Source organism: uncultured Helicobacter sp. (assembly GCF_949282165.1).
Classification (GTDB): Bacteria; Campylobacterota; Campylobacteria; order Campylobacterales; family Helicobacteraceae; genus Helicobacter_F.
In genome coordinates this window covers 1-45,075 of record NZ_CASDOV010000010.1, presented here as the reverse complement: position 1 = coordinate 45,075, position 45,075 = coordinate 1, and the positions used below count along the sequence as shown (strand labels likewise).

General features: G+C 47.7%; 43 protein-coding genes. 17 read left to right on the top strand and 26 right to left on the bottom strand.

Features of this window, described 5'->3' with window-relative positions; all coding sequences use genetic code 11:
• Positions 1-457 precede the first annotated feature (457 nt).
• Positions 458-712 (top strand): hypothetical protein, encoded by a 255-nt coding sequence (locus ACH2BK_RS06250; protein ID WP_395002663.1) that lies wholly within the window; start codon positions 458-460, stop codon positions 710-712.
• A gap of 112 nt (positions 713-824) precedes the next feature.
• On the opposite strand, the gene ACH2BK_RS06245 is transcribed toward ACH2BK_RS06250, so the two are convergent.
• The 4 genes from ACH2BK_RS06245 to ACH2BK_RS06230 all read right to left on the bottom strand — a co-directional run bounded on the left by ACH2BK_RS06245 (position 825) and on the right by ACH2BK_RS06230 (position 4,883).
• The gene (locus tag ACH2BK_RS06245) at positions 825-971 is read right to left on the bottom strand and encodes a hypothetical protein (protein WP_395002661.1); all 147 of its coding nucleotides are present in this window, start codon (positions 969-971) and stop codon (positions 825-827) included.
• 479 nt (positions 972-1,450) lie between these two features.
• A complete protein-coding gene (locus ACH2BK_RS06240; RefSeq protein ID WP_395002666.1) occupies positions 1,451-2,029 on the bottom strand; it encodes a methyl-accepting chemotaxis protein in 579 nt (192 codons plus the stop codon).
• A 1,249-nt stretch (positions 2,030-3,278) separates the two neighbouring features.
• Entirely contained in the window at positions 3,279-3,515 is a 237-nt protein-coding gene (locus ACH2BK_RS06235; RefSeq protein ID WP_395002659.1) for a hypothetical protein, read from the bottom strand.
• Between the two features lie 15 nt (positions 3,516-3,530).
• Entirely contained in the window at positions 3,531-4,883 is a 1,353-nt protein-coding gene (locus ACH2BK_RS06230) for a DUF3373 family protein (protein ID WP_395002657.1), read from the bottom strand.
• Between the two features lie 280 nt (positions 4,884-5,163).
• Here ACH2BK_RS06230 and selA point away from each other — a divergent pair, with 280 nt between their 5' ends.
• The 3 genes from selA (at position 5,164) to ACH2BK_RS06215 (ending at position 9,039) form a co-directional block, all read left to right on the top strand.
• Positions 5,164-6,801: an L-seryl-tRNA(Sec) selenium transferase gene (gene selA / locus ACH2BK_RS06225; RefSeq protein ID WP_395002655.1), complete on the top strand. Its 1,638-nt coding sequence runs from the start codon at positions 5,164-5,166 to the stop codon at positions 6,799-6,801.
• 2 nt (positions 6,802-6,803) lie between these two features.
• A complete protein-coding gene (selB, locus tag ACH2BK_RS06220) occupies positions 6,804-8,705 on the top strand; it encodes a selenocysteine-specific translation elongation factor (protein WP_395002653.1) in 1,902 nt (633 codons plus the stop codon).
• A 115-nt stretch (positions 8,706-8,820) separates the two neighbouring features.
• A complete protein-coding gene (locus ACH2BK_RS06215; protein WP_394997913.1) occupies positions 8,821-9,039 on the top strand; it encodes a hypothetical protein in 219 nt (72 codons plus the stop codon).
• Positions 9,040-9,131: 92 nt separating this feature from the next.
• Here the strand turns inward: ACH2BK_RS06215 and ACH2BK_RS06210 are convergent, their stop codons facing one another.
• Positions 9,132-10,178, bottom strand: coding sequence for a hypothetical protein (locus ACH2BK_RS06210; RefSeq protein WP_395002651.1), 1,047 nt, complete (start codon positions 10,176-10,178; stop codon positions 9,132-9,134).
• A 217-nt stretch (positions 10,179-10,395) separates the two neighbouring features.
• Here ACH2BK_RS06210 and ACH2BK_RS06205 point away from each other — a divergent pair, with 217 nt between their 5' ends.
• The 3 genes from ACH2BK_RS06205 to ACH2BK_RS06195 all read left to right on the top strand — a co-directional run bounded on the left by ACH2BK_RS06205 (position 10,396) and on the right by ACH2BK_RS06195 (position 13,508).
• Positions 10,396-10,569: a hypothetical protein gene (locus ACH2BK_RS06205; protein ID WP_395002649.1), complete on the top strand. Its 174-nt coding sequence runs from the start codon at positions 10,396-10,398 to the stop codon at positions 10,567-10,569.
• A 265-nt stretch (positions 10,570-10,834) separates the two neighbouring features.
• A complete protein-coding gene (locus ACH2BK_RS06200; protein WP_395002647.1) occupies positions 10,835-13,231 on the top strand; it encodes a TonB-dependent receptor domain-containing protein in 2,397 nt (798 codons plus the stop codon).
• A gap of 130 nt (positions 13,232-13,361) precedes the next feature.
• Complete coding sequence (locus ACH2BK_RS06195; RefSeq protein ID WP_395002645.1) at positions 13,362-13,508, top strand: hypothetical protein; 147 nt, start codon at positions 13,362-13,364, stop codon at positions 13,506-13,508.
• An 83-nt stretch (positions 13,509-13,591) separates the two neighbouring features.
• Here ACH2BK_RS06195 and ACH2BK_RS06190 read toward each other — a convergent pair whose 3' ends face one another.
• Genes ACH2BK_RS06190 through hemH form a run of 4 tightly spaced genes read right to left on the bottom strand, consistent with a single transcriptional unit; the run spans position 13,592 to position 20,016 of the window.
• Complete coding sequence (locus tag ACH2BK_RS06190; RefSeq protein ID WP_395002643.1) at positions 13,592-15,598, bottom strand: hypothetical protein; 2,007 nt, start codon at positions 15,596-15,598, stop codon at positions 13,592-13,594.
• Positions 15,595-18,396, bottom strand: a complete 2,802-nt coding sequence (gene ccsA / locus ACH2BK_RS06185) for a cytochrome c biogenesis protein CcsA (protein WP_395002641.1) — start codon at positions 18,394-18,396, stop codon at positions 15,595-15,597. The genes ACH2BK_RS06190 and ccsA overlap by 4 nt, the downstream gene beginning before the upstream one ends.
• Positions 18,397-18,405: 9 nt before the next feature.
• Positions 18,406-19,011 carry a SoxW family protein gene (locus tag ACH2BK_RS06180; protein ID WP_394997482.1) on the bottom strand — a complete coding sequence of 202 codons (606 nt, stop codon included), beginning with the start codon at positions 19,009-19,011 and terminating at the stop codon, positions 18,406-18,408.
• Between the two features lie 48 nt (positions 19,012-19,059).
• A complete protein-coding gene (gene hemH / locus ACH2BK_RS06175) occupies positions 19,060-20,016 on the bottom strand; it encodes a ferrochelatase (protein WP_394997480.1) in 957 nt (318 codons plus the stop codon).
• Between the two features lie 109 nt (positions 20,017-20,125).
• On the opposite strand from hemH, the gene ACH2BK_RS06170 reads away from it, so the two are divergent.
• Together ACH2BK_RS06170 and ACH2BK_RS06165 are read left to right on the top strand one after the other, a co-directional pair.
• The gene (locus ACH2BK_RS06170; protein ID WP_394997478.1) at positions 20,126-20,584 is read left to right on the top strand and encodes a hypothetical protein; all 459 of its coding nucleotides are present in this window, start codon (positions 20,126-20,128) and stop codon (positions 20,582-20,584) included.
• A gap of 3 nt (positions 20,585-20,587) precedes the next feature.
• On the top strand, positions 20,588-21,280 hold the full coding sequence (locus tag ACH2BK_RS06165; RefSeq protein WP_395002639.1) for a 16S rRNA (uracil(1498)-N(3))-methyltransferase: 693 nt from the start codon (positions 20,588-20,590) through the stop codon (positions 21,278-21,280).
• 62 nt (positions 21,281-21,342) lie between these two features.
• Here ACH2BK_RS06165 and ACH2BK_RS06160 read toward each other — a convergent pair whose 3' ends face one another.
• The 9 genes from ACH2BK_RS06160 to ACH2BK_RS06120 form a co-directional block, all read right to left on the bottom strand.
• Entirely contained in the window at positions 21,343-21,726 is a 384-nt protein-coding gene (locus ACH2BK_RS06160) for a type II toxin-antitoxin system death-on-curing family toxin (protein WP_395002637.1), read from the bottom strand.
• Positions 21,723-21,911 (bottom strand): hypothetical protein, encoded by a 189-nt coding sequence (locus ACH2BK_RS06155; protein ID WP_395002635.1) that lies wholly within the window; start codon positions 21,909-21,911, stop codon positions 21,723-21,725. The genes ACH2BK_RS06160 and ACH2BK_RS06155 overlap by 4 nt, the downstream gene beginning before the upstream one ends.
• A gap of 21 nt (positions 21,912-21,932) precedes the next feature.
• Positions 21,933-22,211 carry a type II toxin-antitoxin system YafQ family toxin gene (locus ACH2BK_RS06150; RefSeq protein WP_395002633.1) on the bottom strand — a complete coding sequence of 93 codons (279 nt, stop codon included), beginning with the start codon at positions 22,209-22,211 and terminating at the stop codon, positions 21,933-21,935.
• Positions 22,198-22,413 carry a hypothetical protein gene (locus ACH2BK_RS06145; protein ID WP_395002631.1) on the bottom strand — a complete coding sequence of 72 codons (216 nt, stop codon included), beginning with the start codon at positions 22,411-22,413 and terminating at the stop codon, positions 22,198-22,200. The genes ACH2BK_RS06150 and ACH2BK_RS06145 overlap by 14 nt, the downstream gene beginning before the upstream one ends.
• A 69-nt stretch (positions 22,414-22,482) precedes the next feature.
• Positions 22,483-23,514 (bottom strand): hypothetical protein, encoded by a 1,032-nt coding sequence (locus tag ACH2BK_RS06140; protein WP_395002629.1) that lies wholly within the window; start codon positions 23,512-23,514, stop codon positions 22,483-22,485.
• A complete protein-coding gene (locus tag ACH2BK_RS06135) occupies positions 23,483-24,208 on the bottom strand; it encodes a hypothetical protein (RefSeq protein ID WP_395002625.1) in 726 nt (241 codons plus the stop codon). The genes ACH2BK_RS06140 and ACH2BK_RS06135 overlap by 32 nt, the downstream gene beginning before the upstream one ends.
• A 351-nt stretch (positions 24,209-24,559) precedes the next feature.
• Entirely contained in the window at positions 24,560-25,075 is a 516-nt protein-coding gene (locus ACH2BK_RS06130) for a hypothetical protein (RefSeq protein WP_395002623.1), read from the bottom strand.
• A 56-nt stretch (positions 25,076-25,131) separates the two neighbouring features.
• Entirely contained in the window at positions 25,132-26,292 is a 1,161-nt protein-coding gene (gene metK / locus ACH2BK_RS06125) for a methionine adenosyltransferase (protein WP_395002621.1), read from the bottom strand.
• Between the two features lie 156 nt (positions 26,293-26,448).
• Positions 26,449-27,426 (bottom strand): SMP-30/gluconolactonase/LRE family protein, encoded by a 978-nt coding sequence (locus tag ACH2BK_RS06120; RefSeq protein ID WP_394997465.1) that lies wholly within the window; start codon positions 27,424-27,426, stop codon positions 26,449-26,451.
• 613 nt (positions 27,427-28,039) lie between these two features.
• Here ACH2BK_RS06120 and hslV point away from each other — a divergent pair.
• From hslV to ACH2BK_RS06100, 4 genes are read left to right on the top strand one after another with little or no spacing between them, the layout of a single operon-like run.
• Positions 28,040-28,585, top strand: a complete 546-nt coding sequence (gene hslV, locus ACH2BK_RS06115) for an ATP-dependent protease subunit HslV (protein WP_394997464.1) — start codon at positions 28,040-28,042, stop codon at positions 28,583-28,585.
• A complete protein-coding gene (gene hslU / locus ACH2BK_RS06110; protein WP_395002617.1) occupies positions 28,585-29,925 on the top strand; it encodes an HslU--HslV peptidase ATPase subunit in 1,341 nt (446 codons plus the stop codon). The genes hslV and hslU overlap by 1 nt, the downstream gene beginning before the upstream one ends.
• A 6-nt stretch (positions 29,926-29,931) precedes the next feature.
• Complete coding sequence (gene era, locus ACH2BK_RS06105; protein WP_394997461.1) at positions 29,932-30,867, top strand: GTPase Era; 936 nt, start codon at positions 29,932-29,934, stop codon at positions 30,865-30,867.
• Positions 30,868-30,893: 26 nt separating this feature from the next.
• A complete protein-coding gene (locus ACH2BK_RS06100; RefSeq protein WP_395002614.1) occupies positions 30,894-31,928 on the top strand; it encodes a murein L,D-transpeptidase family protein in 1,035 nt (344 codons plus the stop codon).
• 279 nt (positions 31,929-32,207) lie between these two features.
• On the opposite strand, the gene ACH2BK_RS06095 is transcribed toward ACH2BK_RS06100, so the two are convergent.
• The 5 genes from ACH2BK_RS06095 to ACH2BK_RS06075 form a co-directional block, all read right to left on the bottom strand.
• A complete protein-coding gene (locus ACH2BK_RS06095) occupies positions 32,208-32,342 on the bottom strand; it encodes a hypothetical protein (protein WP_395002612.1) in 135 nt (44 codons plus the stop codon).
• 29 nt (positions 32,343-32,371) lie between these two features.
• Entirely contained in the window at positions 32,372-33,778 is a 1,407-nt protein-coding gene (locus ACH2BK_RS06090; protein ID WP_395002610.1) for a 2-hydroxyglutaryl-CoA dehydratase, read from the bottom strand.
• Between the two features lie 12 nt (positions 33,779-33,790).
• Positions 33,791-36,877, bottom strand: a complete 3,087-nt coding sequence (locus ACH2BK_RS06085; RefSeq protein WP_395002608.1) for an acyl-CoA dehydratase activase — start codon at positions 36,875-36,877, stop codon at positions 33,791-33,793.
• A 150-nt stretch (positions 36,878-37,027) separates the two neighbouring features.
• Positions 37,028-38,533 (bottom strand): Na+/H+ antiporter NhaC family protein, encoded by a 1,506-nt coding sequence (locus ACH2BK_RS06080; RefSeq protein ID WP_395002606.1) that lies wholly within the window; start codon positions 38,531-38,533, stop codon positions 37,028-37,030.
• A 103-nt stretch (positions 38,534-38,636) separates the two neighbouring features.
• Entirely contained in the window at positions 38,637-39,449 is an 813-nt protein-coding gene (locus ACH2BK_RS06075; RefSeq protein ID WP_395002604.1) for a methyltransferase family protein, read from the bottom strand.
• A 76-nt stretch (positions 39,450-39,525) separates the two neighbouring features.
• Between ACH2BK_RS06075 and ACH2BK_RS06070 the strand changes: the two genes are divergently transcribed.
• Positions 39,526-39,708, top strand: coding sequence for a hypothetical protein (locus ACH2BK_RS06070; protein ID WP_395002602.1), 183 nt, complete (start codon positions 39,526-39,528; stop codon positions 39,706-39,708).
• Positions 39,709-39,736: 28 nt separating this feature from the next.
• Here ACH2BK_RS06070 and ACH2BK_RS06065 read toward each other — a convergent pair whose 3' ends face one another.
• The 3 genes from ACH2BK_RS06065 to ACH2BK_RS06055 are packed head-to-tail and all read right to left on the bottom strand — an operon-like array spanning position 39,737 to position 40,955.
• Positions 39,737-40,318: an FkbM family methyltransferase gene (locus tag ACH2BK_RS06065; RefSeq protein ID WP_395002600.1), complete on the bottom strand. Its 582-nt coding sequence runs from the start codon at positions 40,316-40,318 to the stop codon at positions 39,737-39,739.
• On the bottom strand, positions 40,267-40,542 hold the full coding sequence (locus tag ACH2BK_RS06060) for a hypothetical protein (protein ID WP_395002599.1): 276 nt from the start codon (positions 40,540-40,542) through the stop codon (positions 40,267-40,269). The genes ACH2BK_RS06065 and ACH2BK_RS06060 overlap by 52 nt, the downstream gene beginning before the upstream one ends.
• A complete protein-coding gene (locus ACH2BK_RS06055; protein ID WP_395002598.1) occupies positions 40,518-40,955 on the bottom strand; it encodes a hypothetical protein in 438 nt (145 codons plus the stop codon). The genes ACH2BK_RS06060 and ACH2BK_RS06055 overlap by 25 nt, the downstream gene beginning before the upstream one ends.
• A 131-nt stretch (positions 40,956-41,086) precedes the next feature.
• Between ACH2BK_RS06055 and ACH2BK_RS06050 the strand changes: the two genes are divergently transcribed.
• The 3 genes from ACH2BK_RS06050 to dnaK are packed head-to-tail and all read left to right on the top strand — an operon-like array spanning position 41,087 to position 44,367.
• Entirely contained in the window at positions 41,087-41,878 is a 792-nt protein-coding gene (locus ACH2BK_RS06050; RefSeq protein ID WP_394997448.1) for an HrcA family transcriptional regulator, read from the top strand.
• A gap of 19 nt (positions 41,879-41,897) precedes the next feature.
• A complete protein-coding gene (gene grpE / locus ACH2BK_RS06045) occupies positions 41,898-42,470 on the top strand; it encodes a nucleotide exchange factor GrpE (RefSeq protein ID WP_395002597.1) in 573 nt (190 codons plus the stop codon).
• Between the two features lie 22 nt (positions 42,471-42,492).
• The gene (dnaK, locus tag ACH2BK_RS06040) at positions 42,493-44,367 is read left to right on the top strand and encodes a molecular chaperone DnaK (RefSeq protein ID WP_395002595.1); all 1,875 of its coding nucleotides are present in this window, start codon (positions 42,493-42,495) and stop codon (positions 44,365-44,367) included.
• Positions 44,368-45,075 lie beyond the last annotated feature (708 nt).

Here is a 45,075-nt window from a genome sequence, read left to right as displayed (position 1 = left end):
ACACTGCATTTTTTAGCAAGTTTATAGAATCTCTTGGTGCAATCGCGTCAGGAACGCCCCTTGGGCTAGCGCATTTTCTATAAACCGAGCTAGATTCTAAGCAATCTACAGAATCTACAACTTCAAAAACTTTGTGCAAGGCTTTGCCAAATATCAATAATAGTGCGTGCGGTAGCACGATGCCTAAGCAGAATCTATGCCAATAGATTCTGCCATTTTTGCAATGCAAAAATCAAATGAGATATGTAGCGCGATAGCGCAACCTCTCGCCCTTGTCGTGGTGTTAAAAATGCGTTAAAAAAATGCAGGAGTGCATTTTTAGCATTTTTGACTAGACAAGGAAAAAGCGAGACTCTCCCGCCAAAAGATATACTTTTGGCTGCGCAAAAAGACCCAACGGGTTGCAAGCAAAGCGCAGCAAAAACAGCGACGCTTTATTCTTTTCGGGGCTTTGAGAGTGCGGGGAGAGGGGATAAACCCCTTTTCTTTTTGCGCAAACAAGCGATTTGAGAAATTAGACAATATCCGTGAGAACACGACTCTAAGAAACTTAGAATCTACAGAATCTAGCGTAGATTCAGAATCTAAAACATTTATAGAATCTAGTGCGGAGATTCTAAAAGACGCACAACTTTCAGAATCTAGCCACTTAGATTCTGTATTTTCTCATTTCTTGGAGTCGCATTCTCACGAATACTTCTTTGCTTCTTAGAATCTTGTGTTTTATGCGAGAAGGGGGAGGGGCTTGAATGTGCAGGTATGGGCGAGTGGCGTTGCCACGCGCGCGAAGTCGCTCCCGATTTGGGCGGGCGGGTAAGAACTCTTTAGCCTCCCCCCACCCCGACGACGCTTACTACGGGGTGCTCCACACGGGATTTTTGATTGGATTTTTGCTGCGCAAAAATGGCAGAATCTAAGGACTTAGATTCTGCTCGGCTTGCGCTATCGCGCCCATTATTTGAATCGGGCAAAGCCTTGATAAAGTTTTTTGAAGTGGGAGATTGTGTAAAAACTTGAGATTCTAAACTTTGCTTTTGTGAATCTTGATTGGATTGCGCAAAGTTAGATTCTGTATTTTTTGTGGATTGTGTAAGTTTTCTAGATTCTAAATGTGAGTTTAAAACCTTGAATCTAAATTTTTCTTAGATTCTAAATCCCATACTTGGCTTAGTGCGTGGTGGGGGTGTGAGTTTTTAGAGTCTAGGGATTTTGCTTTGCCCAATATGGGGAGATTGTGTGTTTGTAATAGGATTGTGTGCTTGGCTTAGATTGTAAATCTATCGGCTAGATTCTACACAAAGGATTTGCGCCAAGCCCTCACAAAGCCCTCAAACTCCGTGTCAAACCCCCAAAAACCCCGCGCTAACTCTCCAAACTCTCCAAACTCTCCAAACTCTCCAAACTCTCCAAACTCTCCAAACTCTCCAAACTCTCCAAACTCTCCAAAATCCTAAAATCCTTGTATCACCCTGCTTAGCATAGCATCGTTTTCTTTGAGCTTGAGCGATCGCTCTACAACTGTGGCGATGACTTCTTGGGATTTGTGTAGGAGGCTATTGATAGAGTTTAGCTCCTCGATGATACTCCTTGTGCGCTTGCCGATCGTGATCGAGCTATCGGACTGCTGATGGATATTGCCCACCACTTCAGACATAAACTCCTGCACCTTATGCAGCGATTCTTTTGAGAGCTCTGTCTGCTCTGAAAGCGTTTCAAAAGTCTTAGAATTGGTGCTGATGGTTTTGTTCATCTCATCGAGGCTTTGCATAGTCGTGCCGATTTTCACCTCGATTTCTTGTAGGCTCTTATTGGTGCGCTCAGCGAGCTTGCGCACTTCATCCGCCACCACGGCAAAGCCTCGCCCATGCTCCCCTGCGCGCGCAGCTTCGATCGCAGCATTGAGTGCGAGGAGGTTTGTCTGTGAGGCGATATCAGCGATGAGCGCGGAGATCTCGCTGATTTGCTGGATATTTTCCGAGAGGAATTCTAGCTTGTCATGCAGCTCGCTCTGGCTCTGTGCCGCGCCCATCATCGCATTGCCTAGCGCGTCAGAATGCGTGCGTGTCTCATCGAGATATTCTTTAGAATGCCCCATTTTCTCGCTAGAGGCGTTGGCGATCTCGATATTTTCATCGAGGCTGCCTAGGATATGGTTGCCGCTTTTTACATTGTATTCGGTTTTTTCCACGATGTCAGTGATATTTGCCTCGAGGTTGGCGATGTATTGGTTGAGCTGCACGATCTCTTTTGTCGTGTGCCCCGCCACTTCGATCGTCTCTTTCATCTTATCGACAAAGGAGTTGATAAACACGCTCACGATTTGCAGCTCGTCCTTCTCCCCGCGGTTTAGGCGTAGCGTGCCGCCCGCACGGAGCTTGTCCCCGCCGCGGCTCACATCATTGAGATAGCTCACCACCGCTTTAGAATCCCGCTTAAACACGCCTAAGATTCTAAATATCGCATACATAGTAACTGCGGTGATTAGCATAATCACAAAGAGCATGATAAAAATCACATTGGATTGTGTGTTGGCAGACTCCCTTTTCTTATCGAGCTCGCCCAAATCCCCGAGGATAGAATCTAGCTCCGTGGAGTTTTGGCTAAGCCCATCGCCGATTTCTTGCATATTGGTCATCGAGCTATTGAGCTTCTTGCTCACGCTCTTTGTCATCTCATAGGTGCGCTCGATAAGCGTGGCATAAATCTCTGTAAAATGCCCTTGGAGCTGCACGGAGAGCTCTTGGGCGCTTTTGGCTTGCAGCGCGCTAGCGATCTTGGGATAAAACTCCGCGAGATCCTTATCGGTTTTGATAAAGCTCTCATTCCAGCTTGCTGTCATTTGGAGTATGAGGGATTTGTTTTTGCTATCACTCGGGTTTAGGAGGAGGTTGATTAGCCGCATATTTATCTGCCCGATAAACTCAAACTGCTCGATAAGCTCCTCATAATCCTCCATAGTCTCCTTAGTCTCGTGTATGTGTGCTTGGAGCGTGCCGATTTGCTCGATGGCGTTTTGTGAGAGCGTGCTGATATTCCCAAAGCTCTTGTGTATGCCCTGCATACTTTTAGATTCTGTATCGATAAACCCGCTAAAGGCGTATTTGAAGCTAAAAAAAGAAATGGCTAAAAGCAATATCCAAATACTTAGCGTTGTAAGCCCGGCATTGAGCTTGGCGGCGAGACTTAGGGCTTTTAGGCTTTGTAAAATCGAGGTTTTTTGCATTCACTCATCTCCTTTTTTGTATCTGCTCATCCTCCCCCTCAAGGGAGGGAGGTGGTTATTTACCAGCAACTTGCTCTTTGTTGGGGTTATCCGCAGCGCGCGCTACCATGCAGGTCTCTAGTGTCTTAGCGTCGTTGCTATCATCGACTTTGCTAGAGATCCAGCGCGTGATTTGCGCCATGGTTTTTGAGCCCGGATCGGGTGCGTTGTATTTTTGCATGAGTGCCTCGCAGTTGCCTAGCATCACGCTAGGGATAAATGCAAGAGCTGCCAAAAGTAGTAATTTTTTCATACTTCACTCCTTTGTTTAGAATCGCAAGATATATGCCGCAGAGAGATTTTGCGTCGTGATATCAGCAGCAGCAGTCGCACCATAGGTGTTGGCTAAGCCATAATCACGATGCAAGTAGGTGTAGCTCAAGCGGAAAAACTGGAAGGTATCAAGCTGGAATATCGCATACACATCATGCACATCACCGCGGGTGTTGCGGATATTGAGCGGATCATTAGCACTCACGCGTGAGAAGGCATACCAGTTTTTGCTCCCGTGGAAGTATTCATAGCCGAGCTTGAAGTGACTGCCAAAGTCATAGCGCGCACCAATATGGAGGGCGTAGGAGCCTTGTCCGTTAAAGAGTGCTACTTGTGGTAGCGTATCTGGTGTATTGCTTGCGTTGTGGCTATCTGTGCCATTTGCCCAAGTAAATGAAGCAAACCAGTTAAAGCCTGAGCCCGCGAGATTGAAGTTTTCGAGATGGATATTAGCGTATTGCAAATCCCCGATATTTTTTCCATCAGCACTACCGAGCAAAGTATTGCCTGTTTGTGCCGCTCCCTCTGGATTTGGCACAAGCCCTGCCAATGTAGGTGGTATAGAGTAGTTTGAGATATACATATAGGAGAGCATTAGGAGGCTTTTACCCGCAGATTTGGGGAGGAATGGCGTCTCATAAGCCACAAACATCAGATTCATATCTGCTTGTCCATTGCCACCAGCTTCATTAAAGATATTGCCCGCACCAGAATATAGATTGAGATACAACGGCTGATAGACTTTCGCAAATCCCGCGCGGAGTGCTGCGTCAGTATAGGGCTTGAATGTCACCACGCCCCCATCGCCTAGGGCATTGACAAGTAGCGCGGGGTAGGTAGACATACGCGCTGCGCCATTGCGGAGGTTGTAGCCCGGTCCTTCAGTCCCGGGGAGTCGCCCTACAGTGAGCGCCCAGTAGTTGCCTAAGAATAAATCCACATACGCACGCTCCACATACACCGCCGAGCCGCCAGCCACGCCCTTACCAGCATCTAGCGAGGTAACATAGCTCGCACTTGGCATCCACGAGAGATCGCCAAATGCCTTAGTCATCGCTAATCGTCCGGTAAATTTGGCGTATTTGGTCACATCGGCGTTCATGTTGAGATAGAGTCCCATAAGCCATTTGTTGGCTTGCGTGCTAGAAACGCCGTTGTTGTCGATAAAGAAGTTGTTCATCGAGGCGTTAAAATCTAGCCCGAATTTGACTTTGTTGAGCGTGGCTTGCAGCTCGTTTTGATCCACTCTGTCGTTTAGCTCATCGATTTGCTGCTGCAGTGATTTCTCCGCGGCAGCAAGAGGAGAGAGCGCTAAGAGTGAGGCGAGAAGTATCCCTTTTGTTTTCATCTAAGCTCCTTTTGGGTTGTTTGTTGGAATATTTGTCTCGTGAGAGGCAAGTTACTAAGGTGCGTAGCACAAAATCCTAAACCAAACACAAAACAAAACGCCTTATTATTACGCGTGAATTCTTAGCCAGAGTTTAAAAAAAAAAAAAAAGATACTATCGTGTGAAAATGCGTAACACAGCCGAGTTTGCAAACTCTGCGCACGCTATGGCTAAGCTTTTTTTAAGCGGATTTTAGGGATTTCTCACTAAGATATAAAAAACTTAAAAAAGGTGTAAGGTATGCACACACAAACACTCCTCCAAGCCCTGCCCAAAGTCGATACCCTGCTCTCACACCCGCGCTTTGCCTCGTATAATGCACAAGTCCTAAAGCCAATCATTCAGAGGCAAGTGGAGCGCGCGCGGCAGGCTCTGCGCCAAGATCTGTATGGAAGTAGCCTCGCAGCCACGCATACAGAGCTCGCGGCGTGTGTGATGCGTGTCGTGCGCGAGGCAGGGGCGGAGTCTCACGGAGCGCAAATAAACGAGGGACAAACAAACGAGGTGCGCGAGGAGTTGGGAGATTCACACGCGCGAGGCGAGGCGGAGGATTCTAAGGATTTGGGAGATTTGCGCGAGGCGTTGGGGGAGCTAGAGGATTTGGACGCACTGCGTGAGGTGCTCGCCCAAGCCCTCATAGAATCTATCGCTAGGGAGTATGAAGATCTCACTACCTCTTCGCTTGTGCCTCTAGTCAATGCCACGGGCGTGGTGGTGCAGACAAATCTGGGCAGGAGCGTGTTTGCGCCCAAACTCTTAGAGCGTATCGCGCCCCTGCTCACACGCTATTGTAGCTTAGAATACGACACACTCGAGGGCAGACGCTCTAGCCGCTACGCCCACGCCAATACCCTGCTCAAAGCCCTCTTTTGCCAAGAATATGAGTTTTTGCTCGTCAATAACAACGCCGCGGCGGTGCTGCTCATCCTCAATACCTTTGCCAAAGATAGGGAAGTAATCATCTCGCGCGGGGAGCTCGTGGAGATCGGCGGGGAGTTTCGCATACCTGAAGTGATGATCTCTGCTGGCGCGCTGCTAGCAGAGGTGGGCGCGACAAATAAGACGCATTTGAGAGATTATGAGCGCGCACTGAGTGAGCACACCGCAATGCTGATGAAAGCGCACAAGAGCAACTTCGCACAGATTGGCTTTTGTAGCGAGGTGGATATGCGCGAGCTAAGCGCGCTAGCACGCAAATATGGGCTTATTGATTATTACGATTTGGGGAGTGGGTGCGTGCTGGATCTGCCCTGTGAGAGCGTTGATAGGCGCGCTAGTGTGCGCACAGAGCCCAGCCTGCGCGAGATTTTTGCCGCGCCGCCCTCACTGCTAAGCTTTAGCGGGGATAAGCTCTTTGGCGCCTCACAAGTGGGGATCATCGCGGGCGAGCCCCATCTCATCGCCACACTCAAGCAAAACCACCTCTTACGCGCCCTGCGCGTGGATAAGCTCTGTATCAGCGCACTGCAAGCCACACTGGAGGCATACCTGCGCGATGAGCTAGATTCTATCCCCACGCTCGCTATGCTCTCCCTCACGCCTGATGTGCTGCACAAGCGCGCTAAGAGGCTGTGCCAAATGATAGAATCTCGCGCGCCTAGGGGTATCAGCGCGCAGATTGTGGAGGTGGATTCTCTAGCGGGCGGGGGGAGCTTGCCCGATAGGGTGTTTAGGAGCGTGGCAGTGGGGCTTAGGAGCACGAGGCTTAAAGCAAGCGCGCTAGAATCTCGCCTGCGCGTGGAGCACGCTATCATCGCGCGCGTGAGTAGGGAGTGGGTGCTGCTTGATGTGCGCACCTTGCTAGAGGGCGATATGGAGCGCATTTGTGAGGCTCTAGGCGCGATTACAGAATCTAGCGCGAAAAAATCGGAGAAGTGAGAATGCAGCAAAACTTAGGCAATCTAATCACAGATGGCGACACGACGGATAATGATATCATCGTGGGCTTGTGCGGGCATATCGATCACGGCAAAACCTCGCTCATACGCGCGATAAATGGCTTTGATGGCGATGGATTGAGAGAGGAGAAGGAGCGGGGGATCACGCTGGATTTGAGCTTTTCGCACCTGCGCACGCCTGCGCGCAATATCGCCTTTATCGATGTGCCCGGACACGAAAAGCTCGTGAGGCAGATGATCGCGGGCGCGTATGGGATTGATGTGCTGCTGCTCGTGGTGGCTAGCGATGATGGCATTATGCCCCAAACGCGCGAGCACCTCGCTATCGCTGATATGCTGGGGATTAGTCAATGCGTGTGCGTGCTAAGCAAAATCGACAAAACCACGCCCGAGCTCATAGAAAAGCGCAAGGCAGAGATAGCCGAGCTCTTTAGCGCGCACACGATCGCGCTTGTGGAGATTGTGCCCTTTGCCCTGCTAGATTCACAAGGCACAGAGTTTCTCCACAATCCCTATGTGGAGCAACTCATCGCCCTGCTCCAAACCCTGCCCAAGCCCGCTAGGCGCGATTATGGTATGGTGGTGTATTATGTCGATAGGGCGTTTAGTATCGCAGGGGCGGGGTGCGTGGTGAGCGGCACGCTCACAGGCGGGACAATCGCCAAATCCCAAGAACTCCTTGTCTGTGAAACCCAAAAGCAAGTCCAAGTGCGCAATATACAAATCCACGATGAGCCCACGCCACGCGCCACGCCCTCACATCGCGTCGCACTCAATCTCGCCCACACAAGCCCCCACGAGCTCCAAAGGGGCTTTTTGCTCACGCAAAAGGGCTTTGTGCGCGGGGCAAACCTCATCGATGCGCAGGTGCGCTGCTTTGAGGGCGTGGAGATAGCGCATAATGCCAGCTATGAGCTGTGTATCGGCGCGCGGCATTTGCCTGTGAGGCTCAATGTCCTTGATGAGGAGCTAGGGCTGTGCTCGTTAAGTGCTAGGGAGCCAATTTTTGCGCTGTTTATGCAGCCTTTTATCCTGCGCGAGGGCAATGTCAGCGTGTGCGGGGGCGTGGTGCTAAACCCAATCAACGATCCGATCAAAAAAAAGAGCAAGATTCCATTGCTAAAAGCCCTTTTGCGCGGGGATTTTGCGCAGGCTTTCGCGACTTTGACGCGCATTCATAGGCACGGATTTGGCGTGGTGAGCTCCACGCAGCGATTTGGGCTAAGCCACCAAGAAAGCAGCGCGATACTGCACACTCTCCACGAGAGCGGCGCGGTGTTTTTTGACCCAAGGGATCTCGTAGCCTATCCGCTAAGCGAGCTAGAGTGGCTCAAAAACGCGATTTTGGATATTTTTTATAAAAACAAGCACGCCCTGCTCTCTGCCCAGAGCCTGCAGCTCAAATACAAATGGGCGTCTTTGGGGCTTTTGCAATGCGCGCTTGATGGGCTTGTGGCGCAGCGATTTATCTTGCAGCGCGATTCGCTCTTTTTAGCCAAAAACAACGATATGGGCGATATCGAGGAGTTTTTGGAGCAAAAAATCTATGGGCTTTTGTGCGAGCAGGGGTATGCGCCCATCGCGCCCTATAATCTCTATGATAGCCTTGAGATTGATAGGAAGCTTGGCGATAGGATTCTAAAACGCCTCACCAAAGCCCAAAAAGTGCTGCGCGTGGCGCACAATCTCTTTATTAGCGTAGATTCTATGAGCGCGCTCGTGGCGATGATGCGCGAGATTATCCACACGCACGGCTATATCGACATCGCGCTTTTTCGCGAGAAGCTCCCGCTAAGCCGCAAGTATCTCATCAATTATTTGGAGTATCTCGATAGGTTTGGGGATATTGTTAAGGAGGGCGATAGGCGGGTGATGAGATTTTAGGCATTGAGCTTGCGCTTTGGGAAAATGGCTCTTTTTCGTTTCGCTACGCTCACATCAGCAGAGCGGGTATGCAATGCGATAGCAACCAACCCACACTTGCATAATACTAATTTTTTTGCTTACAATAGCAACCCCACGCAATCCACACCGAGTCGGAGGCAAGCCAAGCACGGAATGTAAAGAAAATACAGAATCTAAGGAAAGATTAGAATCTAGTTTTGATACCTTAGATTCAAACTTAGAATCTAGCCTTTCAGAATCTAAAACAATCACACAATCCACAGAATCTGAGGCTTTGAAAAACACAGAATCTCAAGCAGGTTCTAAAAAATGAGCAAAACCAAAGCAGCACAAAGCCCGCACGATCCAAAGCAGAGAGTCCAAAACACACTTAGCCTCCACAACGCCGCTAGCAGCCGCAACATCTCATATCTCTAGAGCCTGTGTGATCGCACAGACTTTGGCGATTTTTTGGGCGATGAGCGCGAGCTCCTCTGGGCTTAGATTCATAAAGCTTATGCTAAGCAGCTCGCGGCAATGGGGCTCCTCAAAGCCAAGCTCGCCTAGCACAAATGAGGGCTTAAAATTCCCCAAAAGACAATCCGCGCCGTTTATCACAGCGACATCCTCTAGCAGCAGGCTTTGGGCGAGCACACGTGCCTTTGCCCCAAAGACACGGAGTGCTAGGCAATTCCCCAAGCACGCATCTAAGGGCGTAAAAAGCCCCACGCGCTCCCCCAAAAGCTCTGTGAGATATCTAAACAAAAGGGCGTTATACCCGCGCGTGCAGTATTCCCACAAATGCGCGCTAGCCCTAAGCCCCTCGCACGCGCAATGCAGCGCAGCCATAAACCCACTAGCTAGCGGCGCATCCAGATAGGACACAAGAGATCCTAGCGAGTGCGCCACAAACCCACTGCGCGGCGTGAGCCCTATGCGCTCGCCGCTCACGACAAAGGCGATTTGGGGGTGGCAGAGCGAGGCGAGGAGCTCCCACGCCCCCACCTGCACGAGCGCAGAAACCTCCACAAAGAGCACCCACTCGCGCCCCGTAGAATCCAGCGCGTGCGCAATATCCAAAATCGGATTGAGGCTTAGCGTGTCCTCATTGACATAGGGAATGAAGTAGTAGCGCGTATCGAGTGCGCACACAGATTCTGTGGTGGGGGTGATGAGCTTTTGGAGATTGTCAAAAAGCCCAAAGCTCTGATAGGCTGCTTGTGAAAAGCCCACGCTCATAGCGCATTGCTCCGCCCCGAGCCTAAGCAAAAGCGCGCTAAAGTCCTCCTGCGTGCAGCCAAAGAACTGCACCCACTCGCGCCCAAACATCTCGCCTATGCGCCTTTGCAGAGCCTTGGTGCGCTTAGAATCCTCCAAGCTAAAGGGGTTTGGGATCGCATAGGGCTCATTGGCTAGGATTTGCCACGCCTCCTTGTTGCGCGCGAAATTTGCGAGATAGTCGAGTTTATACATTGTGTCTCCTATTATTTTTATTGCAATTTTGCCACAGGCAAAATTGCTACCGCTCGTGGCAAGTGAATTGCCACTCGCTCCGCTGCGCGTGCATACACGGCGTTTTTTAGCAAGTTTATAGAATCTCTTGGTGCCGCCACCTCATCAACGCCGCTTGGGCTAGCGCATTTTCTATAAACCCACCTAGATTCTATTATTTAACGCAAGTTTCACGCTAGTGAAACTTGTTATCGGCAATGTGGGCAAAGCCCTCATTGCCTCCGCTGCGCGTGCATACACAGAATCTAAATGCGAGATTCTGTGGCTTTTTAGTGCAATCGCGTCAGGAACGCGGTGTGGCAATGGCACAGATTCTATAAACCGAGCCAGATTCTATCAGAACACACTATAGAATCTAAGCAATCTACAGAATCTACTACCTCAAAAAATTTGTGCGAGGCTTTGCCAAATAGAAACTAAATGGGGCGTGGTGGCGCAAAGATTAGCAAAGACTAAGCGCAATTGTGTGACAGCCACAAAATGAGAGTAATTGTTACTATTTGTCAATTACAAAAATTTATCCCTCTCGATTCAGCGTAATAAAAAAAAAAAAAACGCATAATGGCCATTGCGATTAAAAGATAATAATCGTTATCATAAAATAAAGGAGAAGTAGAATGAAAGGATTACAATATGGCTTGTTAGCTACGAGTTTGGCACTAAGTATCGCATTAGCCGAGCAAGGCAGCCCTGCACAATCTCAAGGTGTTTCCACACAATCCCAAAGTGCCTCCGCACAATCCCAAGGGCGCGTCAAGCTCCAATCCACTTCGGTGGTAACCGCGGGGGGCTTTGAGCAGGAGCACACGCTAGCCCCTGCAAGTATCAGCGTCGTCACACCCGAGGACATCGCCTCGCGTCCTGCGCGCGATCTGGCTGAGGCACTTAGCAATGTGCCCGGAGTGAGCATTGATACGGGCGTTACCAAGACAGGGGGCTATGGCATCTCTATCCGCGGTATGGGGACAGCCTATACGCTAATCCTTGTCGATGGCAAGCGGATCAATGCAGACAACAGCCTCTTCCCCAACGGCTTTGGGGATTCAGTTACTAGCTTTATGCCCCCACTCTCAGCCATTGAGCGCATAGAGGTTATCCGTGGTCCTGCCTCCACGCTCTATGGGAGCGATGCGATCGGCGGGGTGGTAAATATCATCACCAAAAAGAGCTTTGATAAATGGGGCACTAGCTTTGGCTACGACTACACCTTCCAAGAATCTAAGCCCTTTGGCAACACGCAAGGCTTTAACTTCTACACCGCAGGTCCGCTAAATGAAGCCAAAAACTGGGGCTTATCCCTGCGCGGGCGACAATACACGCGTGATGGCGTCTCCACTAGCGATCTCGCCGTCGCGCCAAACCACACAGGCACGGGGACAAGCCACCTCACCGCAGGCGGCGTAGTGGGCTCTGCTCCGGGCAGGATCTACAATCTAGGCGGGCGACTTATATGGAATAGCCTCGATACCCTAGAATCTAAGCCCAAAAATAGCGTGTATCTGGATGTGGATTATTCACAACAATCTTACGACAACTCCGATGGTTTGGTAATGAGCAATCGCCGCCAATGGGATCAAAACAGAGATAAGCCCGATCAGGAATTCCAATCAGTGTATGGCTATAGCAGGAAGTATAATATCTATCGGGGCAATGTGGTGCTAGCGCACAATGGGCATTATATCTCTAGCCCTACTGGTATCCTCTCAAATCTCTCCACTGACACTTCAATCACTTATAATATCACTAGCAACGCAGGGCGCAATGTCCCGGGCGACTCATTCCCTAGGGCTAATGGTAGTAACGGAGGCGGTGGAGGAGGAGGCGGCAGCAACAACAACGGCTTCCTCAATGGCGTGCGTGCGGGCGATAATAGAGAGCTCATAAGCCAAGATCTAATCCTCGATCACAAAACCAATCTTTTCTTTACTTTCTCAGACAATTTCGGGCTCAATACCACCATAGGCGCGCGCTATTGGTATAACAACTTCCATGATAAGCTTCTCCAAGTAACCAGAGGCAACGCCACGGCAGATCAGCACATCGGCGCGCTCTTTGGCGAGGGCGAATTTATATTCTTTGAGCGATTATTCTTGACACTTGGTGCGCGCGGGAATTTCAACTCTATCTTTGGCTCTAACCTCTCGCCTAGAGCCTATCTCGCCTACAACGCCATCGATAAGTGGCTTACCCTTAAAGGCGGGGTGAGCACAGGGTATAAGAGCCCAAGCCTCAACAACCTCGTGCCAGAGATTGTGAGCTTCTCAGGCAGCGGCGCAAACCCCACCTATGGCAATCCAAACCTACGCCCAGAATCTAGCATAAATTACGAGCTTTCAGCCATCAGTGATAATGAGTATTTCAACCTCTCGCTTACAGGATTTTATATTGATTTCAAGGACAAGATTAACCAAGTGGGGGGCTTAGCTGGACAGATTACCAATGGCATGATAATTCCCGTAGTCGGCGTGCAGTGCCAAGCCACGAGCGGTGCGTGTAGCTACTACGATAATGAAGATAAGGCAGTGAGCTATGGTGCGGAGGTGTTTTTGGGTATCAAGCCTATCAGCGTGGGCTATGGCGCGATAAGCCTAAGCACGGCCTATACGTATAACAAAACCAAAGTCATAGAGGGCAGTAATGTCGGTGCGCGCTTTACCAATGTCCCGCTCCATAGCCTCAATGCCTCGCTAAACTACGACACGCATACATTTGGTGCGTATGTGCGCCAAGAGTGGAAGGCTGGGATTTATCGCGGCGATCCGAGTGTGCCAAACTCCGCTGCCGCTGCCGCTGGAGAGTTTTATGATCCCTACTACCTCACACATCTTGGCGGGTATTACAAATTTACCGATAGCTTGCGCCTAAATCTCGCAGTCTATAATCTCTTTAATTTCAATTTTATCGATTATACGAGTTATGCGGCGAATGGTATGAACACCATCCAATACACAAACGCCTTCAACTATGTGCGCGAGGGCAGGCGGTATTATGTCTCATTGATGATGGATTTTTAGAATCCACAACACACCATCTCAAGCATTACAGAATCTAGCCCGCTAGATTCTGTAACAAGCGCAGAATCTAAAGCGGAGATTTTAAAAAAATACGCAAAGAGAGAATCCAAGCGGTATAGAATCTACGCCATTGCCAAATCGCGTTCCTGACGCGGTGGCACTAAAAAGCCACAGAATCTCGCCAAAAAATACAATGTATGATCGCGTAAGCGGAGGGGTGGGAGGCTCTGCCCTAAGCCCCGATAACAAGTTTTGCACCGCAAAACTTGTGCAATAATGATGTGTTCGCGTAAGCCGGAACGAGAGCGGATTCACTCCACTTGAGCGGTATCAAGTTTTTTCCACAAGCAAAAACTTGCATTAAAATTTTAAAACCTTTCCAAGCCCTTTTAGAATCTCCTCACTTTTTATGATGAGGCTTTTTATCTCAATGCGCACATTGGGATTTGTAAGGCTCTCAGTAAGCCACACATTCGCCTCACTCTCCCCGATACGCAGGGCTAGGGGCGCATTTATACGCCTAGCGCGCAAATCTATGCGCGCACCCTGCGAGCTTAGGTGCGTGCGGGGTGAATCTAGCCTAAACTCCGCATTGAGCTTCGCCTCATCGAGCTTCGCGCTAAGCGCGATATTGTGATACATTTCACTTGTCATATCCACGCCCAAAAGCCTCATCGCATCGCTACTGAGCTTACTTTGAGCGAGCTTGCCCTCTGTGCCAGAGAGCGTGAGCGTGCCAAACGCGCCGAGTGTGTTATAAGAGAGGCTGCCAGATAGCGGGGCTTGCAGGATTTGGGGGATACCAAAGAGTGCTAGGAGCTTTTGGCTCATTATAGAATCTAGCTGCGCCTTTATCTGTGAATCCCGATAGCTCCCACTAAGCGTGCCGCCTAGGCTTTGCGTGGCAAAGCTAAGGCTAGGGCTTTTGTCAAAGCTAAACTCGCCCCTAAGATCTAGCGCGCCATGTAGCGCAATCCCGCTAGCAAAGAGGAGCTTAGAAGCGTCTTTGAGTGAGAGTGCATAGTGGCTGTGCAGCGTGTGAGCGCGCGTAGTGATAGGCTGTGCCTCTAGCCGCAGTGGCTTTGAATCCACGCTGAGCTCGCCCCTGCCCTCATCGCGCTCAAATACCATAGAGAGCGCGAGCGTGAGAGGTGTGCGCGGGAGGGCTATGCCAAATTCTTTGAGGGCTATATCGGTGTTGAGCATTCCGGAGGCTTGTGCGCTGAGTGTGGTGGTGGGCACAGAATCTAGTCCTAAAGCCTGCAAATGTATATCAAGCGTGGCGTTGGCATAGGGCGGGAGATGGAGCATCCACAAAAGCCGCTCTAGTGCCGCGCCTTGTGCGTGGGCTGTGATCTCAAGCGGGCGCAAATCCCGCAAGCTAATAGCATAGCGCGTCTGTGAGCCAGAGAGATCGCTCTCCCCGCGTATCTCTAGGGCTCTAACCCCCTCGCCCTCGATGCTGCCAGAGCTCTGCAAGCCTCCGCGTATCGCCCTGCCCACTAGGGGGCTAAAGGGCGCGAGATTAGAGAGATTGAGGCTAAAGGTGCCCTGAGTGGGCAGGGAGCGCAGGGCGGGGAGCGTGAGGCTAGATGGGAGGAGGGATCTGCCCTGTGCGTGTATCGTGCCAATGGGCGAGCTAAAGGCAAAGGTGTGCGTGATGGCCTCATCGCTGCTCTGCGCGTCTAAATGCGCGCTAAAGGCGGTGTCCTCTAGCGCGATGCCAAAGTCCTTGTTAAGCGCGTGCGTGTCAAAAGCCCCGTGGCTCACCACCGCGTTTGTCGCCCCCTCTAGCTTAGAATCTCGCGCGAAAAATTTGCTATCGATACTTAGCAAGCCCTTGATATAGGGCTTATGCCCTAGCATAGCAAGGAGCTCGGGGAGGCTCGCCTCTTTTGTCTGTATATCAAGGCTCTGTAGCTCCCTATGGACAAAGCGCGTATAAAGCGTGCTAAAGGATTTGGCAATGTCGCTCTTTGCGTGAATCTCGAAGTTATCCACTCTCCCGCTCGCTTGTGCTTCAAGGCTAAATCCACCCTGCAAGGGCGTATCCACAAGCTCCCCAAAAATGCTCATATCGCGCACGAGCGCGCTTAGGCGGAGCTCAAACTCCTGTGAGGGCAGCCAAAAATCCCCACTAAGCGTGATGTCGATATACTCGCCGTTTTTCAGCACGAGGTTTAGGGTAGTGAATGTGAGCTCAAACTCTGTGATTTCAAGCCTAATGGGGGAGAGAGAATCTAGCTTTGATTGCAAAAGGGGCTTAAAAAGACTATGCCCAAGGGGGGTAAAAAGCAGGACATAGCCTGCAAGAGCGAGTGTAAGGCACGCGCCCACAATCCAAAAAAAGAGCTTTTTTATCATCACAATTTGGGCATTTGTAGCACTCTTTTAAAACTCGCAGCAATGATGAGGGCTAGGATACCCGCCACGAGACAATAGATATACCACGGGATTTGCCCAGCCTCTCCGCTCGCATAAGAGTGCATACCAGTAAGGAAGTAATTCACCCCAAAATAAGTCATCAGCACGCTCAAAAACCCTAGCGCGGAGGCGGAGCTAAAGACAAATGGCAGGTTTTTGAGCCCAAGAAAGCGCAAATGCAGGATAATGGCATACACGCCAATGCTAATGAGCGCCCAAGTCTCTTTAGGATCCCAACCCCAATACCGCCCCCACGATTCATTAGCCCATATCGCACCAAGGAAGTTGCCCACTGTGAGCAAGAATAAGCCTAGTATCATACTCATTTCATTAATCGCACTTAGTGAGAGGATAGAATCATCGATATGTGCGCGTTTGGGCGAGCGCAGGATAAAAAGCAGCAGGCTAATGCACCCAAGCACGAAGCAAAGCCCCAAAAAGCCATAGCTAGCAGTGATGACGGATACATGGATATTGAGCCAATAGGATTTGAGCACGGGCACGAGATTGCCAATTTGTGGATTCATATCGCCTAGATTTGCCACAATGAGCGTGATACCTGCAAGGAAGCTCGCTGCACAGAGTGCAAGGGAGGATTTTCTAAAGCACACCACACCCGCGAGTGCCCCAGCCCACGCGATGTAGAGCATAGATTCATAGGCATTGCTCCACGGGGCGTGTCCGCTCACATACCAGCGCACGCCTAAGCCAAGCGTGTGCAATACAAAACAAAGCCCGATGAGAATCCAAAATAGGCGTGAAACCCAAACGCTAAGCGGCTTGCCCGCGATGATAGCAAAGAGCACGAGGACAAAGAGCAGTGCGCCAATAAGCACATAGGGATAGGCGAGTTTTTCAAAGATTCTGCTTTTGTTAAGCCATATCTCGGCTTTGACTTTATTTGATGAGATGATGAGCTCACTCCCGTGGGATTTTTGATACGCTTGGAGCTTGTCTAGCCCCTCAAATGCGAGCTTCCACTCATTTTTTTGCACGCCGCTTACAAAGCCATGCGAGAGCGCGCTCACGATCCACAAAAGCTCTTTGAGCTCGCCCTCATCACCTGTGCTTGCGTGCAGGGCACCCTGAATGTCATGCCATGTAGAATCTCCCTCCTGCGTGCTAGGAAACACGCGCAAAGTCTGCCCCGAGTAGATGAGCCCAAAGAGATAGAGACGCTCATTGACCTCAATCACATCTTTATCAAACACATCTTGATTTTTTAGCGGCTTTTGGTTGGCAGCCTCGACATAGTTGCGCAGGATATAGCCGCCCTCTTTGGTATAAGCATCAATAGCGGCTATGTATTTTTGCTCGCTATCCACACCTAAGATCTCGCGCAGCCTCGGGCTTTTGGTTTTTATCATTTTGATATGGCGGAAGTATTCGGGATACATCGTGATACCCAAAAACATCTGCATATTGCTAAGCCCCAAAAAGCCATCTCTCCCCGTGATTTTGTGGATATATTCTGACGCGATGGTATCAAGGGGCTTTATGCGCCCCCCAGAATCTTGCACCAAAAGCGCGGCAAAGGCTGCACTAAACTCGCTCGAGTTGGCTTTGATATTGGCGATGAGGGTTTGGACTTCCTCTGTGGTGGGGGGCGTGAAGTCCTCGCTAGGCTCGTCGGCATAGGAGGCTTGGAACAGGGCGCCATACACGCTAAAAGCCATCAGTGCCACGAGGCTTTTAGATCGCACAAAGCGCGAGAGAGAGACAAAACGCCCATTTTTGTCAAAAAGCAGCCAAACACAGCCTATGATAAGCAGCGCGTAGCCCACATAGGTGGGGATTTTGCCCGGATCGTTATTGACTGAGAGGATCGTGCCGCTCTCATCGGGGAAATACGAGCTTTGGAAAAACCTATAACCGCCGTAATCAAGCACATTATTCATAAAAATCACAGCTTCTTGTGAGCCCTCTATACTTGGATCTTGCACCTGCACAAATGAGGCGTATGAGGAGGGGGCGTCAGAGCCCGGATAGCGATCAAGCACAAAATCCTCGAGGTAAATGCTAAAGGGCAAGGTGTGTGCCCTACTCCCCCACGCGGCAAAAAACACATACTCGCCCTTGTCTATGCGCGTAAAACTTGGCATATCGCCGAGCTGGGATTGGGTGATTTGTGTGAGTTTATCAGAATCTTGCGTGCCCTTATCCTGTGTGCCCTCATTGGGCTTAGCGGGCTTAAGGCTTAGATCAAGGGCTTGGTAGGGCATACCAAACTCGTTTTTGCGCTCGCCGATATTTTGCAGCGTGAGCACAAACTCCTTGCCAAAAAATGTAACGGGATAGGTGCGCGATTTAGTAGAGCTTAGCGCGATCTCCACACCCTCGATATTTTGGCTAGCTCGCTCAAAGCCTTGGAGGAGCACATAGGGCTCGCTTGAAAAGATCACATTTGAGCTTGTGCGCTCTTGGATAGGCATAATGCCCTCAAACCCAAAATAGCGCGTAATCCCCGCGCCCAAAATGATGATGATAAAAGAAAAATGCAACACAAGCGAGGCGTATTTTTTGCGCTGCCACGCTTTAGAGAGCACAAAGCAGCCAATGAGTGAGAGCAAAAGCCACAAATGCAGCACTTCAAACCACCAAGTCCCATACACGCTCGCCCTTGCCGCTGGGCTGCCGTGCGCAGATTCTATAAATGTCGCCACGCCACAGGCTGTAGCATAGAGTGCCATTAAGATAAGCACAAGCGGCATATTGGCAAACAAAAGTTTTAAGGCTTTCATAGCTAATTCCTAACCAACAGAATCAATCAGCGCGCTAAGCTCTTTGGCAAGGGATTCTATCTTTTTAGAATCCACGACTCTTAGCTCGCGTGTGCGCTCTAGCAGGGCTTGGAGCTTGGCAGGAGTGAGGTAGCCCGGATAGAGAAAAAACGCCCTGCCTGTAGAATCTAAAAAGATCAATGTCGGCGTGGGGCGCACTCCATACTCCCGAGCAAGGCTAGTGGTATCCATCTCTATGGGCTTTTTGTCGGATTCAAAGCTGATGTGGTGAATCTTGGAATAATCAATGTTGATGTAATAAGTGGCAAAGTGGCTCTTTAGCAAGTCTTGGAGCTGCGCGTCTGCTTTGATATCGTCTTTGAGCTTGTCGCAATAGGTGCAGTTGTTTTTGCCAAAGATAAAGAGCATTGGCTTGCCGCTAGAGCTGATAGTTTTGGTGTCTAAAAACACCGATTCTAAGCCCGCATAGCTCGCCTTGTCCATAGATTCTGCTTCTTTGAGTGCTTGGGAGCTTGTTTTGTTGCCGCTTGAGAGCTCGACTTTACCCTCCTCGCAGCCTGTGAGTATGAGTAGCCCTAGTATCGCGCCTATGCTTAAGTTTCTGATTATTTTCAATTGCCCCTCCTTAAATGTGGTTTAGTGGTTTGGCGACGCGCTTTGCTATCACGATTGCGCAAACGCCTCTTGACTCATTGCGATGATAAACCTTGCAAAATCTTCACTAGCATTAAAGCAGCGCGCTACGAGATATTCTTTCACGCCCGCTTCTTTGGCGATATGCGCGCACTCGATGCTGAGCTCATAGTCGGTTTCAGAGTTATCAATCGTAAAGGCTAGGGGGAAGACAAGCACCCTTTGGTTTTTGAGCGAGGCGATGACGCTTTGCGTCGTGGGACCCACCCATTTGATAGGACCGAGCTTGGATTGGTAAGAGTGCAGAATCTGCTTGAAGCCAATGCGCTTGGTATCAAGGATTTCTTTAACTAGCGCGATATTTTGCTCGCACTCATAGGGGTAGTGATCGCCCTTTTTGATAAGGGATTGGGGAATGGCGTGCGCGGAAAAAAGCAGGGTAAAGTCGCTAGGATCTCTCTCTCCTAGCGTATTTTGGATAGATTTGACGATGAGCTCACAAAAGCGATAGTTGTTAAAATACCGCTCCACCACGCGGATTTTGGGGCTATATCTGCTCTCACACAGGGCTTGCTTGATATCTATGAGCGAGGATTTTGTCGTGGTGGTGGAGTATTGGGGATACATACTAAAGAGCACGAGGGATTCTATGCCTTGATGAGACAAATCCGCTAGGACATCTTTGGCAAATGGCGGCGTGTAGCGCATACAATATGTGTAAAATCGCTCTGTATCGAGGGTGTTTAGGAGAGTGGTAAGAGCGAGGGTGTGTTTGATGAGCGGGGAGCCCCCGCCGATGGCTTGGTAGTTGGCTTTGGCTGCTTGGAGCCGCTTGCTAGTGATGAAGTTTGCCATCATCTTGCGCACAAAGTTGTTAGAGATATGTAGGATATGTGGATCGCTAAAAAGTCGCTTCAAAAACCCCTCCACTTCAAAAAGCGAATTGGGTCCGCCCATATTAAACAGCACGACTGCTTGCTTGCTCATTCCCTTCCTTTGTGTCTGTGTGCGAATTTGTGGTTAAAAAAGATTTGTAATAATAAAACCTTAAAGTTAATAGCCCGACATAATATTAAGCAAACCTTAAGGATAACATATGCAAGAAACGCAAGCACTCGCCCAGACTTTAGCCCAAACGCCTATGATTTTAGAATCTTTCAACCAGCTTACCTTTTATCACGGCTTTTTTTCACTCTTTTTTATCCTGCCCTTTGTCCTCAATCTCTGGAGTTTGTTTTTTTATAAAAACCTCGTGCAGCTTAATAAACGCATTTGGTTTATGATGCCCCTTATCTTTTTTCTCCTCTCTGTGGCGGTGCTAAGCGGGCTTAATATCTTATTTTTTCATCCCCAGAGCTTTGGGGTTGGCACGATTGTGATGAGTATTTTTTGCCTCGTGGTGTTTGGGGGCGAGATGTATCGTATCAAGATTCTAAAAATCGCTAGGCGCACAAGTATGGAGGCGATGGAGCGGTATGTGGGCTTTTGTAAGATTCTCTATCTTATTGATATCGCGCTCTATGGGCTTATTGTTTTGAGCACGCAGGTGTTTTAGGCGATGCGCTTTGTCTATCACCCCGATGCTGGGGTGCCTGTGCTCGAGATTGGCGGTGAGACCTATACGCATATTTTCAAAGCCCGCCGCCACGATAAGCGCGCCCCACTCACGCTCTGCAACCTCACAGATAATCATCTCTATACTTACCACATCGCCCACCTTGATAGAAACAAGGCACGCCTAGAGCTTGTGGATAGTGCGCCTTGTGATTCTTGCGTGCCTTGCGGGGGTGGGCGCGCAGCGCATCTCATCTGGGCGATTGTCGATCCCAAAATCGTAGAAAAAACCCTCCCAACGCTGAATGAACTAGGTGTGAGCAAGCTCACGCTTTTTTTTGCGCGCTATTCCCAAAAGCCCTTTAGCCCGAATCTATCGCGGCTGCATAAGATCCTCACGCGCTCTTGTGAGCAGTGCGGCAGGAGCACGCTGCTAGAGATTGAGGTGCTGCCCGATTTGGAGAGTGTGCTCTCACGCTATGGGGATTGTGTGGCGCTGGAGTTTGGCGGGGTGGAGCTGGAGGGCGCAAATCTCATAGAGAATCTACGGGGCAAAAGTATTATCATCGGAGCTGAAGGGGGCTTTAGCCCCGATGAGCGCGCTAGATTGCCTCATAAAGTCAGTGTGGCGGGGGAGCTTGTGCTGCGCAGTGAGAGTGCGTGTGTGTTCGCTGCAAGCGTGCTAAGGCTTTTGTGAGGGCTTAGCTTATGGCAAACTTTTTTTGGATACGAGATTATGCACACGCACATCTTTTATTATCATTTGATACCTAATATTTCTCCTAGAATCTCGCGCAATCTGTTATTGCTGACACTACCACTTGCTACTTCCACCACGACATCTTCTAGCTTTAGATAAAAATCTTCACACACAAGTTCGGGGTAGTTTAGCTCTATAAAGGCATCGGCAAGATAAATAGCAGTGCGTTTATTGCCATCTAAAAAGGGGTGAAACTTCACGCAAGAAAAGATTAGGTGCGTAAGCTTATCTAAAAAGCTAGAATAGAGCTCATCATTTTGTATGTGGGTTAGGGCAGAATCTAAATAGTCAATCTGTGCGGGATTATAGCCTTTTAGCCCATTCATAGATTCCATAATATCGTTATGTAGGGTTATAACTTCCTCTAGACTAAGGTATCTCATTTATCTTTCAGTCTTTCAAAGACAGCTTTATTTTTTGGCAACTCGAGCTTTTTTAGCATTTTTTTGCGTAATGCCTCAAAGTCTTTTTCCCCTTGTATTTCTATCTCTAAATTTTTTTGTATTTTTTGCAGATTTTTAATCGCTTCTAGCGTGGTAGAATCCACATTTTTTAAGGTAATAGTCATAGCAAACTCCTTTTAGATTCTTTAAAACACCTCGCTATGGCTGCCTAGCCGAAAGCACACTAGCACCAAAATATCCTCGCACTTTTTATAGATTAGGAGCAAATCAGGCTCTATGTGGCATTCTCTATAGCCCTTATACTCGCCTTGCAGGGCGTGATCGCGGTGCTTAGATTCTAAGGACTCATTGTTGGCTAGCTTGCGTATTACTTCCTTGGCTTTTTCTAGTTTTTGGGGTTTGTGCTTGTATCGCTTTAAGTCTTTTCTGAAAAGCTTAGAATATTTGACTTCAAGCTCTGTCATTTAAAATATCCTCAAACATCTCATCGACATTGCGATAGCTCTTGTATTTATGCGGGTTTGCGAGTATCTCCTCACACTCTCTCATCGCCTCTAGCGTCTCCTCATTTGGAATCTTCTCTATCTCCAAATCTTTCTTAAGCCCCTTTAGGCTCTCAAGCACTTGCAAGGTCTCAAAATCCACATTTTTAAGCATAATAGTCATAGCATTCTCCTTTAGATTCCTAGCATTATAGCAGATTCTTAGTGTGCTTAGGGCTTTATAGGCTAGATTCTACTCTAGTAAAAAGCCATACTCATAAATCTTTGGCTTTATTTTTTTAGCAAGTTTATCTAAGGCATAACGCAAATCAGCGATTAAATCATTATAGGCAGAATCTATACTTTTAATATTCATTTTAGCTGTGCCTTGTCCATTTTCTTTAAATCCTTGAAAATAACCCTTTATATCATATAGGCTTACATTTGGGTTGTAATTCTTATAAAACTCGTCTTTGTGTTGGCTATGGATTTCAGGGATTTGCTCAAAGTTTTGATGATAATACTTATAGATTTCCTTTCCTGCTTCAAAGACTGCTTGTGCTTCGGTGCTAAATTCTAAGGGCTTATTTGGGATAAAGCTTTTAGATTCTAGTTCCAAATCTGCATCACTAAATTTACTTTGCTTTGCCTTGCTTGTAGTGGTAGAATCTATCTTGATTTTACCCTTGATAAATTTATACATAAAGTGAGATTCAAAAGCTTCTTTTACTTCTACTTCAGATTCGCTAAAGGGTATAAAATGATTTACGCCCTCTTTAGCACTAATTCTATTTTGTCCGTGAAAGAGAGTGAAAACTAGACAATCATTTTGAAATTCGCTGTCTTTTTCCCACATCTCATTTGGATACAAAAACTGGTCTCTATCATTTAGCCAAGTGGCTTTTATGGCATGGCGCACAGCTAGATAAATGCAGGTGGGGATTAGGTTGTTTGGAGTGATAAAAGTCCATCTATTTGGGTGTTCATTCGCATTAGTGATTCTAATAAAATTATTGTGTTGAAAATCACTACCATACAATCCTATCGCCCCCAAAACATCACTGCTAAGTATTCTTGTGTGATATATTCTATACCAATCTGTTATAAATATATTTTCATCATAAGCAAAAAAATTTTTTTGTGCTATAAATTCTAGGTTTTCTGAAAATACATCGCAAGCGATATTTTGTATTTGTTCTTCTTTGTTCAAATCCCATATCATAAAGCCAATAGGAAAATTTCCTTTGACATTATCATAAGGTATAAGCAGGACACACAAAGCCACCCAAAAATTTCGCTTTAAACCTTAAACGAAACTTATAAAAATTCGGTCCTTGCACAATTTTCAACTTTGAAAATTGTGCAAGGATACAATCTGAAATCTCTTCTTTAATGCGTATCAAAAATTGGGCAAAAAGTTCTTTTGTAGCAATGCCAATCTTATTAGCATATCGTTCTTGCACTTCTGTAAAAGATACTCCTCTTTTGTTGATTCTATTCTCATCACTTGTTCTTTTTGTGGCTGTTTCCGCATAGGGTGGATTTATAAAGATTATGAGCTTTTGCCTCTTTTTAGAATCTTGTAAGATATTTATAAGACTTTTTGGAATTTTACTTGTATTTTCATCAAAATTTTTACAATTAAAACATAAATCTTGTTTTTCTTTATGTAGCACACAAGGCAAAGCGTCATTTAAAAAGTCAAAGACAAAGACATTAGATTCTAAAAGATTAAGATTAGCTCTTTGTATCCTTTGTATCATCACATCGACATCACTTTTATAAAGTGTGGAGGCATAGATTTTATATTTATCGCTTAAGCCTACTAGTAGATTACCCGTGCCAGCGGCTAAGTCCCAGATATAATATTCCTCTTGGTAGCTTTCGCCTAAGGTTTTTGCTAGGTATTCTTGGGATTTTTCTACCCAGATTCTAGGGGTAAAAAACGCACCTTGATATTCTCTAAGATTTTGAGGCACAAGCAAATCCCGCCGCTCGATGATATAGTCCCAATACTCCTCTTTAGGCGGTCTTTCGTAGCGGTTCCAAAACTGCTCGTGTTTTGTTTTGTGTTTTAATTCTGCCTTAGTGCTTGAAAATAAACCCACATCGTTTTTAGAACGCAAAAGCTCATAATGTGTGCTCTGTAAAATAACTTGTAACTTTTGTGTGAGAGTTTTATTTTCACTGCTTAAAAGATCAGCTAAGTAAAAATCAGAATCTAAAATTTTGTATTGTTTGGCTAGGTTTTCCCAATTTACATCAATGCAATCTTTTACTTCCTCTTGCCACCTTAGATAGATATTAACAAAGTTATTTTTATCAATTTTTTATCTGTTTATGTGTGCGTTTTCTAATATAAAATTTGTCTTTATAAAGTCTTTTAGGGCTTTGTTATCCTTAGAGAAATAAAACAAAAGGCTTTGAGATTCTATAATGGACTTAGATTCTGCATAGAGTTGTTTAAACTCCTTGCTTTCATGATCGCTTGGACGCACATTCCAGTTAAAGTCATTTTGTGAGAAAAAGTGCATTATAGAGTTGTAGGGTAAAAAGGCTATTTTTTCACAATCAAAAGCACCTAAAAAGCTAGGTGGGCTAAAGATGTTTTGTAAGCTTTTTTTACCAATAGTTAGGATTAACTGCACAAAAGATTCTATAATATCTGCTTTATTGCCCCGCTTTGCTTCCGCCCAAAGATAGCTTGCAACCTGCGTAAAAAGATTATCCTTAGGACAAATCCAAAAGTCTATGTTATCGTTTATCTTGGTGCTATCAAAGCCACTAAAAAAATCCTTAGCTACTTTGTTTTTTAGCTCTTCTTCGCGTATATTATGTGGATACATTATTTTTCCCTCTTAGCGATTCACACAAGATTCTCTCTTGTGTGCTCTCACAGTTCTCACTTCACCCCGCAAAAGTCCCTAATCGCCTCGACTTTGTCTGTTTTCTCCCAGCTAAATTCAGGTAGCTCACGTCCAAAATGCCCATAGGCAGCGGTTTTTTGATAAATTGGTCGCAAGAGATCAAGAGATTCTATAATGCCCTTTGGTGTCAAAGCAAATACCTTTTTCACGCATTCTGTGAGTTTAGAATCCTCCACCTTGCCCGTGCCTTGCGTATCCACTAGGATTGAGACAGGCTCTACCACGCCGATAGCATAGGCTACCTGCACTACTGCCTTATCGCACACGCCGCTTGCCACGAGGTTTTTAGCCACATAGCGCGCCGCATACGCCGCACTTCTATCGACTTTGCTAGGATCTTTGCCGCTAAATGCCCCACCGCCGTGCGGACAGCTCCCGCCATAGGTATCTACGATGATTTTGCGCCCCGTGAGCCCCGCATCGCCCTGCGGTCCGCCGATGACAAATTTCCCCGTGGGATTGACAAAATAGCGGATATTGTCGTTGAGGTATTTTGCGGGGATTACCTTTTGGACGATTTCCTCAATCACGGCATCACGCAAATGCGTCTGCTGAGTCTCGGGGCTATGCTGGGTAGAGATGACAATCGTATCGATCGCCACAGGCACACCGTCCTCATAGCGCACGGTTACTTGGGATTTTCCATCGGGGCGCAAAAACGGCAGGCTTCCGTCCTTGCGCTTTGTGGCTAGCCCCTCTGTGAGGCGATGAGAGAGCCAAATAGGCAGAGGCATAAGCGTATCCGTCTCCCTGCACGCATAGCCAAACATAAGCCCCTGATCGCCCGCGCCGATTTCGCCATCGGCTCTATCCACGCCCTGATTGATATCTGGGCTTTGCTCGCCTATGCCATTTAGCACCGCGGCAGAGCGATAGTCAAAGCCATAGAGCGCGTCTGTGTAGCCGATTTCTTGCACGACTTTGCGCGCGATTTCTTGCATTGGGGCATACACACTCGTCTTTAGCTCGCCAGCAATCACACAAAAGCCATTGCTTACAAGTGTTTCGCACGCCACACGCGCATTTTTATCACGTGCGATGATGTAGTCAAGCACCGCATCGCTGATTTGGTCTGCCATTTTGTCGGGGTGTCCTTCGGTTACAGATTCTGAAGTGAAAAGAAACGATTTTTTCATTTGCAATCCTTTGTGTAGAATTTGGGATTTAGTGCCGTAATGATAGCGCAAAAAAATGAAAATATGTATTGTGTTTTTAATTTTTTGCAAAATCCGCTTACGCGATTGCGCAAGGGATTTGACAGAATCTAAGAGAAAATAAGCAATGTGGCTTAGCTATTTTTGCAATAATCCAATCTTTAGTAGCTCTCTATCTGCGGTTATATACAGCACAGGCTTACCCGCCCTATCCACTCCAAAGGCAAGATTGCCCACGACATTCCCCAGCACAATCTCACCGAGCAACACACCTTGTGGAGAAAACACAAAGATTCCTCGTTTGCCACTTGCCCACACATTCCCTAGAGAATCCACCTTAATCCCATCAGGGAAGCCCTCTGTGAAGCTCGCAAACACGCGCTCCTCACACAAATCCCCTCCTTGTCCTAGCGTATAGGCGATGATATAGGCGTGCAAGGCAGAATCTTTGGCATCATACGCCCTTTGTGAATCTGCTACATAGAGGGTTTTGCCATCGGGCGAGAGGGCAATTCCATTGGGGGCTTTGAGTAGTGGGGTATGCAGGCGCACAAGCTTTTTGCTTTTTGGCGTGTAGCGATAGACATATTCTCCATCTTGCTCTATCTCTCCGCCATAGCTCTCTTGTGGGTTTTTTATCCCAAAGGCTGGGTCAGTGAAATATATGTCCCCACTCTCATGCACCACGCAATCATTAGGACTATTGAATCTTTTGCCTTTATAAGAATCTATAAGCGTGTGCCATGCACCATTTTCTAGCCGCTCTAGGGCTCTTTTGCCATGTGAAGCGGCGATGAGATTGCCTTGTGTGTCAAGCGCGTGTCCGTTTTGAAAATGTGAGGGAGAGAGATACACGCTCACGCCGCTATCCTCATCATAGCGCAGGACTTTGTTTGCTTTCACATCGCTAAAAATGAGGCTTTTATCAGCTAGCATTATGGGCCCCTCTAGCCAAATCCCCTTATCATACAGCACAAAGGCTTTAGCGTCTTTGTCAATAAGCGTGTAAAAGATCTCATCATAGCTTATTAGCTGCAAATCCTTGGTGCGCAAAGTGGAATCTTTAGCATACAAAAGACACAATGCAAGATACAAGCACACTCCTAAAGCACGCATGCAACCTCCTTAAAAAAATTAGCAACATTCTAAAACATCACGCATTAGCTCTGGCTTTGGTGCAAAAATCCTAAATCTAAAGCGAGAGATTAACAAAAGAGATTCTATAATTTTGTCCGCAATTTTGCTTGTGGCAAAATTGCTATCGCTTGAGCGGAGTGAATCCGCTCTCGCTCCGCTGCGCGATCATATACCGCGTTTTTTGGCAAGTTTATAGAATCTCTTGGTGCAATCGCGTCAGGAGCGCGATTTGGGTTAGCACCTTGTCTATAAACCCGACTATATTTAATGCAATTTTGCTTGTGGCAAAATTGCTATCGCTTGAGCGGAGTGAATCCGCTCTCGCTCCGGCTTACGCGAGCCCGTCATTATTGTTATGCAAGTTTGTTTCACAAACTTGTTATCGGGGCGTGAGGCAGAGCCCCTCGCCCCTCCGCTGCGCGAACATACACAGAATCCAGAGCGAGATTCTGTGGTTTTCTAGTGTCAGCGCGTCAGGAGCGTGATTTGGGTTAGCACCTTGTCTATAAACCGAGCTAGGGCAAAATTGCTATCACGCGTGGCTATATTTTAAAATTATAGGATTTTTATAGAATCTCACAAAAGGAAATTTATGTTTGAAGCGACAACGATACTAGGCTACAAGGGCGAATACAAAGGCAAGCAATACGCCATCATCGGTGGCGATGGGCAGGTAACCTTTGGGAATTGTGTGCTAAAGGGCAATGCGACAAAAATCCGCACGCTCTATAATGATAGAATCCTAAGCGGTTTTGCAGGCAGCACGGCGGATGCGTTTAGCCTCTTTGATATGTTTGAGCGGATTTTGGAGGGCAAAAAGGGCGAGCTGGTGCGCTCAGTCCTAGAGTTTAGCAAGCAATGGCGGAGCGATAAATACCTGCGCAAGCTTGAAGCGATGATGATTGTGCTAAACAAAGAGCATATTTTTATCCTCAGTGGCACGGGCGATGTGGTGGAGCCAGAAGATGGCAAAATCGCTGCGATTGGTAGCGGTGGGAACTACGCGCTTAGCGCGGCTAGGGCACTCGATAGACTAGCAGAGATAGAGCCCAAAACACTCGTAGAGCAATCGCTAAAAATCGCGGGCGAGCTGTGTATCTATACCAACACAAATATTAAAATTTTGGAGTTAGCATAATGCAGAATCTAGAGAAAGAAAATATGACGCCGCGGCAGATTGTGGCGTATTTGGATGATTATATCATCGGGCAGCAAGAAGCCAAAAAATGCGTGGCTATCGCCCTGCGCAACCGCTACCGACGAATGAAGCTAGAAAAAGAAGTGCAAGAAGAAATCACGCCAAAAAATATTTTGATGATAGGCTCTACGGGGGTGGGCAAAACCGAAATCGCAAGACGTATGGCAAAGATTATGGGGCTGCCATTTATCAAAGTCGAGGCGAGCAAATACACCGAGGTGGGGTTTGTGGGGCGCGATGTAGAATCTATGGTGCGGGATTTGGTGCTTGCAAGTGTGAATCTCGTCGAGAAAGAATACAAACAACAGCAGCAAGAAGCCATACAAGAGTATATCCTCAATAAAATCACGCGCAAAATCCTCCCGCCGCTGCCCCATAGCGTGAGTGAGCAAAAAAAGATGGAGTATGAGCAGAGTTTTGCCAAGATGAAGCAAAAGGTGCGTGATGGCGAGATGGATTCACTCACTATCGAGATAGAGGCGAGCAAAAACTCCTCGCTCAATGACGAAAGCCTCCCCCCCGAGATGCTCAAAGTCCAAGAATCTATCATCAAGGTTTTGAGCGCGCAAGAGCAGAGCCAAAAGCGCGAAATGAGTGTGAGGGAGGCAAAAGACGCGCTCGTGTATGAGGCGACAAAGGAATGCTTGGATTATGAAGCTATCAAGCAAGAGGGGCTAAGGCGCGCCGAGCAAAAGGGCGTGATATTTATCGATGAGATTGATAAAATCGCTGTAAGTGGCAAGGAAGGCTCACGCCAAGATCCCAGCAAGGAGGGCGTGCAGAGGGATTTGCTCCCTATCGTGGAAGGAAGCGTGGTAAATACCAAATACGGGCAGATTCGCACAGATTATATCCTCTTTATCGCAGCGGGGGCGTTTCATTTTAGCAAGCCTAGCGATCTTATCCCAGAGCTACAGGGGCGGTTTCCACTGCGCGTGGAGCTAGAGAATCTCACCCAAGAAAGCCTTTATAAGATTCTTACCCAAGTCAAAAGCTCCATCATCCGCCAATACCAGCTTTTGCTCCAGACTGAAGACATCACGCTAGAGTTTGAAGACGAGGCGATAAGAGAGCTTGCAAGACTTTCATTTAATGCCAATGAAAAAACCGAGGATATCGGGGCGCGACGACTGCATACGGTTATCGAGCGCGTGCTAGAGGATATTAGCTTTGAGTGCGAGGAGTATATCGGTAAAGAAGTGCTGATAACTGCGGATATGGTGCGCCAAAAGCTCGGCGAGCTCGTGGAAAATGTGGATTTGGCGCGCTATATTTTGTAGGTGGTTATGCGAGAGACACAGACGCGTTGCGGGTTTGTAGCGACTTTGGGCAGACCAAATGCGGGCAAAAGCACGCTGCTAAACGCCCTCCTTGGGCAAAAGCTCTCCCTCACTTCACACAAGGCAAACGCCACGCGCAAGCAGCTCAATCTTATCGTGCCACATAGCGGCGCAGATGAGCGCGGGGCGTATGATGCGCAGATTGTCTTTGTGGATACACCCGGGATCCATCATCAAGAAAAGCTTTTAAACAAATATATGCTACACCAATCCCTGCGTGCGATGAGCGATTGTGATATGGGGATGTATCTAGCACCTGCAAGCGATGAGATAAGGCATTATGAGGAGTTTTTAAACCTCTCGCGCGATAAGGCGGTGCATAAACGACATATCCTGCTCCTTAGCAAAACCGATACGCTCGATAACGCCACGCTTATGCGCAAAATCGCCCAGTATCAGCCCTACCAATCCCACTATCTCGCGCTTTTGCCCGTGAGCGTTAGGCGTGGATTTGCCCCAAGCGAGGTTTTGGATGTGGTGGCGAGGTTTTTGCCAGATTCTGCGTTTTTGTTTGATGAGGAGTGCGTAACCACCGCGCAAACTAGAGAGATTGTCAAAGAGCTCATCCGCGAGAGCTTGTTTATGAATCTAAGCGATGAGATCCCCTATGAAAGCGATGTGCTAATCCAACGCTACGAGGAGGGCGAAATCGAGCGAATCTATGCTACAATAATCCTCGAGAAACAAAGCCAAAAGGGCGTAGTCATCGGCGCGGGCGCACAGACTATCAAGCGTATCGGCATACTCGCGCGAAAAAATATAGAATCTCTTTTGGGCAAAAGGGTGTTTTTGAAACTTGAAGTGAGTGTGCAAAAGGGCTGGAGCAAGGAAGAGAAAAAACTCAAAAAGATCGGCTATGACTGCGCGGATATGCCACGATAGATAGGCTATAGACAAAAGGAGAAGAGTTGAAAAAAATATTACAAATATGTGCGCTCTGCTGTGCTTTGTGGGGTGTCCTTGTGGCGCAGCCTTTGGCACAATCCCTAGACGCCCTTGATGAAAGCACCTTTGAGCTTGTCAATCTCTACCAACAAAAAGGCATCACAAGCGTGCAAGAAAAGTTAGAATCTTACCTGCTCTCCGTGCCCTATTGGCTCAAGGTCGTGGGGGAGAGAGATGTGAGCTATGGGTATTTTCAAACCACGCGCTATGTGTTTGTATCAGACAAAGCCCTGCCAGATCTTAGGCTTTTTAAGGTAACAAATCAGGGCTTTGAGCTGCTAGGGAGCTCGAGTGCGCTTGTCGCGCAAGGCAAGGGACACAAAAAGCTCGAGGGCGATCTCACCACGCCCATTGGCGTGTATGATCTCACCGCGCGCCTTAGTGGTTTGCCCCCCTATTATGGTCCCTTGGCGTTTGCTACAAACTACCCCAACACCTACGACAGATCGCTTAGACGCACGGGCAGCGGGATTTGGATACACGGACTGCCCCTAGATGGCAATCGCGAGGAGCTAAACACCAAAGGCTGCATCGCCATCGATAATGAGCTTTTGAAAAAATACGATGGTTTGGTGGATTATAGGGATTCTATCGTGATTATCTCCGAGGGCGAGCTGCGCACGATGAATGCGATGCAAGCAGCGCAGATCCTCGCGGGACTCTATGCGTGGAAAGAAATGTGGAAAAAGGGCGATTTGGCGGGGTATTTGAAGTTTTATGACAAGGAGAACTTTGTCCGCCAAGATGGTATGCGCTACAAGGCGTTTGCTGAGTATAAAAGCCGCATATTTGCCAAAAACGAGGAGAAGCAAATCGAGATTAGCGGCATAGATATCGCGCCATTCCCCAATGGAGAGGGCAGAGAGATGTATCGCGTGAATTTTAGACAAGACTATCGGGCTTTACTCAATGGCAAGGTGAGCTTTAGCTCTAGTCATCGCAAGGATCTCTATGTGTGGCTACAAGAAGGCGAGATGAAAATTTTGAGCGAGAAGTGATGGGGCATACAACCCACTCCCAAAAACAACCCAAGATTCACAAAGGCAAAGTTGAGAATCTAGCGCGTTACAGAACCTAGCCCGATATTCAGAATCTATTGGGCTTAGATTCTGTAAATGCGTTAGATTCTATGCAATTAGATTCTAAACTCACACTAGATTCTGTTAGATTAGATTCTAAGCTTTCTTAGATTCTCTATTTTACTTTATGAATCTTGACTGGATTTTGTGGGGAGGTGGATTGTGTGATGCCTTAGAATCTATGCTTTGTCCAAATTATTAGAGCCAAAATCCCACTCTAGATTCTAGGTAGGCAGTGAGGGGATCTGACTGCCCGTGAGTGCGACATAAGGCGCGTAGCTCTTGTGACAATGGCAAATCCGCCACGATGTGCGCGCCCAATTGTGCGCACACCCGCTTGCGTCCCTGCTCTCATCTGGGCTTTAGGCGAGCTCTGCCTCGAGCTCCTTTTTGGCGTTTGAGAGCATAAGCTTGATACGATTTTCTTGATTTACCCTCGTCGCGCTTGGATCGTAGTCGATGGAGACGATGTTGCTCTGTGGGTTTTTTTCTTTGATGATTTTCATCATACCGCGCCCCACGATGTGGTTTGGCAAACACCCAAATGGCTGCGTGCAAACGACATTATTCACGCCCTGCTCGATGAGCTCTAGCATCTCGGCAGTGAGTAGCCAGCCCTCGCCCATATTCATCGCCTCGCTCACATACCCATCAGCCAAAGTCTTAGTGTGCTTGAAATACGATGGTGTGCGGAATACGCCGTGCTTTTGGATCATTTTTATCATATCCTTTTGCTTTTTGCAAAAATACTCAAACACGAGCTTGTAGATAAGGCGCGTGCTGAGCTTGCCGCCATACATTTTGTTCTCCACAATGCTATCGTTGATACAATACAGACAAAAATCCAAAAAGCCCGGAATTACGACTTCGCAATTCTCCCCTAGCAAGAAATCCTCGAGATTGTTGTTGCCAAGCGGGGAAAATTTGATATAAATCTCGCCCACGATCCCCACCTGCACCTTTTTATCACGCCTCATCGGGATAGAGGCAAAGTCCTCTAAAATCTCCTCCATATCGCGCTTTTGCGCCTTGTAGCTCGTGAGCCCCGCGTTGCTTCCGGGCGTGGTGATGCGCTCTACCCATTTGCTCACCATCGCTTCTGTATCGCCTTTGTTGAGCTCGTAGGCTTTGCATTGGTTAGCGATGTGCATAAGCAAATCGCCATAGATGATAGCTGATAGGAAGTTTTGGAGCATTGGGCGCGTAACGCTAAAGCCCTGCCCCGTCTCTAGCCCGCTGAAATTGAGTGAAATCACGGGTATCTCGCCAAAGCCTGCTTTGTTGAGGGCTTTGCGCAGGAGATGGATATAGTTGCTAGCTCTGCAGCCCCCGCCAGTTTGGGTGATGAGCAGCGCGACTTTGCTTAGATCCCATTTGCCGCTTTTTAGCGCGTCAATCATCTGCCCAATCACAAGCAGCGCGGGATAGCAAGTATCATTATGCACATTGCGCAAGCCCTCATTCACCACGCCCGCACCCTCATTGTGTAGCAGCTCTGCCTTGTAGCCGTGCAAGTGCAGGATATTGACCAAAAAGCGGAAGTGTATGGGCAGCATCATCGGCACCAAAATCGTGTGCGTTTCTTTCATCTCCTTGGTAAAGGGCACTTTGATGATCTCACGCTCGCCCTTTAGCACCGCGTCATTGCTGCTAATGCCTACATTCCACTTTTTCACACTCGGCAGGTTAGAATCTCCCGCACTTGGGCTTTTAAAATTCACAAACTCACCGCCAAATTCGCTTTTGGACATAGAAATTTTTTGCGTCATTCTCTCTCCTTTTTAGTTGGTAAATGCCATCATTTTGCGCATCTCTTTTTGGGTGTTGTTGTAGAACAAAATGCTTGTGAGGGCGTTGTGCTTTTTGCCTGAGAGCTTCTCCTCCATAGCACCCAGCAGCGAGCGGATGCGGATTTTGACTGCGCCTAGGTTGCTTATCTCATCGATTTTAATCTGGGTGTAAAATCGCCCTCTAGATTCTAAAATCGCGCGCACCTCATCAGTCGTGATAGAATCTATCCCGCACCCAAAGCTCACAAGCTGCACAAGCTCGATGTTTGGATTCTCGCACACAAACTCCGCGGCGTTATAAAGCCGTGAGTGGTAGCTCCATTGGTTGAGAATCTGCAGATCCTTTGCCTCCGCGAGGTGCGAGATGCTATCCTCGCTCAATACCACGAGCCCTAGGGAGTTTATGAGCTTGTCAATCCCGTGATTTATCTCTGGATCTATGTGGTAGGGGCGTCCGCTGAGCACGATGGCTTTGAGATTGTTTTTTTTGATATGCGCTAGCACCTTTTCGCCCTCGCGCTGTATATCATCTAGCCACTGCTCCCTAAAGGCATAGGCTCTCTCCAACGCTTTGGCATAGTCTTTTTTGGAGACTTTGAGCTCTTTGGTGAAAAAGGGCAGGGATTTTTTGTAAAACTCATCTTTTTTGTGCAAGCCCACATATGGGTATAAAAACCGCACTTCGCGCAATCTATCGACATTGGCATTGAGCAATTCTGGGTAATACGCCACCACGGGGCAGTTGTAGTTGTTTGTGCTCGTGTCTTTGTGCTTTTCATCAGATTCAAAGTTATAGCTCATACAAGGGTAAAAAATCATCTCCACGCCCTTGTCCATAAGATTCTCAATATGCCCGTGCTGGAGCTTGGCGGGGTAGCACACCGTATCACTAGGGATAGAATACTGCCCCTTGGCAAAGGTTTTGCGCGTTGTCATATCCGAGACTACCACTTCATAGCCTAGCTCGCTTAAAAGCGTGTGCCAAAAGGGCAGATTCTCATACATATTTAGTCCTAGAGGGATCCCGATCTTGCCCTTAGAGGCAAATTTCACGACACTGCGCTCTTTGTCAAAGCCCTTATAGGCAAACAAATCTTGGAGTTTTTGGAGCTTGTAGTCATACATATTGGGCAAATGCACGATTTTTTTAAAGCCTAGGGGCTTATCGCAGCGATTGCCCGAGATGAATTTTTTAGAACCATAGGTATCACTGAATCTATTGATAGTGAGATTGCAATTATTGCCACAGATCTTGCACACGGTGGCTTTTGCGATGTGGTTGAAGTTTTGGAGTGCCTCCTGCGTGATAATTGCCGAGCTTTGTAGATTGAGCCCCTTAGCATACAAAGCCGCGCCAAACGCCCCCATAAGCCCACTGATTTTGGGACGGATCACATTGCGCCCGATTTCTTTCTCAAAGCTCCTTAGCACTGCGTTATTGAGGAATGTCCCGCCCTGCACCACGATTTGCTTGCCCAAATCATCGGCATCACGCGCGCGGATAACCTTATAAATAGCATTCTTAACCACGCTCATAGAAAGCCCCGCTGAGATATCCTCAATACTCGCGCCCTCTTTTTGCGCCTCCTTAACCGAGCTATTCATAAACACCGTGCAGCGACTACCTAGCTCCACAGGGTGCTTAGAATCTAGCCCAAACTGCGAGAATGTCTGCACATCATAGCCCATCGAGCGCGCAAAAGTCTCGATAAAGCTCCCGCACCCGCTCGAGCAGGCTTCATTGAGCATAATAGAATCTATGGTTTTGTTTTTGATATAAAAACACTTCATATCCTGCCCGCCGATATCGATGATGAAATCCACTTGGGGGTTAAAATGCTGCGCGGCTTTGAGGTGCGCGATAGTCTCTACAAGCCCCGCATCGAGGTTAAAGCCAGCCTTGATGAGCTCCTCGCCATAGCCCGTTACCGCACTGCCTTTGATATGAATCTTTTCCCCAAAATTCTCATAAATGTATTGGAGCTGATCGTGTATCACGCTCGCGGGATTACCTTGGTTGGAGTTGTAGAATTGGTAGAGGATTCTATGAAACTCATCGATAATCACGAGTTTTGTCGTCGTCGAGCCGCAATCCACACCCACAAACGCATCGATTTTGCGGAATCCATTGCTCCTAAATGCCTCATCTATGCTCACTTCATCGACACTCGCGCTCTCGTGCCGTGCGAGAAACTCCCGATACTCCTCATCATTAGCAAAGAGCGGTTCAAGGTATTTATTGCTTGAAGCGACATTTTTAGATTCTTGGAGCTTGGCTAATAGCGAGTTGCAAGTGAAGCTTTGGGAGTTTAGACGCGCGCACAACGCCACGCCGATAGCCACGGAGTATTGCGCGTATTCTGGGAATATCGCGTGCTCATCATCGAGTTTTAATGTCTCTTGGAATCGCCTCTGCAAGCCTTTGTAAAAAAACAGCGGTCCGCCCAAAAACATCACCTTGCCCCCTATCTTGCGCCCTTGAGCAAGTCCGCTGATCGTCTGATCCACGACAGCTTGGAAAATACTCGCGGTGATGTCCTCTTTATTCACGCCTTGATTGAGGAGGGGCTGCACATCGGTTTTGGCAAACACCCCGCAGCGGCTTGCCACAGGATAGATTTTGTTGTGCTTTAGTGAAATCTCATCAAAAGTCTTAGCGTCAATGGCAAGGAGTGTTACCATCTGATCGATAAACGCCCCCGTGCCCCCAGCACACGAGCCATTCATACGCTCTTCTGTCCCACCGCTTAGGAATAATATCTTGGCATCTTCCCCACCAAGCTCGATAACCACATCCGTATCGGGCTCTAAAAACTTGATAGCCTCCGCCGTGGCAAACACCTCTTGGGCGAAGTCTATCCCCACTGCCTTGCAGATCCCAAACCCAGCCGAGCCAGAAATAGAGACTTTAAACTCCCGCTCCCCGATAATCTCGCGCAGATTCTCAACAATCTCTATGCTCTTTTCTCGCACTTTGGAATAATGCCGCTCATAATGGCGATAGATGATCTCATCATTTTCCATTAGCGCGATTTTAGCCGTCGTGCTGCCGATATCAATGCCAAGTGTCAAGCTCATTACAACCCCCTAGTGATGATAGAATGTATTAAAAATATGTGTGAAGGCTCTAAAATTTGTGAAAAATGCGCCCTGATTATACAAAAAATCCCTTTAATTGCGCCCAGAATCCGAGAAAATCGCTCGTGAATGTGCAAATCTCGCTAGATTCTATGCGCCATAGAATCTTTTAAACCCATAAAACACCCCAAACATCAGCAAAAGCCCCACGATATGCCCCCACAATACAGAATCTAGCCCGCCAGCCACGCCAAAGCTCACGAGCGCGATTGCAGCCACCACGCTCACATAGGGCAGCTGCGTGATAAAGTGGCTCTGCACCGAGCAACCAGCCCCTGTGGCAGAGAGGATCGTCGTATCCGAGATGGGCGAGGCGTGATCGCCATACACCGCGCCTGAAAGCACGGCAGAGAGCACGAGCACCAAATCTATGCCATTAGCCTGCGCGAGGCTTGAGGCGATGGGTATCATAATGGCAAAAGTCGCCCAGCTAGTCCCTGTGCAAAAGGCGATAAATCCAGAGATCCCAAAGCTCACGACAACGATAGTTATATGCGGATTGAGCGCGCTAGATTCTAAAAATTCCTTGCTCAAATCCGCCAAATACACACCCGTGCTCAAATCCTCTTTGATAATAGGTCCTATCGCCCACGCTAGCACGAGTATGAGGCACGCAGGGAGCATAGAGGCAATGCCTATTTTTAGGATAGGCGCGTAGTTGGGCAGGGCGATGTGGCGCGCGGAGAGAGCGAGGCTAAGCAGCAGCGCGCCTAGCCCACCAAAAAAGAGCGAAAACCCCGTATCCGTGTGCCCAAGCATACCTAAGAAGCTAAGCTCCCCGCTCTCCAAATACCCTGTGTAAAAGATAAGACCCGCCACAAAGCCAAGCAGGGCGAGTATGGGGATTATGAGAAGCCACACGCTCGCACCCGTGTGTGGCGTGAAGTCTAGGTGCTCGCTCACGCCGACATTTTGGTTTTGGCACATAGCAGGGAGGTTTATCTGCCACAAAATCGTGAGAAACACCGCCAAAAGCGCGAACCACGCGTAGTAATTCCCCCAAATGCTAGAAAAAAGCAGCACGAAGCTATCAGTCTCAAAGTTTTTATTAAACTGCATAAGGATATACGCGCCCCAGCTAGAGATGGGCATCAAAATGCAAATGGGCGCAGAGGTAGAATCTATGATATAGGCTAGACGCTCACGCGTGGAGTGGTTGGCGTCATTGAGCGATTTGCTCACCTGCCCCACAGTTAGGGCGTTAAAATAATCATCGACAAAGACGACAATCCCAGCGATAAAGGCAAAAAACTCCGAGCCTCTCTGTGTGCGCACACGCCGCCGCGCCCAGCGCACAAACGCCGCAATCCCGCCCGAGTAGCTCATAATCTGTGTGAGAATGCCTAGCATAAACAAAAAGCCAAAGACATAGAGGCTTTGGGCGTTTATTGCCACGCCATTTGGGGTGGATTCATAAAACACCGAGGCTATGCGTTTGTAGGCGTAAGTGAGGGCGTCTAGGGGATTTTGATAATGCAGCATAACGCTCGCTAGCACGATACCTAAAAGGAGCGAGAGCACCACGCGGCGCGTGAAAAACACGAGCGCGATGGTGACTAAGGGCACGACAAGGCTAAGGGCAGAGTGGGCATACATATTAGAATCCATGGGGGATTATAACCTTTTAGTTTGGAGTGATTTGGGGCAATTGTAGTCAAACCGCCCTTAGTTTGCGCTTGTTTGGCGGCTTTGTGCGAGTCTATCGCCCCTCTATCTCAAAGATTTTGGTGCTTTTGACAAGCACGAGCATCACGACATACACCACCGCGCTTAGCACAAAAAACGCGCTAATAAGCGGCTCAAACATACTGATGACATTCCCTAGCACATACGCGCTGATGATCCAATGCACCACAAAAAGCGACGCCGCTAGCCCAAAAAGCGAGTGATACTCGCGCTTTAGCATAGACTTCATACTAAATCCAAGCGTGCTCTTAGTGTAGTTGCGAAAGCTGGGGACAAATGCGGGCGTGTTTTGCGCCCATTGTAAATACACATCGCCAAATTTTTGGGTCAAAAAGCTCTCTTCTGCATAGATAATGCGCTCATAATAGAGCCAAAATGCCAGCGTGAAGCACAGCGCAAAGAGCCAATTGCCAAGTAGCAGCACGGGGGAGAGCATCATCAAAAAATTCCCCAAATACAGAGGATTGCGACAGAGCGAATACATACCCGTGGTGTTGAGCACCTCTGCCTTTTGGGCTTTGGTATTGCGCCCAGAGGTATCGCGCGGGACATACCCAGCGACTAGGATTCTGACAAACTGCCCCACTAGCCCCACGATGAGCGCGCACACCACTAGCGGCGTGTTGTAGGTGAAGTTTAGCTCCGCGCCCCTCTCTACAAAGAGATTGAGAAAAAAGAATTCTTGCATTTGGATACGCGGTAAGAGGAGATTTTGTGGGAAACTAAGCAGACAAAGGACAAAGAGCGGAATAACCACTAGTGGCAAATAACTCCTGTATCGGAATAAAAAATCGCCCTCTTTTTTGAAGTTATCCTTGAGCACCATACATAATCCTTAGAAAATGAAGTAAATGCGCCATTTTAGCACAAATTTTAAAAGTTAAGTTTAGCTTACAAGGCGAGTGAGATTCTGTATTAGGTTACAGAATCTAATTTGCTTTATAGAAAATGCGCCATTGCCAAATCGCGTTCCTGACGCGCTGACACCAAACAATTACAGAATCTCGCATTTAGATTCTGTGTATGAACGCGCAGCGGAGCGAGCGGAGATTCACTCTCCGCGAGCGGCATCAAGTTTGCCCTAGCAAACTTGCGTAAAATTATGTCTATACATCACACAAAGCGCACAAAGAGCACGCAATCCATACCCCACGCGCGTATTTCTGTCCATTTGAGTGAAAACTCCATCCGGAGATTCAAAGAATGCAAGAGTCTTGGAATCTCCACGATATCATCTTCTAAGTGGTAGATTGGAATCATCAGCTTTGGCTTAAATCGCTTAATGCTCTGCAGTGCGCCCCTTAGGGCGTCTTGCTCCCCGCCTTCGATGTCCATTTTGATAAGCCCGAGGTTGGTGATATCGTGCTTTGCGATAAAATCATCGATGGATACGCATTCTACTTCTATGCTTGTCGCGCTTTTTTGCGGGACAATATGCCACGAGTCAAAGTGCAGTGTCTGTGTCGTGGCACCTATGGCGTATTCATAGGCTTTGATCTGTGCTTGTTTGTGGTTTGCGATGAGGTTTTGGCGCAGCAGCGCGTATGAGGGCTTGGCGCATTCAAAGCTATAAATGGGGGAGTTTGGATATAGTGCGCTAAAAAACAAGGCAGTATCGCCCTCCGCCCCGCCACAATCAAAAATTACTTCGCCATCGTTGGGATTGAAGCCCTCCCTCTCGTATTCGCGTAGCAAAATGTATGCACGATGGGATAAAAGGCGATGGATTGCTCGGTAGAGTGCGCGTAGTGGGGCAAAGGGCAGCTTGTGTGGTATAAAATCTCTTGGTTTTCAAAAGGGATTGTTATGGGGGATTGTGCGCTGTTTCGGCTATGGTAGAGCTTTTCGCCTTGTATAAAAGCGAGGTTTATTTTTGCGCGCCAAAAATCATCGGCTATATCTGCCCCCCAATTACCCATCGCTTAAGCAGCCACATTATGAGCACTTCTCGCTCCTTGGCACATAGCTTGGTATAAAGCAGTGAATCTATGGCGTGCAGATGGGCTTTGTAGCGTTTTAAAAGCTTGAGTTTTTGTCTGGGCAAAAATCCCACGCCCCTAAAATCTAAAATGTCTTTAGTCAGTGAATCTCGTCCAAAATACGCGTGCATAAGGCTTTTATACACTTTTTTCAATGCGGATTTCATCGTTGCTTCTTTTTTGAGGTTATTTTGAGGTTGCGCCACATTATAGCATTTTGTGCCTTGGTGGGCTAGGGGGAGTTCGCGTGTGGGATTTTCACTCCCCTGTGAATCTCGTGGGGGCTTGTGGGAATGTGCGCATATTATCAGACTTAGTGCAATTAGTATGATACGATTAGGCATATATTTCATAAATAAAAATACTTAGATAAGTTTATGCAAATAGACTAAAGTTTAATGAAAATTAGCAATTTATTTACCAAATTGCTAAAAATCTTGGTATAATACCGCCCAAAAATTTTGAGATTTTGAAAGGAGAGGCGATGAGTTCTAAAAAAGATTTATTGCTTGAGCAAGTGATTGTGCAATACCTCAAGTCCAAAGAGCCCATCGGCTCAGAATCTCTCAAAGCCTCTTATCATATGGGCGTCTCTTCGGCGACTATTCGGAATTATTTTAAGGCATTGGTGCAGGAGGGTTGGCTCGCCCAGCCCCATATCAGCAGCGGGCGTATCCCCACCTACACGGCGTTAAAAAACCATTGGCTAAAGCATATCGATCCCAAAAGCCCCTGTATCGTGCAAAACCTAGAGAGGCTAAAGCACAGCAGCTATGCGCACAATATCTGTTGTGTGGTGCGACTACACTCGCGCAATACGCTCCAAGAGATTCTCAATATCCATAATGAATTTTTGGCACTCAAGCTTGAGCAGGGCTATGCGATCCTCTCGTATAATGCCTCGCTAGAGCGGTTTTTGCACGAGCTAAAGAATCTCGACATCACCGATATCCAAAAAATCGCCTACCAAGTGCGCGCCAAGGAGCTACTAGAGGCACTTGGCAATGCGTATGAAGGCGAGCTAATGCGCTTTTGTGTGAGCGCGCTTTGTGAAATGCTTAGACTAACTTCAAACGAGGAGGTATTTTTAGACATTATAAACGGCTATGTTTTTCACAAGCTTCAAGATGGAATCTATTTTGAAGAATTTTTGCCCAAAAACTACCTTGGCATTATGCAGGAGTTTCGCACCACAGAGGGACAAAGCGGACATATCCTCGTGTGTGGCGAGGTGGATAGGGACTATGTGAGCTTTTACAAAGAGCTTGCGAGCTAAATCTAACAAAGGAGGTTGTATGCAAGAACACACATCAGAGAGCCAAGCCCAAGATATTGCGCAAGAGGGACTAGAGTCGCGACAGGAGCTAGATTCACAAGAATCCCAAAACCTTGCACAAGATGAGCAAGGCGCGGAAAATGCACAAGATTCTCAAGAACTGCAATCCAAGTACGATGAGCTAAAAGATCAGTATGTGCGGGCGTTTGCGGATTTTGAAAACACCAAAAAGCGTCTGGAGCGCGAAAAATACCAAAGCCTAGAATACGCAAACGAGCGTTTTGGTATCGACTTGCTCCCTGTGCTTGACACCTTACAAAAGGCGTTAGAATCCGCGCAAGCCGCGGAGCAGCAGGCGATCGTGCAGGGCTTAGAGCTCACGCTTGAGAGCTTTTATAAGGCACTAGGCAAGCACGGGATAGAGCATATAGCAGCCGATGGGGAGTTTGATCCCAATCTGCACGAATGCCTAATGCAAGTGCCAGATCCTGCCAAGCAAAATGGGCAGATCGCGCAAGTGCTGCAAAATGGCTACACATACAAAGGGCGCGTGCTGCGTCCTGCAATGGTAAGCATTGTAAAAAACGACTAAACTTAAACACAAAGGATAAACTATGGCAAAAGTAATCGGAATCGACTTAGGGACTACAAACTCGGCAATGGCAGTGTATGAGGGCAATGAAGCAAAAGTCATCGCCAACAAAGAGGGCAAAAACACCACGCCTTCCATCGTGGCTTTTACCGATAAGGGCGAGATTTTGGTGGGCGAGCCCGCTAAGAGGCAAGCAGTTACCAATCCGCAAAAGACAATCTATTCCATTAAGCGCATTATGGGCTTGATGTTTAATGAAGACAAGGCAAAGGAGGCACAAAAACGACTGCCTTATAAAATCATCGACAGAAACGGCGCGTGTGCGATAGAGATAGCGGATAAAATCTACACGCCCCAAGAGATTTCAGCCAAAATTTTGATGAAAATCAAAGAGGACGCCGAGAGCTACCTAGGCGAGAGCGTAACTGAAGCCGTGATCACCGTGCCCGCGTATTTTAACGACTCGCAGCGCAAAGCGACAAAAGAAGCAGGGACGATCGCGGGGCTTAATGTATTGCGTATCATTAATGAACCCACTTCCGCCGCGCTTGCTTATGGGCTTGATAAAAAAGAATCCGAAAAGATTATGGTGTATGACTTGGGCGGAGGGACTTTTGATGTTACCGTGCTTGAGACGGGCGATAATGTCGTGGAAGTGCTCGCTACGGGCGGCGATGCGTTTTTGGGCGGCGATGACTTTGATAACAGAATCATCGATTGGGCGGCTAAGGAATTTCAAGACGAAAGCGGGATTGATATCAAAAACGATGTGATGGCACTCCAACGCCTCAAAGACGCGGCAGAAACTGCCAAAAAGGAGCTTAGCAGCGCGCAGGAGACGGAGCTTAATCTACCATTTATCACTGCAGATTCAAGTGGTCCTAAGCACCTAGTCAAAAAGCTCACTCGCGCGAAGTTTGAGAGCCTCATAGAGGATTTAATCGATGAGACGATTGCCAAAATCGATTTTGTGATAAAAGACGCGGGGCTTAGTAAAAGTGATATTAGCGAAGTCGTGATGGTGGGTGGCTCTACGCGTATCCCCAAGGTGCAAGAGCGTGTCAAAGATTTCATCGGCAAAGATCTCAACAAATCAGTGAATCCCGATGAGGTCGTGGCGGTGGGTGCAGCGATTCAAGGCGGCGTGCTCAAAGGCGATGTCAAAGATGTGCTATTGCTTGATGTGACACCTCTAAGCCTAGGGATAGAGACTGCTGGGGGGATTGCTACCAAAATCGTGGAGCGCGGCGTGACTATCCCTACGAAAAAAACGCAGGTATTCTCTACCTATGAGGACAATCAGCCCGCTGTGTCAATCAATGTATTGCAAGGTGAGCGCGAGCTAGCGCGTGATAATAAATCGCTTGGGCGCTTTGATCTTACCGGTATCCCTGCCGCACCGCGTGGCGTGCCACAAATCGAGGTAACCTTTGACATTGACGCCAATGGAATCTTAACCGTGAGTGCCAAGGACAAAACCACGGGCAAATCCCAAGAGATTAAAATCAGCGGTTCTAGCGGGCTTTCAGATTCTGAAATCGAAAAAATGGTAAAAGACGCCGAGCTACACAAAGAAGAGGACGCTAAGAAAAAGGAGCTCATCGAGCTACGCAACCAAGCCGATAGCCTCGTGTATCAGACAAGAAAGAGCCTTGATGAGCACAGGGACAAAATCCCTGCCACAGAGGTGGAGGGCATAGAATCTGCGCTCAAAGACTTAGAGGACGCGCTCAAAAACGAGAGCGTGGGCAAGGAGGAGCTAGAATCTAAGATTCAAAACCTTAGCCAAAAAGCGCAATCTCTCGCCCAAGCTATGCAAAACCAAACCCAAAATAGCGGTGCGCAAGAGAGCAAAAAGGGCAAAGATGATGATGTCATCGATGCGGAGGTGGAGTAGTGGGGCGTTGCGCTCCCGCCCCCGCACCCGCCACACACCCCCCAAAAGCTCTATAAGCCCCACGACAATGACTAATTTTTTGCTAGCGGCGACAACCCCACACAATCCACACCACACCAAGTGCGGAGTCTCAAGTAGATTTAAAATCTAAGCCCAAGCACACAATCCCTTCATATTTAGTGAAGCAAAATCTCTAGATTCTAAAAGCTCACACTCCCCCACGCACTAAGCCAAATATGAGATGTAGAATCTAAGGAAAGCCCAGACAAAGCTTTAAATTCAAACAAGGCGGATTCTAAAATACGCACAAAAACCAAAACAGATTCAAAGGAACAAACAAAGTTCAGAATCTCTATTGTATAGAATCTAACACATTTGCAGAATCTAGCCCCGCAGAATTAAAAGCCATTTTACAATCCAACTCAATAGATTCAGAATCTAAGCAACTCACACAATCTATGTTTGGAAAAATTAGAATCTAGCCCAACAGATTCAGAATCTCGTGCATTTATAGAATCTAAACCTAAAACAATTACGCAACCTCCCCACTTCAAAAAACCTTTATGAAGCTTTGCTCAATACAAATAATGGGCGCGATAGCGCAAGCCTAGCGCAATTGTAAAATTGCGCCATTTTTGCGCAGCAAAAATCACATAAAATGTGTAGCACGCAAGTGCATACCGCCCCTCGCCCGCTTCGTGGTGTGCA

What these genes read in the sequence shown, in the direction of transcription:
- ACH2BK_RS06240 (WP_395002666.1), bottom strand. Translation starts at nt 2,029, where the DNA reads ATGGGCGCGGCACAGAGCCAGAGCGAGCTGCATGACAAGCTAGAATTC.
- ACH2BK_RS06235 (WP_395002659.1), bottom strand. Translation starts at nt 3,515, where the DNA reads ATGAAAAAATTACTACTTTTGGCAGCTCTTGCATTTATCCCTAGCGTG.
- ACH2BK_RS06230 (WP_395002657.1), bottom strand. Translation starts at nt 4,883, where the DNA reads ATGAAAACAAAAGGGATACTTCTCGCCTCACTCTTAGCGCTCTCTCCT.
- selA (WP_395002655.1), top strand. Translation starts at nt 5,164, where the DNA reads ATGCACACACAAACACTCCTCCAAGCCCTGCCCAAAGTCGATACCCTG.
- selB (WP_395002653.1), top strand. Translation starts at nt 6,804, where the DNA reads ATGCAGCAAAACTTAGGCAATCTAATCACAGATGGCGACACGACGGAT.
- ACH2BK_RS06210 (WP_395002651.1), bottom strand. Translation starts at nt 10,178, where the DNA reads ATGTATAAACTCGACTATCTCGCAAATTTCGCGCGCAACAAGGAGGCG.
- ACH2BK_RS06200 (WP_395002647.1), top strand. Translation starts at nt 10,835, where the DNA reads ATGAAAGGATTACAATATGGCTTGTTAGCTACGAGTTTGGCACTAAGT.
- ccsA (WP_395002641.1), bottom strand. Translation starts at nt 18,396, where the DNA reads ATGAAAGCCTTAAAACTTTTGTTTGCCAATATGCCGCTTGTGCTTATC.
- hemH (WP_394997480.1), bottom strand. Translation starts at nt 20,016, where the DNA reads ATGAGCAAGCAAGCAGTCGTGCTGTTTAATATGGGCGGACCCAATTCG.
- ACH2BK_RS06170 (WP_394997478.1), top strand. Translation starts at nt 20,126, where the DNA reads ATGCAAGAAACGCAAGCACTCGCCCAGACTTTAGCCCAAACGCCTATG.
- ACH2BK_RS06165 (WP_395002639.1), top strand. Translation starts at nt 20,588, where the DNA reads ATGCGCTTTGTCTATCACCCCGATGCTGGGGTGCCTGTGCTCGAGATT.
- ACH2BK_RS06160 (WP_395002637.1), bottom strand. Translation starts at nt 21,726, where the DNA reads ATGAGATACCTTAGTCTAGAGGAAGTTATAACCCTACATAACGATATT.
- ACH2BK_RS06155 (WP_395002635.1), bottom strand. Translation starts at nt 21,911, where the DNA reads ATGACTATTACCTTAAAAAATGTGGATTCTACCACGCTAGAAGCGATT.
- ACH2BK_RS06150 (WP_395002633.1), bottom strand. Translation starts at nt 22,211, where the DNA reads ATGACAGAGCTTGAAGTCAAATATTCTAAGCTTTTCAGAAAAGACTTA.
- ACH2BK_RS06145 (WP_395002631.1), bottom strand. Translation starts at nt 22,413, where the DNA reads ATGACTATTATGCTTAAAAATGTGGATTTTGAGACCTTGCAAGTGCTT.
- ACH2BK_RS06130 (WP_395002623.1), bottom strand. Translation starts at nt 25,075, where the DNA reads ATGTATCCACATAATATACGCGAAGAAGAGCTAAAAAACAAAGTAGCT.
- metK (WP_395002621.1), bottom strand. Translation starts at nt 26,292, where the DNA reads ATGAAAAAATCGTTTCTTTTCACTTCAGAATCTGTAACCGAAGGACAC.
- ACH2BK_RS06120 (WP_394997465.1), bottom strand. Translation starts at nt 27,426, where the DNA reads ATGCGTGCTTTAGGAGTGTGCTTGTATCTTGCATTGTGTCTTTTGTAT.
- hslV (WP_394997464.1), top strand. Translation starts at nt 28,040, where the DNA reads ATGTTTGAAGCGACAACGATACTAGGCTACAAGGGCGAATACAAAGGC.
- hslU (WP_395002617.1), top strand. Translation starts at nt 28,585, where the DNA reads ATGCAGAATCTAGAGAAAGAAAATATGACGCCGCGGCAGATTGTGGCG.
- era (WP_394997461.1), top strand. Translation starts at nt 29,932, where the DNA reads ATGCGAGAGACACAGACGCGTTGCGGGTTTGTAGCGACTTTGGGCAGA.
- ACH2BK_RS06090 (WP_395002610.1), bottom strand. Translation starts at nt 33,778, where the DNA reads ATGACGCAAAAAATTTCTATGTCCAAAAGCGAATTTGGCGGTGAGTTT.
- ACH2BK_RS06085 (WP_395002608.1), bottom strand. Translation starts at nt 36,877, where the DNA reads ATGAGCTTGACACTTGGCATTGATATCGGCAGCACGACGGCTAAAATC.
- ACH2BK_RS06080 (WP_395002606.1), bottom strand. Translation starts at nt 38,533, where the DNA reads ATGTATGCCCACTCTGCCCTTAGCCTTGTCGTGCCCTTAGTCACCATC.
- ACH2BK_RS06075 (WP_395002604.1), bottom strand. Translation starts at nt 39,449, where the DNA reads ATGGTGCTCAAGGATAACTTCAAAAAAGAGGGCGATTTTTTATTCCGA.
- ACH2BK_RS06060 (WP_395002599.1), bottom strand. Translation starts at nt 40,542, where the DNA reads ATGGGTAATTGGGGGGCAGATATAGCCGATGATTTTTGGCGCGCAAAA.
- ACH2BK_RS06055 (WP_395002598.1), bottom strand. Translation starts at nt 40,955, where the DNA reads ATGAAATATATGCCTAATCGTATCATACTAATTGCACTAAGTCTGATA.
- ACH2BK_RS06050 (WP_394997448.1), top strand. Translation starts at nt 41,087, where the DNA reads ATGAGTTCTAAAAAAGATTTATTGCTTGAGCAAGTGATTGTGCAATAC.
- grpE (WP_395002597.1), top strand. Translation starts at nt 41,898, where the DNA reads ATGCAAGAACACACATCAGAGAGCCAAGCCCAAGATATTGCGCAAGAG.
- dnaK (WP_395002595.1), top strand. Translation starts at nt 42,493, where the DNA reads ATGGCAAAAGTAATCGGAATCGACTTAGGGACTACAAACTCGGCAATG.